We start from the raw sequence: 57671 nt of genomic DNA on the forward strand, positions 1-57671 counted from the left end.
GCGAAAGCGGGCTTTTTCCCACAGCCGGTCGTGGAAGGGCAGGACGATCACGTTGCAGATCGGCTCGACCACGGCCAGCAAGCCGCCGAAGGCCATGGAACCGGTGGCCCAGTACATGACGCCGAACGCCACGCCCATGTGCAGGCTTGTCTGGCTGAGCTTTTCCCCGGCCAGCGCGGCAAAGCCCAGGCGGCTGGCTGCGTAGCGGCGGCGAATCGCGTGCCAGGCTTTTTCATGCCACGGCAACAGGGCCACGTTGATGATCGGTTCGATGATTGCGGCCAGGCCTCCGAGTGCCAGGGACCCCGTCAGCAAGTAGGCGAGGCCGAAGGCGATCGACATATGCGTGCAGACCTGGCTGAATGTTTTGATGGCGGTGAACAAGGGAGGCTCCTTTCTGTTGAATTCGCTTATCCTTGATTTAGATAGTAACGATTCTCATTTACAAAAGGAAGTAAAATATTTCAACCGGACTCATAGATTGAAGCTATGGTTTGTGAAATATCAATTGCCCCTGCTGTGGGCACATCCCGCTACAGCGTTCAGCGTATCGCCGTCGCCTGCGACCACACGGCTTGCCAGCGGTCCTCGCGCCATTCGTAGCTATCCATATGCCAATAGCGCGAGCGGGGGACGGATTGGCCGCCGAAATTGATTTCAAGCTGGGCCTGGTAGCGCAGGACGGCCGCGTCGCCGTACAGGCGCACGGCGATCTCGCCCGGTTCCCAGCTCAGATAGCGCATCTGGCCCGCCGCGATGGCGCCCAGATATTCTTCCCGCGACAGCATGCTGCCGATAGGCGTAATCAACTGAAAATCATCCGCATGCAGGATGCGCGCCGCGTCGGTATCCGCCGCCACCAGGGCGCGCAAGCGGCTGCGTTCCGTGTGGCGCAGCAGTTCTATTTGCTGTTCGTTATCCATTGCTACATTGAAATCGGTCATGACAGTCCTGTTCGGGTAGGTGATTGACACTTTGACGGTTTTTGTCCAAAAGCCATGTTGACACTATATGGCCATAGTGTCAACATGGCTACATGAGCACCGATACCCATAAAACCCAGCGCATACTCGACGCGGCCCTCGGCGTGTTTTGCCGCTACGGCTACCGCAAGACGTCCATGCTCGACATCGCGCAGGCGGCCGCTATGTCACGCGCCGCGCTATACCTGCACTTCAAAAATAAGGAAGACGTGTTTCGCGCCGGTTCCGAACGGGCCCATGCCACCGTCATGGCGCACGTGACCGCGGCGCTGGCCGAACCCGGCCCCGTTTTGACGCGCATCGAAACGGCGCTGCTGGCATTCCAGCAAGGCTTGATGGCGGAAATTTCAGCCAGCGCCCATGGGCAGGAATTGTTCGATGCCAATATGAGCCTGGCTGCCGACATCACCCTGACGGCGCGGGCAACCTTGGTGGCATCCCTGGCCGGTGCGCTGGATCAGGCCGAAGCGGCGGGCGACATCGCGCTGCGCCGGGTCGACGCGACTGCCGTGCAGGTGGCCGGCTTGCTGGTGGCGACCATGGATGGCATCAAGCACACGCAAGGGGGAGGGGAGGCGTTGCGCCAGGGCATGGCGCTGCACATGCGCCTGCTGGGCGCGGCGCTGCTGCGCATGTGAGCGGCAAGGCTCGCATGCGCAGTCGAGCTAGGGTTGTTACGGCAGGGTTTTCAGCACGGTCTTCGTGGGCACGGAGAAATTATAGTTGTCGTGGCGGTCCCAGTTGATCGACCACGTCATCACGCCGCGGAAGTCCGGATACGCCTGCAGCGGCTTGATGGTGCCGCAGTTGAGCAGGCGCGTCAGGCAATTCAAGGCATTGCTGACGTCGGCATTCGTCGTGAAACCCGAACCGGCCGAGCTGCGGCCCGACGGCACGCCAAAGCCCACCTGGTCCGGACGCAGGCCTGCGAAGGTATTGCCGCCATAATTGAATCCTTCGATCAGCATGCGCGCCGTGGCCACCAGCTGGTCGGCCGAACCGGCCTTGATGGGACCGGTAGCGTATGGCGTGTAGATATCGCCATTGTTGTAATACTGCGGGTGCAGCACCGTCAGCTCGCTGCGCAGGGCGTTGATGATGGGAATGTAGGCGCCCCAGATGCTGCCATAACTCGTGTAGCCCCCTTCCACATACACCCATTCCGGCGCCATCGACAGGTAAAAGCTGCTGCCGACCTTGGTTTTCAGGTTTTTCACGGCGATCGGCAGGTAGGTCTGGATGGCTGCGCCTTGCGCCACGCCGTTTTCCAGGTCCAGGTCGATGCCATCGAAGCCATACTTGGTGATGATGGCGTACAGGCTGTTGGTGAAATTCGTCGCTTCGGCCGTGTTGCCGACGGAAACGGAGCCGTTTTGTCCGCCCAGCGACAGGATGACTTTCTTGCCTTTCGCACGCTTGGCGGCCACGTCGGCGATGAATTGCGCTTCCGTGCCTGCGCCCGGATCGATGGTCAGACTGACATTGCCGCCGCCCGCGTTGTCGCCGAAGGAGACGACGATCACGTCCCAGTCATCGCTGACCTGGCTGATCGGATACGTGGCGCCGCTGGGGTTGGTGAAGTTGTGCCAGTAACCGATCAGCGCGTGTTTCGCCAGGCCCGTGGGGGTGGGCGTCGGTGTTGGAGTCGGTGTCGGGGTGGGAGTCGGCGTAGGTGTTGGGGTAGGCGTAGGCGTAGGTGTCGGAGTTGGTGTAGGAGTTGGCGTAGGAGTGGGTGTCGGTGTCGGCGTGCCGCAGTCGCCCACCGCCGTCCAGGGCTGGCCGCTGCCGGCGCCGCCGCTGCTGGTCGACGGGTTATTTCCTTGCGTCCACCAGTTGGCCGTGTAATTGACGTTGTTGTAGCTGGCCTGGCCGCCGCCGTTGTAGGCCGTGCCGCTGTTCCACGGTGTGTAGCAGGCGACCGCTTGGGCCGAGGCGGCCAGCAACTGGCTAGCGCCGCCGCTGGATCCGTCGCCGCTGCCGCCACCGCAGGCGGCCAACGTTCCCCCGAAGAGGGTAAGGATGAGGGTATTCATGACTGTCCGGTTCATTGCGTCTCCTTGTGTATTTTTTTGGCCGGGCGGCTGGACACCGTCCGATTTTTCAGAGTGCAAGCATTGCAGGTGGTAGTCAACTGGTTTTGTCCCTTGCGCAAGATCACAATACCAGTTGCCGTCTTTCCCCATATGAAGGGCGATGCGGGCCATACCAGTGGCTGTTTTCCAGTGTGCTGGTATGGTGCCGGGAGCAGGGCGGGGAAGGGAGGTGGATACCAGGCAAGGTCTTGCGGCGGTTACGGCGCTGTTTCCTCGCGCAATTCCGCATGCGGCACGCGCGACAGGTCCAGCAGCATTTGCGTCAAGGCCACGGTCTGGCGCTGCATCAGCCGGTAATCCGCCCGGGTCACGGCGTCGACGCCATAGTTGAGCCAATAGGTCGGTTGCGTGACGTAATGCACCGTGGGAATGCGCCGCGAAGCGCGTACATATTGGCCCGCGCCAGGCCAGCCGGCATACTTCGAGCCGGGTTTGATTGGAGGCAACACGAACGCTGGCGCCGCATCGGCCTGCCGCACCATGGCACGGGACGCCTCCATCAGGGCCGGCGTGCGGGGCGAAAACACGGCGGCCGGCTCGAACCTGCCCGTGGGAGCCAAATAACCGTTGCTGTCGGGCAGCACTTCCAGCGCACCCAGGTTGCCGATGGCGAGCATCGCGGCGATGCGCTGCATCAAGCCATCGTTCTTGTGCCGTTCGAGAAACTGTTCGGTGCCCACGCCGCCCGCGAGGTCGCCGCTCGTCAGCAACAGCATGACGCTGCGCGGCAAGCTGTCGTGCGGCAGGCGCGTCAGGTACTGGGCCATGTCGACGATGGCGTTCGGCCCATTGTCTGCCAGCGCGTTCGTGCCATCCGTGTGGCTGCCCAGCACCATCAATTCCTCGGACTTGCCGGGGATGATGCCGATCAGATTGCGCGTCTGCACCTGCCGCACGGTGGCAGCCATGGTCAGCCGCAGCACGGGCGCCGTGCCTGCCAGCACGCTTTCGCGCAGGCGCTGGCCACCGTCGCGGTCGATAAACACGCCGGGCAACTGGCGCACTTTGCCATCGCCGGGCGCATACAGGCCGGCCGCCGTCAGGGGCGGCGTATCGAGAATGACTATCACGCCCGCCGCACCGGCCGCCTGCAGACTGTCCAGCAGGGCGATGAACGGCCCCAGCATCTGGAACTGGCGCGCATACGACGTGTCCGGCCCCATGGCGTGGTCCGGATCGTGGACGTGCACGGCGGTCTGGTGAAACGCCTGGCCTGTCCACGCCACGGCGGGCATGTCGACGAGCACCAGCTTGCCGGCCAGGCTGGCATCGGGCCTGGCCTCCGGCGCCAGATAGGCGATGCGGCCCGTAATACCAGACGGCGGCGTTACGCCCGAATACGGGATGTAGCCGACCGTGGACAATACGCTAACTCTGTCGTCGTAGAGCAGTTCCAGGCCCCAGTCGTCCATTTGCACCGACCATTGCCGGAAGCTGACGGGCTCGAAGCGCAGTTGTTTGACACCGGCGCGCGCCAGGCGTTCATGCAGGGCGTCGATATACGCTTCATGCCGGGGCGATCCGGTGGCGCGCAGGCGGCGCTCATCCAGGTCGACTTGCCAGTCCAGCAGCTGTTTTCTGGACAGGAACTGCGTGGCGTCGACCGTCACGGCAGCCGATGCAGGCAGGGCGCGCGCGGGCCAAGGACCAGGCTTGCTGGCGCAGGCGGACAAGGCGGCCGTAATGGCCAGCGCGCCGGCGTGGGACAGGGCGCGACGGCAAGATGCTAGCGCCGTGCGTGCAGGTAGCTTGAGACTTCTCATGCAAAATAGTCGGTAAATACCTGATTTCATTGATATTGTAGGTCTTGAAAATACTGGTCACGGACGGCAATTTACCACGAGACCAGGCGCCGGGCCGGCACGCCTGAGCGGGCGACGCTTTTTCAAGCGTCAGGTTCCTTTCTTCAAAGAAAACCTGTAACTTCCTGCATGGCAGCAGGCCATGGCGAAAGCGACAATCATGAAAAAGATATTGATACTGGGTGCAGGCGGACAGGTGGCGCAGTGGGTCATCCGCGCCTTGGCGGGTCGTGACAACATCGCCTTGACGCTGCTGCTGCGCAATCCCGGCAAGCTGCCCACGCCAGTCCCGTCCAACGGCACCGTGCTGGCCGGCGACGTGCTGGACCAGGCATTGCTGCGGCAAACGATGCCCGGTCACGACCTGGTCTACGCCAATCTGGTGGGCGACGACATGGAAGACCAGGCCAACAGCATCATTGCCGCCATGCAGGCCTCTGGTGTCGAGCGCCTGATTTTCGTCCTGTCGATGGGCATCTACGACGAAGTTCCCGGCAAATTCGGCGCATGGAACAACGCCAGGCTGGCGGAACACCTGAAACCATTCCGCCGCGCCGCCGACGCCATCGAAGCGTCGGGCCTGGCATACACCATCGTGCGCCCAGCCTGGATGACGGACGAGGATGAAGTCGACTACGAACTGACGACGCGCCACGCGCCATTCAAAGGCACCGTGGTATCGCGCAAGAGCGTGGCAGACCTGATCGCCCGCATCATCGACGTGCCAGACTTGCACCAGCACGCCAACCTGGGCGTGAACAAACCGAACACGGACGGGGACAAGCCGTATTTCATGTAGCGTGTTCAAGCGAAGGAATCCAGCGGCCGCGACAGCGGCTCGCGGATAGGGAAAATCGCATTTGCGATTGGGGAGTTGGCAAAATGGGGGGGGTTACGAAATTCATCCATAACTTCGCATTCTTGTTACCTTTGGAAGCTGTTGCGGCCTGAATTCAGTCCTTGATAGGGCGGGGAGTGAAAGTTTCCCCGTTAAGATTGTTGCTATGGGTGGAAATCGAAATTGTTGCTAGTCGGATGGGTGAGAACCGCAACAGTCACCTTGAGAAAACCTCATACAAGACGCTTTCGGGCTTCCAGGTGTTGTGTTGCTTTATTTATGTATGAATTTTGGTTGTTCCAACATACTCAAATGCGGTGGCTATTTTTGAGGGACAGCCGCAAGACAACGGCCACAGCTGCGAAGTCGGAGGGGGTGAACAAACCTGCCCCGAAAGCGAATATCGTCCACATGCTCCGTACAATATATCTTATTGATTTGTAAGCGTTTTCAGTAGAAACGCCTATCCGCTTACCAACTTCTATCGATTCAGAGGTGGCATGGCCTATGCGGATGTAGATACTTCACAGCGTCGTTGAGACCCGGCCTACGGCTATGGCCAGGTTCGTATCGTATCGCGTCAATAGCCGGTCGGAAATCGTACCCACCGCTCTACATTGCGTCGGATAGCCCAGATGACATTCAAAAAATCGAAACGAAACGGTTCGAGCGCCGCCGCTGAATTGCCGCGCGTACACAAATTTGAATTCATTTTTCTAGGAGCCACAGGAATGGCTCCACGTTGGTCGGCCGTACTTGAGAGGAGTGTTAGTGCTGTAACAAATCGACGATATCAATCTTCAATACTTCGGCCAATTTTTCAATATTGTCGAGAGACACGGTCTCGAGAGCGCCCTCGATACGAGAAAGGAACACACGGGAGAGACCCGAATGCTCTGCCAGAACCTCCTGGCTAAGCCCTCTTTTTGCACGCCAATCCTTTAGATTACGAGCGAGTCGTTCTCGGGCTGTTTTGACTGTGTAAGGGCTGCTCATGACAGCCGTAGCATGAGTTATATACTTTGCTCGGTCTATAAAGTATACGTTACAATATTTCATAATGCGGCAAAGCGCGCTCATTGCGTGTTTCCGCGTCATTTCTATCTTCAATTTTTACTGCCATCAATATGGCTAGGGCAGGTTTGCTCCTACTCGTTTACTAGCAGAACCCATCCACAGGATGCTTTGACCTTTGCGACTTTTAATTACGAAATGACTTCAGCTCAATTCCTTTCTTCCTACTGTATTTTTTCAGCTGCAGTGGCCGCATTCCGCGGAGGGCTTCTGCTCCCAGACCGAACCGATGCCGATAGCAAGGCGGTGGCGAAAGCGTTCAGAGAAGCCACCAAGGGGCTGGCACAGCCAGATTTGGCGCGCGTTACCGAGTATTTGCATTGGATATCCGCGCAGCCAGATTGCGTTGAAAGTAATCGAACCCAGGCATACGCCACAGAATTCCGTCTCGACCGGGCCATGGCGAGAAGTGGACGTGAGTTAATCGACGATGGAACCTTAATTACCGCAACTGAGCTGTGCCTTCGCACCGGTGCCGCTGAAGGTCACTTACTCCAGTTGGTACGTGAACGAAAAATCTTCACGATGCCGCACTGGGTTGAGGGTGTCTTTGGCGAGGACTATTACCCTGCCTTTTTCGCTGAATCGCACTACGATTGGGCTTCTCTTACCGCTGTCTCAGAAGCGTTGCTTGGCATTGATGGAATTCGTAAATTTCGCTTTTTTACGACCGAACACCCGGATTTGGACAACCAGACACCGTTAAAAATACTAGCGGCTACAGCGCGACACGATGGCGCCGTAACGCGCGAACAGGTGCTTGAACGTGTGCTATTGGCTGTAAAGGAATTTCGAAGGCGGGTGCCTAAAGTGAGGTTGAAGCTATGACACTGCGTGACGAAGCTCAATCTAATTACACGTTCGTTAAGCGAGCCTGGCGGCATCTGCTCCTGCTAGTTGCCACCCTTATGCCGCCGGTCAGTCATGCCTACACCGCCATTGCGCAGGTCGAGGGGACACCACACGGTACGCTTTACGCGGCGTGGGGTTACCAAACTCAAAAAGCAGCTGACTTGGCCGCTGTAAAAGGATGCAGAACCGCAGCAAAACAACTCGGCCTCACTAAAAAGGTCACAACGTGCGCCGTAATGCATAGGCAAAAAGGGTTCGGGGGCGGAGCGATAGTATGCGGCTCGGCGGGCTGTAATCTCAGCACAGGCCTCGATACGCAACAAGATGCCGTGGACCGGGCATTTCGCCAATGCGAGCAACAAAAAATGGGGAATTGCCAGACCACGGACATCATTAGTTGGTGGGACGAGGCTGGATATAGCCAGCGCAATGAGGCGAAACGGGAGCCGAAGCCGCAGTGCGGTCCGCCACCTGGGCGAACAGTTCGGTCTACCTACCAGTGCAGTAACGGCGACTGCGTACGTACGTTTGAAAATGGCTGCACGCAGCGGTTCCAAGCCCAGTATTGCCACGACCCCATCAGTGGTAAATGGGACTGGAAATCGGATGGATGCTAGCCAAAGGTACGCGGCAGCCACACTAATTGAAACAAGTCTTCACCGATGACCCCAGGTAAAAAAGTCTTATATCTGCCCGCGAGGACCTACGTTTGTCCATCCTTGAGAAAAATGAAAACTCTACAAAAAATTTCAGCAACAGCAGCTATGCTTATTATTGGCGGATGTGGCGGTGGAAGTTCCAATAGCAATGCGGGCCCGTCCACGCCACCGGCAACGGTCACGCCGCCAGTAACGGCGACGCCTACGACCATAACCAATATTTTGACCGGCACCGCAGCGCCGGGCGTCGCCACCCAGACTATTCGCGGGACGGCATACGTAGGCGCCTCCGTGACCGCCTATAGCGTGCAGGCGGATGGCAGCTCCGGTGCGGCCTTGGGTGCCGCTGCCACTGCCGATGTCAACGGTCTGTTCGTCATCACAGCAACCTCCGCACCATTGGGTCCGGTGCGCCTCGTGGCGGTTGGCGGAACAGTAGCCCGCGCTGCAGACAACACTATTCAGCCAGGTGGTTCGCTGGAGCTGATAACGCCGTTCGTGACAACTGAATACAACAACTTCAAAATTAGTCCGCTGACCGATATCGCGGCTAACGCGATGACATCGAGCGCTCGGAGCGGCGCGACATTGGCCAACGCATTCGTCGAGGGCATGCAGCGCCTGCTCGAACTAGACGTTGCAAACGTCGTTTTCCTGCAAGACAAGTCGGTCTACCTGAATGTGTTGAAAGGCGCCGTCAAGAGCGACACCACGTATTACGGCGCCCAATCTTTGCAAGGCCAAGAACTACTGAATGGGCTGGAATACCTCGGCGTTATGCTGGACCTGCCCGCCCAAGCGGTGGTGAAGGCTGTCGGTGCCGCAGCTCAGAGTAGCTACGCGTTGGCCAATGTAGATGGTACGGGCATGCCCATCAGTGTCGGGACATGGGCGAACGGCACGTTTAACCCCAGCGCGACAATGCCCCTGAAGGCACTACGGGACGCGAAAACGCCTGAGGCACAAAAAGTTGCTGGGACTGTTGCCGGCACTAAAGTCACCCCTCGTCTTAACGAGTACGTGAGTCGCTACTTAGTTATGGACTTCGTCATGGATACCGCGTGCCGTAGCAATGCATCGCTGTATTTCACTAGCCGCTATCCCTTCTACCAGGTTGATGCTCAGGGCAAAATGTTCGCGGCCGATTGCAGCGCCGCAGCGCAGCGCATTGCTGAACTCAAGGCACGGGTCGCAACTAACAATAGCACTGGAATGAAGTGACAGATTAAGGTGCGGTGCGGCTGCAATCTAAGCGCAAGGATATTTGGAAGCTGCTTTGTAGCCGACGCGCATTAAAGACCAAATCAAAGGAGAGCTGTGAAGCCGCTGGTATTTCTCGATTTTGACGATGTCATTGCTATCCACCCTGACTACACGTCAGGAGTGGTTCTGGCAGCGCTCCGGTCCGGCAAACCGCATCTGACCACAGAACTTTGGGCAAACGTATTTCATCAAGAACTGAGGGCTAACCTAGCGCGGCTGCACCACGAGTTCGAACCCATCTACGTAATCAGTTCATCATGGGCGACCTATATGTCACGCGACGAAATTCAGAACGTACTCATTCGAGGTGGGCTAGGTTTCGTTGCTGCGTCGTTACATTCACGCTGGCGGAGCGCAACCGAGGTGGGCTCATTTCGTGTTACAGATATCGTGGCTTGGTTGAGGGCAAACGGCTCCCCGAGACCGTTCGCGTACGTCATCCTTGACGATTTATCGAGCGGCCGCACTCTGGTCGACTCGGTCCTGGAGCCGCGCACCGTGTTCTGCGATGAATGGGTTGGGTTTGCAAGAATCCAATTCGAGCGCGCCAGAGCAATTCTCTTAGCACAACGGACGTCGTAACCGATAGAGGTTTAGGCTAGCTTTTGACTGCAAATCCTCCCTACATCTGCGTGCGCCCTGGACGCCAGAGCGTCCTTACTGTGTCATCAATGCCCACAGCTTTGGCGGTCATGAACCCTGTACTCTATCTCGATTTTGACGGTATTTTGCATCCAGCAGATGTCCGCGTTACGCCTGAAGAACCTCTGCACCCGAGGGTGTATGTGCGTGGCAGGCCAACCGATGAACCTCTTTTTCGGTACGTTTCGCTGCTCGAGCTCCTTTTGTACCCATACCCTGATTTACGGATTGTGTTGGCGACATCTTGGGTACGCGCGTTCGGGTATGAGAACGCGTTAATGCGGTTATCGCCCGCGCTTCAAGAGCGCGTGATTGGTGCCGCTACATTTCCAGCTCCAACTCGATTTGGTACCATATCCGTGGATGCGGAGGAGCGGGGGCTCACGAATTGGTTATCGCTCGACGACGACCACGTTGGGTGGCCGGAAGAGCGCTTGCATCAGTTGGTTGCCCCAACCAACCCACACCTGGCGCTCGTTGAGCCCGGCGTCGCCGCAAAGCTGGCGACAATGCTCGACGCTCTGTGCGCCGGATTTCCCCTTGATGCAGTAACAAACGTCGCGAGGTCTAAGTCGACGGTAGACCGTCTTTTTGCTCTGCCCAACGTCACAGAGGCGGAGGTCCTCCGCGCACTTGAGGAGGATGCCAGAGTCGAGGAGATACTCCGACAGGCGCGAGCGCAGCGTGACAACGTTACCTAGCCGTCCGGTTGCGCGGCCTTGTTCCCCTGGCACAGCAGTTCGAGCTGTTCGCCGGGCGGCAACAGCCGCAGCTCCAAGTGAATTCCGAAAAATGCAAGACGCGTTTATGAATTGAAAGCGAGAAATCAAATGACAACTTTGGAACAGAAGAGCAAGCTGTTGTCGCGCTGGCTTCGGCACCGGCCAGACGCTATCGGCTTGGAAATCGATAAAAGGGGATGGGTTGACGTTGCTGAGTTGCTCTTGAAATCAGCGGGTGCGGGCGTTGCACTCACTCAAGACGAACTAATGCAAATAGTGGCTGACAACGATAAGCAGCGGTTTTCGTTGAGTGAAGACCGGGCGCGTATCCGCGCGGCACAGGGGCACTCTGTCGATGTCGACCTGAAGCTTCCGGTCAAAAAACCGCCTCCGGTACTTTTCCACGGTACAGTGCAAAAGTCTATCGCATCTATTCGCCGGCAGGGTCTGCTGCCAGGAACGCGACGAGACGTACACCTGTCTGCGACGAAACAAACTGCAGAAGAGGTAGGTGCCCGACGGGGTACCGCTGTTGTACTCATTGTCGAGACATATGCATTGCTTCTCGATGGCCACGAGTTCAGATGTTCAGACAACGGCGTTTGGCTAATTCAGCGCATCCCGGCAAACTATATCCGGTTCCCGGATAAATGAATGCACAGGCGACGCTCAACGCCTCCGTCGCGCCATGGCGCTCTTGCACACCGACGACCTTCAGTTTCACGCCACTAAACCCATGACTTTTCCTCGTCTCATGTAGAGGGATACATCAAGGGGAGTGGCGACGGTTGCTAAAAAATATGAGGGGCATGCTGGTGGTACGCCCCTCATCAAATTATGAAATATCTTTCAACATGATTTCATCGGTGTCTAAATGAGTTCGCGGCGCATCGATAGTCGCGGATTCTCGTGCTTCTTGGAGCGCGTAAAAACTCTTCTTTACAGCTGTATGGGCGTCTTTATACGCGGCGTCAGCGTGCCGGTACGACGCATGGGCCTTCCGCTGCATATCCATGAGCATACGGTGGACAGGGGAATATGCCCCTTCACCTTCATGAAACCGATTCTTCTCCAGTGCTTCCTGCAAATTGATTGCGTGCTCACAGACCTCTAATGTTGCGCGATGCTGGAAGTCCGCTGAGTTTGCCGCTTCTCTCGCAGCGCTGCGGCTTTCGACGGCCGCATTGTATTCAGTCTCGAGCTTAACAAGGTTCGAAACGTCGGAGGTTGTCAGCATAAATTTGTCCTTTGGGAAATTATTTTCTGGGCGCAGGAAGCGCCTACCTTTGGTATAGGCACACGGGAGCGAATCTTGTTATATTCGTTGAAAATATTTTTCCCGCCTGGTGAAATGGAAAATCAAGGCGGCTATATGCTGCAGCAGGCCCTGGCACGCGCAGATGTGACGGAGAATCGCAATTAAAAGGCAGACGACCACGAGGGCTCATTGAAGTGATAGTGCACTACGGAAACGAACCAAGGCAGGCAAGATGGGTATGCGGCCTTAGCCCTCGGTGAGATACTCCGCAGTGTATGCGGCGAGAGTGACCTGTAAAAGCCGGTACTCCCTCGACATTGCTCGGTCGGTTGTTTCCTTTATCTGTACATCGGACCAACCGGCAGCACGAGCGGCGCGACCGAAACCGGCGAGAAGGGAAAGTGCATTGTCGTTTGTGACCTTAAAATCAACTGGAGCGCGCGAGGCGGTAGGGTTCATGTTTATGATTTCCATGGTGAAGTAATGAGTGCTCGAATTGGGACTTGAATTTTCTAGTTGCTATCTGCCGCTTGTCGCGTTTACGCGAGACTCGACGTGGCTTGCGAGCCAGGCATCAACGTCGACCCGGCGCCATCGCAGGAGCCGCGTTCCGGGGATATGCAGGCGAGGAGGAACGGCCAGACGGTTGCGTCGGATGTCTTTTTTAATTGTTTCCGGGCTACGGCCGAGCAAGTCGGCCAAGTCGGCCAAATCCAAAATGGAATTTTCCATATGTTCTCCAAAAAATTATGTGAAGCACCCGAGGCGCCAGAGTGAGCTGGGCGCCGACAGATGCCGGTATGCGTCATTGAGTGACGGCACGTGTAGCGGATGGTTTTATATGCGGGCAAGGACTCATTTATCTTTTCATACTAGCTCGATATTCTGTTTCAGCTATCCAGCACACCATTTCCGTACGTCGCCATCGCAGAAGTTCTTCAAACCCATGCGCCCTTGGCGGTAACTCCCACGCTAGGGACCGGAGCTGTCTCCGTACGGTCGCGACGCTTAGGCCGAGCAATTCGGCCAATTCGACGACATCAAGGTAATTTGTTGGCATTTTGTCTCCACGAGGCGCGTTCAGTTGGAATATGTTCCTCGTGTAGAGAACCTATTTATTAGCGAGCACGAACTAGGCGGTGCCGGACGCGTGTTATTCGTGCTTGTCAATGTTCGCCGAATACTTGAGACACACAATGTGGTTGTAATCGCACCGTTCTACGCTGAGTTCATAGAAGCGCTGTAGTGGCACGTAGATGCATGCGTAATCGAATGACATACTGTGGTAGCGGACGGTTTTATATGCGATGCGATAGGCTGGACTTGGCAAAGATAGCGGTTATGGGCTGTCGTGTTGCATAAGTATGTATTAATAATTAAATCATTTATTGTCGGAATGAATGCGTTCATGCATAGTCGTATCTCGGTTAAAAAATGAAAGCAATGCATGGTTTTTCGGGTTACGGCCGCGGCCGCTGATTTTCTCGAACGTTTGGCGCAAGAGCTAGATGTGCCGGCTAGTCGCTACGAGGAGGCTGAAAGGCGTTATCACTCGGTGGGAGATTGGCTTGACCGGGAAGAGTCGAGTTTGAAGGAGCACTCCCCCAACGTCTATGTGCAAGGCTCTTTCCGTTTAGGTACTCCCATCCGTCCTGTAAATGATGCGGAGCACTATGACATTGACCTTGTGTGCGAGCTCTCGTTGGGAAAGCACGAGGTTTCACAGGAGGACTTGAAGGCAATGCTAGGTGTCGAGATGCAGCTGTACGCTAAACGCTACGGGATGGCGGCACCGTCGGAGGGCCGCCGTTGTTGGACGCTCGACTATGCCGAAGGCGCGCAGTTCCATTTGGATGCCTTGCCAGCAATTCCAGACGGGGACGGTAGAAGAGTCATCTTGGAGTCTCTCCACCTCTCGGCAGAATGGGCGAAAAGTGCAATTGCCATCACAGACACCGAATGTGAAACCTTCAGAGCACAGACGTCACAATGGCCCCATAGTAATCCTAGGGGCTTTACGGAGTGGTTTCGCTCCAGGATGAAAATCGCCTTCAACGAGCAGCGGCAGCGTATAGCGTTTCAGGTACAAGCAAACGTTGAGGATGTTCCTGCCTACCGCGTGAAAACGCCTCTTCAGCAAGTTGTTCAAATCCTGAAGCGTCATCGCGACGTCCGCTTTTCTGATAACGCCGAAGTAAAGCCTATTTCGGTCATCATTACGACACTGGCTGCAAGGGCTTACGGAAACCAGGCCGACCTTCCCGAGGCGCTGGCGACAATCCTGGAGAACATGCATTTGCATATTCAGCAGCGCAATGGCGTGTATTGGGTTGAGAATCCGACCGACCCAGCTGAGAATTTTGCGGACCGTTGGGCGACCCACCCCGAGCGAAAAGACGCGTTCTTCCAATGGCTAAGGTTCGCGCACGAGGATTTCAAAAATATTGCGGGCAACGACGACCCTCAGCTAATAATGGAGTCTGCCAGTGCCGCCGTGGGGGACTCGCTGGCAAGGAAGGTCCGGGCCGGCGCTGGCACGTCCAAGCCTAGAGGACCTACGCAAAGCATCTTTCAACGTGCGGTCAGCGTATTCACCGCTCCGCATCGCCAGGCTCCGCCCTGGGGCACTCGTGCCAAGGGCAAAGTTAGCATTGCAAAAACCCGAGTCTTTCAAAATGGGTTCCGCCCAATTGTTTTGCTGCACGATTCAGCACCTCTGACGAAAGGGGTTTCGCTTGAGTTTGCCGCTACAACTGATGTGCCAAAGCCTTACAGTGTTTTTTGGCAGATTGTGAATACGGGTGATGAAGCGAAATTTCGAAACGACCTGCGGGGCGATTTCAATCCCGACTTGATGGTCCAGGGCGGCATCGTGCGAAAAGAGGACGCGGTGTACTCGGGGACGCACTCCGTAGAGTGCTTCATCGTCAAGGATGGAAATCTGGCCGCACGAAGTGGTGCCTTTATCGTCAACGTGAAATGAGATTGAATAGTGAAAAATTTGTTCTATGAGTTTTGCAGCCGGGCTATCGACTGGATTTTTAGAGTACGTACCACCGGTGCCCTGTTATTGAAGGGCGGGCTGCTGCTTCTCATTGGAATTGCGGCAGTTGATTTCGCCTTTCAGGTCAACTATCGCGACAAGGAAAGCAGTCTGAACCTTCAGTTTGGAACCGGCGGGGCGCTGCCAGATTCAATCGTATATATCGTCGTTGGGATAGCGGCACTGCTACTGATTTCAGGGATATACGTGATGTGGCGCGATGACCGAAGAGAGCGGCGCCAGCTGTTGATAGTCGTAGAGGTGCGGGGTCTCCATGGAACCGTAGACACGCCTTCGGTGAAAGTAGTCAAAACTAAGTTTCGAGGGAACAGGCACCCCGTCGTGGTTGACTTTAGACCCAACCGCAACGGGGAGCTTGTAAATCCTGAGCTGATGCTGTCAAAAATCGAAGGCATGAAGTTAACCGTCGACTCTTTGTCGCAGGGGCGGGACAAGAGCGACGTTTTCGTTGCCGTGGGCGGTATCGCAGCTGTGCCGGCGATGTTCCTAGTCGGTAAAATTTTCGAGGACGAGTCCCACATTCATTTGTATGATTGGGATAGAGACTTAAAATGCTGGAAGATGATAGACCGGCCAGACGATGGCAAGCGGGCGCTGCCGCTGGTAGTACCTACATTGTCGCCAGCAGATACCGAGATTGTTCTCGCAGTTTCGGCCTCATATCCAGTAGATGACGTATCAGTCGGCGCAGCATTTCGTGGCCTGAGTGTGGCGCGATTGTCGGTTGATACACCGCGGGTGAATAGCTACTGGTCAGAAGTGGCGCAGCAGGCTTTTGCTGCGGCATTTCGCGACTCTATACAGCAGTTGATGGGGCTAGGCATACGGCGAATCCATCTGGTGCTCGCGGGGCCGGTAAGCTTAGTTGTTCGAATGGGTTCAATGTATGATGACCGTCTTCATCCTGAGCTCATCGTCTACCAATATGAGAAGTCGTCAACTCCGCCGTATCCTTGGGGAGTAGCAATGCCCACCCACGGGTCTCCGAGTCCTACTATCCATAAGCTAAAGGTCCCAGCCGCGGGTGCAGCCGATGTCGGTACCTAAGCTGCTAGGTACTGCGCTCGTTAGCCTCGTTCTCTTAGCGCTAGCCGAAAGTCGCTCCAAACCGAACCGTGACCTTCAAGTTCTGTTCGAGCGCTTCCACGCGGCGATAAAGCTCGATGAACATGATGAGCGGCTCAAGCTGCGGACGAAGCGGGAAATTCTTCTCAAGGCGCTCAAGAAGAGGCTGGCGGTGCATAGGCTGGAATTCGAATCGTTCGACCAAGGAAGCTACGCAATGCGAACGGGGGTAGTTCCCAAAGACGGAAATTACGACATCGACGTGGGACTCATTTTCGATTGTTCGCTCGAGCGATTTCCAAATCCCGTTTCTCTTAAGACCCTGGTCCACGACGGACTCGCGGGAAGTAACAGAACTGTTGCCATACGACGAGCTTGTGTCACGGTCACATACTTTCGGGATGGAGTGCCGGATTATCACGTTGACCTGGCCGTCTATTTAAGGAAGCCAGACGGTCATCTCGTCCTTGGAAAAGGCCGGAAATATTCGGAGGCGGAGAAGTGCGAATGGGTGCTCTCGGCACCGAAGGAGCTTACCCAGTTTATCTTGTCGAAGTTCGATGGTGAGGAACAAGCTCAGTATCGGCGCTGTATTCGCTACCTCAAGCGTTGGAGAGACGAAAACTTCAATGCTGGTGCGCCGCTCAGCATCGCTCTCACTGTTGCAGCGGCATTGTGGTTTGAACCCAAGCGCGCAGCAGACGAGACCTTTGCGGACTTGGATGCCATCCTTGCGCTCGTCAAAACGATGCAGCGCAAGTTCGGAAACAACTTCGACTTAGGGAGGCTGTCCGTTCCTTTACCTGGCGCTCGGAAGATAGACTTGATGTCAGGCCTGACATCCGGTCAGATGAGCGTTTTTAAAGAGCGGCTGGATTGCCTGAAGGATGCGCTGTCGAAGTGTTATGCCGTCGATTCCACTGCCGACGCCGTCCGAATTCTTCGTTCGCAGTTTGGGCCTGAGTTTCCACTTAGCGAGGTGGTGTAGCGCTGCCTGCAGCAAGACGCGGACAAGGCCGATGCCGCGAACAAGCGAGTGCTAACGCTCAGATGCCGTCGTTAATTTGATTTCGCGTCGGCCCGACGTCTGTATATTTGCGCTGAACTGCGGCATTGTCCTCTTCGTGTTCTTCGCTGGTCGTCGCTCTTTGAATCGCAATGACGGCAGCACTGTCACCCTCGACGATTGACTCAATCAGGGTACGCAGGTCATCTGTCGTCCCCACATGTGTGCCGATATATCCTGATTGAATCAGACTGAACAGAGCGTCCTGCCGCATGTAGTGGCCGTTAAGCGACTTGTAGCTAATTTTGAGATTCCCGTTTTTGTTCTCAAATTGGGGCTGTCGCAACAATTCCTCCATATGGTCCAGTGGAATGAGGAGATTCTTGTCAGAGGGAGATAGGATGTTTCGTACGAACTTGAAATAGAACCCGCCCGCGTTCAAACGGTATCCCTTCTTATCCGAGTGTTGGGAAAAACTCCGCATCTTGGCTATCTGGCCCGGGAAATGCCGCTCTTTCGTATACTGCCAGTCCGAGTTTTCTTCATCGGAGCCGCCTGTCTTCTTAAGCATCTTGTACTGAATGAGAATCGCATTGTTGTGGTGGCTATTAAGGTAGATTAGGTCAACGCCCAGTACATACTCCAATGCCTTTCTGTTGGCAGTGAACACGTCGAGCGTCTCATTACCGTTGCGAAATGATGCCTTTCCTGTCGTATCTAAATGTATAAACTCGTAGCCAGGTAAAGTGACCGCGTCGTGCGCAATGACGTCGTCTTCCCGCACGCGGACTTCCTTCAAGGTGGTCTCGTCCCGCGAAATTTCGAGCCTGGTAGCTATCGCGTCTGCTTTTAGGCCAAAGGCCTTCAACGCCGTGTGTATCGCGTCTAGCTGCGTGCTTTGATTCTGTCCGCGCTTTTTGCCAGGTAAACCGTTCGCGACTGCCTCGATGCTGCGATGATTGGAGGTGAATGCGGCCAGACCTTTAAGGAGAGCTTGACTCACCTTCGGCGATAGCTTGACTAAGTCGGCTTGACCAGCCAGAGCCCGCTTCAAGTCGCCGTGTTGGCGCTTTTCGCTAACCAGTGCGAGCAGCGTTGCCTCGGTAGCGGGTTGTATGAGAGACGCGCGGCGTACTCGAACTCGGGTTTCCAAACTAGCTACCGCATCGCGAAGGCCGAGAATACATAGGAAAGCGGCCGGCGTAGTCGGGCCGGCGCCAAACCGAGGTGTTAATTCCCCGAGGATTATGCACACGCTGTTCTGGACGATGTCGTGAAAATGGTCATGCGGGCGAATCAGCGTGAAGTCAGTGATACCGCTTTTCGTGTCTTGAAGCTGGTCTAATGTGGAACCGAGCCGGAAGACGACAATCGGATGCTTTGCAACCACAGCAAGCAGCTCCGTCAGCCACAACGGCTCAGCTATCGGCATGTTTGAACGGGTCATAGGTAGTAGTCAAAGGATAATCCATGGAAGAAGGCGCCATATAGCTGGCGCTCACGTTGGGCATAGGCCGCCAAACAATATAGCGCTTTGATGTCAATGATTCAAGACTGAATTGTTTACCTCCTGTCCGCCGCGTTGGCGATTTCGACGTCAGTACGTCGCAGTACCTTAGACAGCACTATTGCATGCGTAAATACAAGTTTGAGTTTTTCTGGTCATAAGTGCCCCAGTAATCCTTGCATAGGCGCACGAGATACTGGTCGAGAATGTCGGCCTCCGGCATATTCCTGCGCTTTCCAGTTTTAGTTTCAATGCAGGAGGTCACGAATTGCTCGACCAATGACACGCAATACCTCCACCGTTCATGTAGTTCAGGAGGCGTGCAGCCTGGTTGGTAGTAGCGGCCATCAAATTCGACCGCCTGGTATATCTTCTGAGGGCCTGGAACTGCACCCAGCTATGTTGGGAGCGGAAAATTATTGGGAATTTCTAAATCGTCCATTTTTTTGCTCTCGGAATCATATGGCCCATTAATACGATAGTGTGAATTTGAATCTGAATTCTCCGCGCGAATGAACTCGTCTGGCAGAGCCTCCTTGTCCTGGACAGTTTTCTGTTCAGTTAGTTCAAAGTCCTTAAGTCATCATGCGACGCCGGTAGGAGTCCAAACGCTCGCGGCAGCCATTAACCCATAAACAGAAAGAGCCAGTCTTTAAAACCGGCTCATGGTTGATTTCGGGCACTTATTCGTCGGCTGCAGTGACCAGCAATTTCCAAGTGTGTGGCTTCTTATCGCAATTGGAGCAGGGTGGCAGGCGACCGCATTCCCTGTTTATGACGTCCTCGTATCCGCACGATTGGCATTTGTAAATCCCGGGGCTTGATGGCTTCTCCCCAGGTTTTCGGGCTAAGCTGTATTTAGGATTTGTTTTCGACTGTTTAACTTTTTCTGCGTCATTGTAAAAGGCCATTTTTTTCTTTCGGTGCAATAAAAGTTGATACAAGGAACAATTTCCTGGCGGACTCCACCTTGGGCCAGATATCAAATTTTCAAGCGTTGGAGGACAATCTCCGACGTGTATATGAGTACAGGCACCACGCAAGATTCACCGAAAGCCATTCACTACGTTTGCATTGGGAATCCTGTGATAAGGACACCAAGTGACTGATTTGAGAACGCGAGGTTATCTGTGGGGTGTATAAAAACCCAGCTTATTTTGGCGGCATGGTTGTATTCGTTTAAAACCGGAGTATGATACTGATGAGTTGGCACTCGATAGGTGAGAGTGCCAATCCATTCTAAAAATGCAACCTTGCGCCAGGCTGTGCAAATCGCAGCGGCGAGTTTCGGCTCTTAATTAAGGATTTCAAAATGCCAGCAGTTCAGAAATACTTCGACGATTTTCATTCCAAAATCAAACTTGATGACGACGACGAAAAAGCAAATTTGCGAGACAAGCGCGACACTATTCTGAGAGCTCTCGACGCGAATTTGCCCGAAGACGTTCCGAAATACGATAACTTCCATCAAGGCAGCTATTCTATGCACACCGGCGTAGTCCCCTTGGACGGGAATTATGATATTGACGTTGGAATCGTTTTTAATTGCAAAAGAGACAAATACCCTGACCCGGTTACTCTCAAAAAAATAATTCGCGACGCCCTGGATACTCATGGCCGCAACGTAAACATCCGCCGTCCATGCGTCACAGTGAACTACATGCGGGGCGACGTGATTTCGTATCACGTTGACCTTGCGGTCTATACGAAGCGTGACGACGAGTTCCTCGACCTTGCCAAGGGGAAAGAAAATTCCGAGGCAAGCAAACGTGTCTGGGAAACGTCAGACCCCAAACAACTCACCAAGATAATCTGCAACGCATTTTCGGAAACTAACGAACTCGCCCAATACCGTCGCTGCATCCGGTACCTCAAGCGGTGGCGCCAAGTGCAGTTTGCGTCTGGCGCGCCGCTGAGCATTGCGCTCACCGTCGCAGCGCAAAAATGGTTCAAACCCCACTTTGAGACGTCGGGGAAGGCGGGTGACCTTCAAGCGATGCTCAACTGGGTGAATGCGATTCTCGCCCAGTTTCAGTGGACTAGCACCGACGGCAGTTTTTATCAGCGGCTTGCCGTCACGCTCCCGGTCACTCCTTACTATGACTTGATGGAATGGATGACTGAGGGGCAGATGAGTACGGTGAAATCTAAGTTCGAGGTACTTAGTGACGCTCTCCAGGATGCCTACGACGAGGAGTTGCCGGAGGACGCATGCAAAGTGCTGAAGAAACAGTTTGGTGACGACTTTATGGTGCCCGAGAAGGCCGCGACGGCTCGTGCCGTGGTGCCGCCAGTAATTAGCACTGGCAACTCCGCCTGATGAGCAAGTCTGTCGGCGCCGAAGAATCTATTGATGCGTGTGTCGCTGCAGTCCGTCTGGCCTGCGGCGACCGTGGCATCGCGTTTGACGCGCTCGATATTAATGACCACAAACGACTGCGGGTCACCTTGAAGGGTACGTTTCAAGACTGGGACCTTTCAATCGAATGTGACAGTACAGCGGTCGCTGGGTTACCTCATGTAAGGTTGCATCCGACTGGCCGACTGCACCCGCATGTGGGCTACCGCGGCACTGTATGCGTGAGCGACCATCAGGGAATTTCGTTGGACCCTGACCGTCCTGCAGACATCGTCGCCTACACTTTGCTGGCAGCGTTCGACTTGCTCGAAAAATGGGATGTCGATAAAGACGCCGGCACTTCCGAATTCTTCAACGAGCTCGAAGGATACTGGTCCGGCCTGCCGGGCGCCACGGGCAGTTCCGGTGCAATTGAAGTCGACCGGAAGGACAGGTTCATTACCTTCTACGTCACCGCGAAGGACAATAAACGCAAATGGTACTTTACCGAGCGAGATGTCGCGGCACCCCGAAATTTTGACGTGAAGGGGGCCGCTTCGCAAGCTGCACTGTATATCCATCTTGATGCCCTGGTTGCTCCTCCTGTCGGCCCTGAAAAGCTCACTGCGAAATATGTTGCGACCATCCGGGACAAAATGTCGGCGGCGCAGCATGAGCTCTGGGGCAAACTGGTCCGGCCTTCATCAAACAAGAACCACCCGAGGCGCACGGTGTTGCTTGTCTCGGCTCCCCGCGAAGCTGGGGGTGTATCGCTGATTGGTATCGAATTTGGAACTCGTAATGGGGACATCGACCTCGAAGCAGCAGTGACGCCGCTAACCATGCGGCGACTTACAGCCTCCTACATGCGCGAACGTGGTGGCGCGTCTGAGACTATGTATTCAAGGCATGTCGTCGTTGTTGGATGCGGCGCAGTCGGTTCAGTTATCGCCGATACACTGGCAGCAACTGGTGTGGGACAGCTCACTCTGGTGGACCACGATGACTACTCTGAAGACAACGTCTTTCGCCACATTCTTGCCCCTTTCTGGGTTGATACTTCCAAGGTGTACGCGCTTAAATATCAGCTAGAAACGCACTACCCTGGAATCAAGGTCAACGCCTATTCGAACACTGGCCAAAAGTGGCTTCGCGGAGCAGACCTCAATGACGTAGACGCAGTAATCATCGCTCTCGGCTTACCTACTCTAGAGCAGTCTTTCTGCCGCACGCTACGGAAGACAAAACGGCAAATTCCAATGCTTTTCACATGGTTGGAACCGCTCGACTTGGGCGGGCATTCGGTTCTCGTTTGGACGCAGGGGGAGGGTTGTTTAGCTTGCCTTTATCGAGACGAGGAAGGAGCACTTAGCCTACAGTCGCGTATTGCCTTCCTGGCGCCCAACCAGGCCGTCTCCAAGAACCTTACGGGTTGCGGGAGTGTGTTCGTTCCTTATGGAGCGATACAGGCGCGGCGGACAGGATTGATGGCCGCCGAACACATGCTGTCTGCACTTGGTGGTGAAACTGGCCCGTCTTACCGGTTCTGGACAGGCGAAGGAAAAGCTGCCGCAGAACGACAACTGCGAACAACACCTTGGTGGACCGAAGCCCGTACTGCGTTCTCCGGTGAGACGCACTCCCGGCGCGCTTTCGGCCGCCCTTGCAAGAGCTGTAGGTCGCCGAAATGAAATTGGTATTCCGCGTCACATCCAGTCAACGCCTCATCTTCGTGGAACAGGCGATTGAACAGATGCTCGCTTTTCGACAGCGCTCCTGGTGGCAGGCAGAAGCCGGCGGAGTTCTATTAGGCCGGCATCTGCTCGATACCAACGATGTTGTCGTTGACGAGGTCACAACTCCACAAAAGAGTGACCGTCGCAGCCGCTTCGGGTTTTTCCGTTCGAAGAAGCACAGCACAATCGCGCAGAGTCGATGGTCCGAAGAGGCAAGCACGGTTGCGTACTTGGGCCTCTGGCACACGCATCCCGAACCGGACCCAACACCGAGTGGCGTCGACCGTCAGGACTGGAAGCAAGCGCTGTCAAAAGACATATTTCACGGGGACATGCTGTTCTTCCCGATAGTTGGCATAGAGAGAATTCGCGTGTGGGCAATGACCACCAATGGAGCGTTTTTCGAATTGAAAGAAGAGGAAAAAGATGGCTAGGACCCAAGCACGAGCTGCAATCCCACCTGCGACAAGGCATGCGCTTTGGATTGCCGCTGCAGGAAGATGTCAATTCCGGGGCTGTAATAAACCTGTCTCCCGTGACTTCCTGACGAAGCGAGCCGCAAAAATCGGTGAACTGGCCCACATCGTTGCCTACAGCCCGGCTGGAGCTCGCGGCGTGGTGGAACTTTCAGAAAAGCTTGCTGACGATGCGAACAATCTAATGCTCGCTTGCTATGACTGTCACGCACGCGTGGACCGAAATGGGAAAAACAGCGAATACACCGCGGCCCAGTTGCTCGCCATGAAGCGTGAGCACGAGGCGCGCATCGAGTTGATATACAGTGCAACTGGGGTGATGGACAGCCTGCCGATACTGATGTCGTTCCCCGTCGGGACCCATTCGCCGGTATTCGATGTACGCCAAGTAAACTACGCGATGCTCGAGAATAGCCGATTCACGCGTGCTCCCAGAAGCCCGCACATCCACATCGACCGTGCAGACTTTGACATCCTCGACAGCGCCGATGATTTTTGGCCGCGCGCTGAAGCAGCGCTGCAGACGATTTTTGAGCAGCGTATTCGCCCGACGCTGACTGAGAAGAACGGCCCAACGCACCTGACGATTGCTGCATTCGCACCGATTCCGATGCTCATGAAGTTGGGCGCGCTTCTGGGAGACAAGATAGAAGCGACGGTACTCGATTTGCCGGTCGAACGATGGCTATGGGATGTTCGGCCGGAATGTCCAGCTCCGAAATACAAATTTGACGTTCCCGATAAGCTCCCTCGAGAGGTTGCGGTTGTCGTCAATATTTCAGGTGTCGCCACGCGCCCGGACCTCCAGATGCCGGTCTTGGAATTCCGTGCTGAAGCGCCCAATAGGGGAATCATTCGAACAGAGGCGCACGTGCTCGAGTTCCGCCGGCAATTCAACGCGTTCTTGAATGCTCTCAATACCGCCGGGGTTCGCTTGCTGCACATTCTGCCTGCAACCCCGCTGAGCGCAAGTGTCGAGATTGGACGGATGCTGCTACCTAAGATTTTCGAAGAGGTGCATGCGTGGGAGTGGCAGGCCCCAAATTGGAAGCAGGCGGTGCGTTTGAAGTGAACGAATAATCAACTTCATCGATAAATTCGAGTTTGCTGGAACTGGAACACGAAGCCGCTGTCTATTACTACGCAAATCACGCCCGCCATGAAGCGAAGGCATCCAGTCTTTTAACCCCTAAATTTTAGCGGACCTCTAGCAAAGAGACCTGCGCGCCTACCACCGAAAATTTTCGTTCGTCGTCACCGACACTGGCCCGCCTGCAGATGACCGGGCTCGCGCTCCCAATTTTTCGGAACCGTCACCAGTGTGCGGGCCAAGCTGGCAGGCGTGACGGCGGAAAAATTCCCGGAATCTTCGCAGTAAGCGTCGAGGTCAAAGGGGGGGGGCGAATCACCATGCCCTTTATGCTGCTGGTAACAGTGGTGTGGTTGCAACCTCGTACGCGTATTCAAATGCCGCCGGCCCAAATTTCCCGGCCAGTGTTCAGCGGGCCGCTGATTTGGCGAAAGGGGTCGATTTGAAATCCTACTCTTCGACGCCGATGACGACACCATCGATGCCCAGCACCACGCTGGCCTGGTTCGTGGTGGACACGAACGGTCGGGTAGCGCTGGTTATGTTCACATGCGATATGATGTAATCGAGTAGTCGGCAGCGCGTATATGCAGCCGGCCGAATCTACACCGCTACTGCAGACGAGGATGCATATGGAAAACGAGGTATTTAGGTTGTTGTCTGACGCGCTGTCTATGCATCTTGGCACACCAAGCCCCCATGAGAGCCAAACCGGAGTCCGTTTCAAGGCACCGCATAAAGGTAAGGCGACCGTCTATCACGAGAAAATTGCGATTGGGAATCATGCCGAGGTTGCATTCGAACCGGTATCGATGGCTCGTCGCCTGCAGATGACAGAGGGGGAGTTGCGGGCTTTCCTGTCAGAACTCCGGATATCGACCGGAAGGCCTGTATTGCCAAATCCTCAGTTTGATTGGCCGCGTGTGGGAGTCGAGTCAGCGGCTCACGTCGCGTTAGTTGCTGATTTTTTGCGACAACGGTTGCAGACCATCCCATAATTGGCCTGATGATGGCAGCGAGCATATGCCTGAAAGTTGAGATATAAATGCCTACCTGCCAAGCCGGATTTGAAATGCGGTTTCACCGCTGCGCGCCTTCGTCAAGACACTACGTCCGGGAAAAGCCGTAAGTAACACTCAGGTGGAGCCGAGCCGAGTAGCTGGAAAATTTTCCCGCTACCAGTGCGTTTGCCTCCGCGATTTGCGAATCACATAAAGTTACTCGCAAGGGGAGGGGCGTGAAACGCTCCCCCCTTTTGTTGCCACGACTCCGCGCTGGCCGCCGGCGGTGCCAAGTGCCGGTGATACCGTGCGCCCGTGTTTGAACTCCGACGTTTCGGGAAGAGCAAGCGGTGGCCGGTGGCGCCCAGTCAGGTGCAATTGCTCACGAACTTGGGGAGCCTAGCCGGTGAGCTCAACGCCGCAGCGCCAGGCGCCCGGACTTGGTCGCATTTCAGATGTGACCAAGGCGCAGCGGCAAGGGGGGGCTATTCCGGCCCCCCTTTTTTATTAGCTGCCCCGTTCTGGGGAGCGGCATCAACCTGTACTACTAGCTCGGAACAAGCTCTTCACGTGAGCAGATTAAGGCCGCAGCCGCGCGCCCGGCGCCATCTGCTGGGCAAAAACCTATGCCGAGTAGGCTTTACCTTGGCGCCGCGCTGCTGGCCGGCCAAAACCGGCGATGTGCCGGTATTGCTTCCTTGGATGGCTGCAGCACCAAGCCTTGCCGCGATTTCAAATCTGAGCAAGCACCCGCTGGTTTGCAGGGAACTTAAAGTTCCCCGCAGATTTGCAACCCTCTTAAAGAAGGTCGCAAAGGATATCGTTTATCGCTTTCCCTCTGGCCTAACGCACCACCCCAGCCAAAGCCGATACCCGCTGGAGCTACTCGGCAATGGGCTGAAAATTTAGCCGATTGCACTGAAGCTGTACCGGGCGCGCGCGGTCCGGCGGTATCGGACAATTTACCGGCAGCCTTGCATAACAGCACTGACTAAGTGCGCCAGCAACAGGCCAGTCCTGTGTATGAGCAATATTCCGCGCTGGCTGCTTTGCCCTGGTGACAATGCGCGCATTTTTGGCTTGAGCACAATGCTATCATCTGAGTAAATATGGCCAGATTCGGTCAACAATAAACATTCTTTCTAGTAATTTAATTTTTCAATAATAGTGCTGCACTGGCTGAATTGGAATTTACTAACCTCCCCCCCCAATTTATGTACAATCATATTATCTTGCTGTCAGACCTTAGCTACACAATCGGAATTATTGGCTTGGTAGAGTATAACGAAAGACTTGAAATTTCTAACTGGTTAAATTGCAGTGACAACTCGTTAAGCGACCCGCGAGATTGTGATGATGAACATCGAGTATTTGACTACGAGCGACCACATGAATCGCCAAATAAAAATTCTCCATCGGGTAGTCCGATTGGTTCGGGTTCGATAGAAGACGAAGACGAGGAGTCGGACCGATGGCGTAGATTTTTGGCATTCAATAAATGGGTTTTTACTATCGGAGATGCCGATTGCTATCCATCGGTACCTCATGGACATTTGCACAATAAAAATAATCCCTATCCAAAACTTAATCCTTACACCGGCAAGGCTTTTTTGAAGTCGCGTGCGGAGGACGTGAGCTTGAGATTGTCAAGAGCGGAGATGAAAACCCTTTGGAGCGATTCAAAATTTGTGCAGCATTGCCGAGAACAAGTAATTTACTATGAGCAATTCGCTCCTGCATATGGATTTCCAGACGCACGCCGCGGCAGACATCACTTTCCTCGTTGGCGCTAGGGCAGCAGATTTTCTGATGAGGTTGAATTTTTTTTTAACCCAGTGTCGCGCCAGCGCTGCTACCCGCTGTGACGACGAAGTTCGTCGGCGCAAACTGCCGGGCAAGCAACGTCCGAAAATTGGCCATTGCCCCACTAGGTGCAAGCGTCCGGTGGTCTGGGCCGGGGCATCACCTACTATCTGTGTTCCGAACACAGATAAAGGCCCGGCAGGTTAACTGCCTATCCCCCGCATTGTGGAGATACAGCGGGGCCTCGCTAGGTGACGGGGCTTAATACGACTTATGCTGAAGGGATATTTTGAAGGTGCTTATACTGACTCCAAATTAGTGCACGTAAACCTTTTGATGCTCTAATTGAATATCTTTTTCGAGTTGTTGCTACTTCGACATGAAGTGATTTTATAGTGAGCCAAACAAGAAATTTTGAACCGCTGAATAAGAAGTTTGGCTCTTCTTGAAATATTTTTATTTTACAAAGATAGCTCGCGGTAGTCCCTTCTTCGAGCGTAGTTGGAACTTTCACAGATAAATTAACAATCTCGTCTGTCGCCATCCAGGTTAATAATTTTTTTCCGGCTTTGAATGGCGGTTTCGCGACCCAATGATATCCCGTAACGATAATTTTTCTATGTCCGGTGTTTACAACATCTATCATTAAAGCCTGCCTTGGTGGCTGTGTTCCAAGAATACATGTTGATATTGATACTTTCAATTGTTCAATATCTTTTTTTCTCGCATATCGATAGGCTAAAATAGAGATGCAGAGAGCGCCTCCAGAAAAAATAATAGTAATAAGGGCGGATGCCCATGATGCAAAACTATTGATGCACATCCAGGTCGTGCAAGCTTCTAATTCTAATGAAAACAATTATTACTCCATTTTAAATTTACAGATTTAGGATATATAAAAAATATTTTAAGGAATTTCTTCACGTAACATCTATGACGTCCGTTATTATCGACAACGATGAGCAATTTTGACTTGCCAAAACCTTCTGGTAATAGCATGTTTATCTAGCTATCTTTCTTCAAGTGTCATAGCCACCAGCTCGTCCGCTTTCACGTCTGCTGCCCCCGCAGCGCAATGTCCATTGCGGCATACATCTATAATTAACAACAAATATTCTTTCGGCAATGATGAAATCGCGGCCGACGAAAAGGCTTGAAGTCTGCCTGTCGCCGGTCTATTCTAAAAACGTCCCCGATAAAAGAGGGGAACGGGTTTAGCAGCCCGAACTGACAAGGCGGACATCCGCCATTCGGCGGCTTTTTTTCGTCCGTACCACTGTACCCTTTCAATGAGTGGCGGTGGTGGGATGCTTCGGCCTGCCGGTTTCCTTTGTCACCGGTCTGCTAACCCGCCATTTGCCGCTCACCTCGTTTAGCAACGTGGTGTTCGGTTTTGTAACCGACTTTGGAGGCAACATCCTGCCAGGTAGCACGGCACCCCAACATATCCCAGCAGCAGCCATGGCCCTGTCCGTCGGCCAACTCTTTTCCGCCGCGTTTAGCGGTAGCCGCGACCCAAGCTCAGGCGAATATATGGACGGCGCCCGGGCAGCGCTGGCCTAATCGCACCGTTCTACGCTGAATTCGTAGGAGCGCTGTAGACGCACGTACCTGTCGCACACACTGAATGAGAAGGCTATCCCCGTAATACGGCATCATTATTTTTTGTCGACGACAGATAGGTCAACTGACCGCATGCGGTTGTACGCGGTTGCTAACTCGCTGCTCGCACAGATATCCAGGCGGTACAGACGCTGTCCCGCTTGAATCGCGCAGCGCCAGGCAAGGATACCCTGGGCGGAGTTATGCCATGACCACCGTCGTCGGCGTGCCGACTTAGGTGAATCGGTTGAGGACGGCGGCGCGCACTTGCAAATCGGCGACTTGGTGGTCAAAATTGCGCGCCATTATCCTTACCTATTTTGCAGCGGCTATGGTCGGGACTATCATCGCCATATGCTCCAGTCATGAAGCAAGTCAGGGGGAGGCGGATGGCGGCACCTGCCATCCAACCAGTTTGGCGGTTCGGCGCATTACCCACCTGGCCTCTGGCTCGGATACCCAGCCCGTTGCAATCAGCCGCGGCAAATATTGGTCGAGAATCTCAGTCTCTGACATGTGCGAGCGTTTCCCGGCTTTGGAGTCAAGAGACGTTACGGCGAGTTGTTGCGCAAGGTCTTCGCAGTTGTTCCAGCGTTCGAGTAGCTCCGGCGGCGAGCAGCCAGGGCTGTAGAAACGGCCTTGGTACCGATTCATGGAAAATTTAGGCTGGGCGCCTGAAACGGCGCCTAAGTTGCTTGGAATTGGGAAATCTAATGGCAGCGCGGCAAAGAGCGCCGCTTCCGATTCGTCTTGCGGCTCATCGCCGAGTTCAATATTCATAGTGTCTTTTGCATAGATTTTAACCTCTCGTCATAATACTCCAGCGTCGAGTTCTCGGCCTAGAAGGCGGCAATGAATATCCATGTAAGCAATATTGGTACTTCGTGCAAGAATACTTCCATTTTCGCGACAATCTCCCTTAGAATGTTTCGATATATCCGTAACCACCTAGGAAGTTCAAGACATGGCATACCAGGCTCCCATTCAGCGTAGCACCCCAACGGCATTTCTATTTCTAGTTGACCAGTCGGGGTCCATGGGAGACCGCATGGCGGGCTCTGAAAAGACAAAAGCACAGTTCGTGTCCGATGTGCTGAATCGGACCTTTGTGGACTTGGTCACTCGCTGCACGAAGGCAGATGGCGTGCGTGACTACTTCGAAATTGGTGTTATCGGCTATGGCGGCGATGGGGTCAGTAATGGTTTGGCAGGTGTGCTCAGCGGCCAGGTACTGAATCCTATTTCTGCACTTGAAGCGAACCCACTGCGCATCGAAGACCGCAAGCGTCGTGTCGACGACGGTGCCGGCGGGCTGGTGGAGCAGTCCATCAAATTCCCAGTCTGGTTCGAGCCGAAGGCGAGTGGCGGAACGCCAATGCGCGAAGCGATTCGTCGCGCTGGGGAAGAGTTGGCCGCATGGTGTGACACGCATCCGGACAGTTATCCGCCGACAGTACTTCACGTGACCGATGGTGAGTCCAACGATGGCGACCCAGAGGAACTGGCCGAGACATTGCGACAGTTCTCGACTGGCGACGGAGGTGTGCTGCTATTGAACCTGCATGTCAGCGCCCAGGCCGGTCAGCCCGTTTCGTTCCCAGCGGGTGAGCACAGTCTTCCTGACCAATACGCCAAACTTCTCTTCCGCATGTCCAGCCAACTTCCCGAGCACCTAGTAAAGGCTGTTCAAGAAAAGGGACTGAAGGTGTCCCATGAGTCGCGCGGCTATATCTTTAATGCAGAGGCGGCAGAAATCGTCGACTTCTTCGACATTGGTACTCGAGCTTCCCAGCTTCGATAACCTATGCGCTTTCGCGTTGACCTGGCGGCCTCAGTCCCTAAGGACTGCGCTTACCCTTACCTTAATGAGGATGCGTGGGCTCATAACGAAGAGTTCACTTGCGTCGCCCTTTCGGATGGCGCTTCGGAGTCGTTCGATTCCAAAACTTGGGCACAGCTGCTCGTGAAACGTTACGCCAGCAACCATGCGATGACACCAGATTGGATTGGAGAAGCGCTTAGTGAATATTCGAGCGCGTTCAACTTCGAAGACCTCACATGGTCGGGGCAACGTGCATTCGACCGGGGTAGTTTCGCCACATTACTAGGCTTGGTCATTGGGCACAATGAGACTGACCTGGAGGTCCTTTGCGTAGGCGACAGCCTTGCACTGCTTGTACGGGATGGGCGTGTAATTTCGTCATTTCCATTTGACGTGCCCGAGCAGTTCGACGCGCGCCCAACATTGCTTTCAACAAAGGGACATTCCAATTCTCTATGGGTGAATTCGGAATTCTTCCAAGGCGCTAGTCGGACCTGGAAGGTGGAGGCGGGTGATGTTATCTACGCCGTAACCGATGCTGTGGGCCATTGGATTTTGTCTCAATTAACCGAAAACAAGAGCATCTCAGACCGGCTCTTGAAAGTAAGGTCCGAAGCCGAATTTACGGATTTGGTCCAGTCAATGCGACCAGGTCGAGAGATTAGGCTCGACGATTCCACAGTGCTTCGGCTCATTGTCGAGGATGAGTGATTGCATCATGGCTTACCCCAGTATTGACCAATATCAACGCGCCCTACAAAATCCACAGTACGTTTTTGCAGACGCCCAACTAAAGAGTGGCACCATTCGGTCATCAGGGCTGGGATTGCCATTAGTGGCATCCGGGGGCTTTGCACTGACTTATGCTTTGGAATCAGGCGGACGGAAATTCGCAGTGCGTTGCTTCCACCGGGAAGCGCCGGGAATTGAACGACGGTACGCCGCGATTTCCACCAAGGTGAAGGGGTTGTCCTCAAAGTACTTTGTCGACTTCGATTTCCAACAGCGTGGTGCCCAGATTGAGAAGGGCTACTACCCGCTCGTGAAGATGGCATGGGCGGAAGGTGAAACGCTAGGGGAGTTCGTTGAGTCCAACTACAAAGACAGGGCCAAGCTTTCTAACCTGATTGCATCGTTAACCGAGCTTTCCAAGTATTTGGAGTCGGTGGGAATTGCCCACGGTGACATCCAGGAGGGCAACCTGATGGTGGCCGATGCTGGTCGCAAAGTCCAGCTTATCGACTACGATGGGATGTATGTACCGGAAGTCGCAGCACTAGGAGGTTCCGAACTCGGGCACCGGGACTACCAGCATCCCAAGCGGAGCTTTGCGAACTTCGGACCAAGACTCGACCGATTTTCGTTCATTTCACTGAACCTCGCTCTGCGTGCACTTTGCCAGCGCCCAGCCTTATGGAATGCATCGCAAAGCGGAGCGGGCGTAATCATCTTTCGTGCAAATGATTTTGCGGCACCAGGGCAATCAGTTGTCATCCAGGACATTGCAAAAATCCCTGGGTTGGAACGTGATGCGAAAAGCTTCATGTCGATTTGTGCCGCTGAATTTTCGGCAATACCCTCGCTTTCGGACTTCTTCAATGGTGCAAACATCCCGGCCGTGTTGGTGCAGCAAATTGTTGTCGGAACTGTGCAGCGTGCTGGCTATATCAGCCAATACCCGGTGTTGAATCCTGCGAATTATGACGTTTTCCACGCAAACATCGGAGCGATGGTGGAGTTGGTCGGCAAAGTGATTGAGGTGAAGGTAGACCGAACTCGACACGGTAAGCCGTACATTTTCATTAATTTTGCGCCCTGGAAAGGGAAAGCTGTGAAAATCGCTCTGTGGAGTACGGCCTTGACCGGGGAGCGTGAGCTACCTTCAGCAGCATGGGTGGGGCAGTGGGTGACCATTCGCGGCCTCGTTGAGCCAGTGTACTCAAGTAAGAAGCTGGGATATGACCACATCACAATAACTGCAGCTCTTGCCAGCCATGTCTCGAAGATTACTGAGCAGGAAGCCCGGTATCGCTTAACGCCAGGCTCATCCGTGCAAGCAGCCAGTCGACCATTGTCCACGAATGCGGCAGCACTCATTGCTCTTAAGAATACGGGCTCTGCATCAGAAGTGCTGGTGGGCGCTGCGCCGCGGAAGCAGGCGCCCACGCCCACTGCAACGGCCCAGCCGCAGGCGCTTACTTCGAACCAATTGGCCCTTCAAAAACTTCGTCAGCAGGCAGCGCCAACCGGCGGCCAAGCCAGTAGTACGAATTCCACTGGGACCAATTCGGTAGCCGGTGCGGGAACTCGCAAACCGACTAATTTGTCTGGCGGTGCCGGGCCCACCAATTATTCGCAAAACCACGCAGCTGCGCCAAGGAAGAAAACAGGATTCTTTAATTGGTTCATGGACCTCTTTTCGTGACCCCGAAATAATGATGATGCGACCGCCGACGCTGTCTTTAGTTTCATGAAGAGGCTGGGATTTCAAGAATGTGAACATCACTTTGGGATGTCATTCCGGAATGAAATAGTACAAAAATCACCTCTGATTAATGACGTGCAGGCATCGCCTTGTCGATTGCGCAAATGCGCCTAAAGTTCACGATGGATAGGTGCCGGTCTAACATCTCCGGTTGCCGGCGCAGTCGTGAACGATAATGGAGCCGACATAGCCCTGGTAGAGCTCATTACGCCAATCCTCCTCGAACTCCATTGGTGTACGGAAGTATTCAAATCCCAGGTGTCGTTAAACAGTCATGTAGTTGACGCACGTGTCGTTCTCCAAGTTCAATGAATAGGTTCGATTTTATATGGCATTTTTTCCGAAGTGGCGGTTGCCGTTTAGACTTACGTGCTTCCATTTCTACTGATTAAGTTTGAGCGTGCCCTTCTTGATGTAACATACGATTGGCCGTAATCAGCCGAGGCTGTGCAAAAATGCAAAATCATGAAATGGACGCTGCGCGAGCTTTGAGGATAGAAAGGAATACTATGTCTGTTGATGTACCCGAACCTTCAAAAGGTGACTTTGCCCATGCTCTGGCGAAGGCTGGGCTTTCTATTATTCCAGTTGTGGGAGGGCCAGCCGTCGAACTCTTCCAATTATTAGTCCAGCCCCCTTTAGAGCGGCGCCGAGCTACTTGGATGGAGCAAGTGGGCAAGAAACTTCTTGTGCTGGAAGAGAAGGGGTTAGACCTTTCGAAATTGCAAGAAAATGACCAATTTATAACCGCCGTTATGCAAGCTTCATCTGCGGCCATTCGTACTCATCAGCAAGCAAAATTAGACGCTCTGAAAAATGCAATTATTCATATTGCGATAGGAAAAGCACCGGAGGAAACGTTCCAACATCTTTTGCTAAGTTTCATTGATGAATTCTCGGAAATGCACTTTCGAATTCTTGCGTTTGCTAATGCTCCGGTTGCACCTGCCGGTCTTTCTATGGGAAGTCTTGCTCATATCTTGGAGGACAATATTCCATCATTACGTGGTCAAAATACTTTATATAACCAATTATGGAAAGACTTGTACGTTCGCGGCTTGGTAAGTACCGAAGGGCTAAATACCACAATGAGTGGCAGTGGATTGTCGCAGAGCAGGGCCTCTCCGATTGGCGTAACACTTTTGAATTTTATTGCTGAATCTTAAGGCTAAGCTAGGCTCCATTTTCGGCCAAGAGCGGACGAAAAAAATTGCGTTCTTTAAGCTGTCAATGCAATAGTAGCCATCATTGGTTCTCTTGATTTTGGTGTGACAATCCGCGCATTTTTACCTGATAGTGAATGATATGCTTTTCATTAGCCCTGCATAAAAAGGGGCTCATAGCTATATCACTTCTAATCTAGGAGAATCACATGTCAGGTCATTACATCATTAGGAAGTCTAGTGCCGTCCAGCCATACCATTTCGTGCTGCGTGCTGGCAACAACGAGGTAATTCTGACGAGTGAGAATTATGCTTCCAAGCAGGGCGCTCAGAATGGCATCACTTCATGCCAGCTGAACAGTCCGATTGACGACCGCTATGTGCGTAAGGAGTCTACCGCAAGTCAGCCGTACTCCTTCGTGCTCAAGGCTGCGAATGGCGAAGTAATTGGACGTAGCGAAAACTACGCGAGTACAACCGGCCGAGATAACGGCATCGTCTCGGTGAAAGCAAATGGTCCAACCAAAGACATTCGTGATGACACCTAGAGTTTAGCATTTGCGGTGCTGCAACCTATACGTTTTACCGTAGAACTTGACACTCTACGGTTTTTAGTTCTGTTTTAATACGTCTGGCTAAAGATTTCTGCGGGGAGAAACTTCATTGCGACGAGTCGTGGAGGCAAGAGTGCTAGCGGATGACGGCCTAATTTTCGGCCAAAATGACTATAGTCGGCGACGTTATTTCGGCTTCGTCCGGTGCTTCCGTCTCGACCTGCTCTTCAATGGCCGTGGCGGACCGACGGGGTGAGATTTGGAATCACGAGTGCCGAAACAATAATTACCAAAGACTTCCGTACGGATTTCTTTCCGATACGCCATCGACCTCGGGCCATGGAGCTTTCACAAGAGGGTCAAGCCAATCGGCCATCAATGCCATCAATTCCAGGCTACCAACGAGTTCCGCCGGCGCGGCTGGGCTTGCTACTATCTCTTCCATCAATCGACGAAGCGACCGAGAACGGTCCAGGTCTTTTGCCATTTTCTCGAACCCGGCGAGCGCCGCTAGCAGTGCGTCCTTATTCGCCTTCTCGGTCTCCCATGCTTGCGCCTTCAAGCGTCGAGCTAGTTCGCGTTCCGCGCGCACCTCGTTCTCCACTTTGCGACGCAGGGCCGCATCAGCGACCCAATGGACGGCCTTTCTTACCTTGACCTCAATCGTCCCACGGACGGTGTCCTCGACTTTGTAGCGCTCGTAGTATGTGGCGGCGTCAACGATAGATGCATATAACTTTCCAGTCGGAATATAGCAATATTCTGGCGGACGATATTCCGCTACAGGTTGGCGTGCCGTCGCGCGCAGTCCCTTCAGATGTTTGGTCGGCGGAGGCGGCACCAGCTCTTGCGTGATGCGTTCCCGGATTCGAATGAAGAAGCGCTGCCCCTGCAATGTAAAACAGTTCCGTTTGATGCCAGCTTCGCGGCGAGCCCCGCGATGGAGTGGGGGCAAGGGTGGGTGCGCATTTTCAAAGTTTGCACCGAGTACGTCAAGCTCATATGCAAATCTATCCGCGAGCAGAAGCGCTCGCTCTTTCAATTCCTCAGAGACCGAGATATCAGCCCAGGTCACGCCGAGTGAGCTAAGTGCACCTTCCTCGAGCTTCGTGCTCTTCATGGCACGCACGACCAGCTTCGTCTGCGGCGAAAATTCTGCTGGGTCTGTAGGCGGGGCATAATTCGGTTTATTAGATTTTGCGACGGCAGTTGTGGAATCTTGAGCTTTTGCAACACGCTCTTCCAGTACGCTATCAACCTCGACTATATGCCGCATACGGACATAAGTCGTTGGGACATTAGTCTTATGCAGCGCTGGTTTCCGAATCGCCTTGCCGACTGCGAATTTCGCCCAGTGGCCTTTTGGTGGTAGCGGCACGTCCAGCACTATGCAGATTTTCCGAAGACCGGCATCGGACACCCCGTAGTCGTTGGCCAGCTTCGTTATGGGTGTAGCCCACACTTCATCGAACAGTTTTTCTCGTTCGAAGGACATCTCTTGCCAAGTCATGATTATCCTCGTTTGTTTCGGGTTCGTCGACTTACCAATGCTGCATGAGATTAGACGTCAATTTGATTAGGAAAATAGGCGTTGTAGGAGGCGGAACATGCACTGTGAAGTTTCGTCGTCATCAGGTGAAAACTGGCTAATAGTGCCGACCAGGTTGTCTTCCAATACTCTTCGTCTACTATGGATTTTACCAACGTTGGTCCTGGCATTAGCAAATGAACTTGGTCGGTGCGCGCCCCAATTCGATTGTCGATTTTTTGCGTGAGGTAGTGACGTCTTGCCAGATGTACGGCTTGACTTCGCTTGACGCTAAAATGGGATTAATTTCGAAAGTAAATCGAGACCAGATGCCGAGTCGATATGGCTGCAAGACGTGACCACAGACACTGAAAAAATCCGGGCAGTTCGAACTCCGAAGCGCCGTTTGCTTGCGCTCGAGGATAACGGTGAACTGGTGTGAGTGATGTAGCTTTTTGAATGGTATAAATAGTATTACGTACATAGCTCATATACCGTTCGATTCGTTCAATTGCGCTGCACCGATGTTTTTCCAGCCTTTTGGCAAACGGATTCCTGGTGAGGTCATTCCCGAAAGGGTGGTATTTTGTCCGGTCTTCTGTGGCCCGATGGCGGCATTGAAGTGCGGCATGCGAAGATACAGCTTGGCTGCGATGGCCCAGTCGCAACATACGATATCTTGTAGATACTAATAGGAACTTCCCATGGCGATAGTCTTTTTTTCCTACAGTCACGCCGACGAGGTGCTTCGAGACCAACTCGAGATGCACCTTTCATTGCTAAAGCGGCAAGGGCATGTGGAGGCGTGGCATGACAGGCGTATCCTCGCCGGCGATGAGCTCGACCCCGCCATTAAAGACAATCTTGAAAGCGCTGACGTTATTCTGTTACTCGTGAGCGCAAATTTCATCAGTTCTGATTATTGTTATTCTAAAGAAATGCACCGGGCTATTGAACGCCCTAACGCTGGCGAAGCACGTGTCGTCCCTGTGATTTTGCGCCCGTGCGACTGGCACTCCGCTCCATTTGGAAAGTTGATGGCAACGCCCAGAGATGGAAAGGCCATCACAACGTGGGCTAACACGGACGAAGCATTCACCGATGTTGTCCGTCAAGTTCGAATTGCCGTCGAAGCCATGAATGTGCGTGCCTGTAACGTCGAAAGAGGTTTGGGTGCCGGTTCAGCTCCCGCCGCAGTGGCACCGACGCACAGTAACGTTATTCCCGCAACGGCGAGACCTGCCGTCGAGGTACCGCGCTCAAGTAATCTACGCCTCAGCAAGGAGTTCAGTGACCTGGATAAAGACGAGTTTATTCATTCGTCCTTCGATTTCATAGGACGGTTTTTCGATTCATCTCTAGCAGAGCTCGCGTCGCGACATTTTGGCATCGATGGCCGATACAGGCGAATTGACACAAGACGGTTTACTGCAATCATTTACCGCGATGGAAAAGCTGTCGCGCAATGCGTCGTCCGTATCGACAGTATGGGCAGTCGAAGCCAGTGCATCTCATTTTCATATGACGCTAGCGCTCCGGACGGGAGCTCAAACGAGATGCTGAATGTGGAGTGCGACAGCCAGGCCATGTACTTCAATTCGCTGGGCATGCAGTCATTCGGCGGGCGCCAGGACCAGCGGCTCTCCGAGCAAGGTGCAGCCGAGTTGCTCTGGGGTTTACTCATTGCACCGTTGCAGCGGTAGAAAATTGTGGTGGCCTCGTTAGCTCGTGACGAGCATCGAAGCTTTTAAAAAAAGATGCGAGCGTACCGATGATGAGTAAGCAGTCCTTGAAAGCCCGCCGTCGCGCTAGCGTCGGGCGCTGCGGACGTTGATGGTAGCGGCAAAGATGGACATTGTAGATTCCACGCAAACCGGTTTTGGACTCAAGGACGGGCGGATGTGCGCGCCTGCGGACGTCCAATCCGGGCTAGCTTGCGAATGCACCTGTATTGGGTGTGGCGCCATACTCGTTGCTAAGAAGGGTGCAAAAACGCGCTGGCATTTTGCCCACCACAACGTTGAAATCGGCGAGTCCTGCGCAGAGTCAGCTATTCATGCGGCTGCGAAGCAAGTTCTGCTTGAACACAACTCGCTCCGCCTGCCAAGCATGCGCGTTGTCGTTTATGGCCAAGCGACGTCCGGTCAAGCGTTGGAGGAGTCGAGCGTGTTGTTGGAGGAGCGTGTTGTACGGTTCGAACGCACCTGCGCGGAAGTCTGGGAAGACGGTATTCGCCCTGATGTTGTGGGTTATCGAGGGGAGCGCAGGCTTCTCGTCGAAATGTACTTTCGTCACCGTGTCGACGAGAACAAGCGCCGGAAAATTAGCAAGCTCAAGTTGCCGACAATAGAGGTGGACCTCTCTGACTTAGACATCTCGACGGGCTTTGACGCAATAGCGCAACGAGTACTTCACGAGACAGGATATAAGACTTGGCTGTTCTTCCCAAATGAAGAGCAGGAGCGGCAGAGACTGTTGGCAGGTCTGGCTGCCCGAATTGAGCGAGCAAATAGAGAGCACCAAGTCGAGCAGAAAGCCGACGAGAAGAGACAAGCAACTCGACATCGAAAACTCGAGAACGACCGTAAGCGTCGCGAGGCGGCTAACCAACGCTACCGCCAAATGTCGCACGAAGACAAAGTTCGGGAGCTGCGCGAGCGTCTGGGAATCGCTGGGCGATGGCCTTACTACCTTTGCAAAAAAGGTGATGGCGCTAGTGCAATCGCAGAGCAAGCAATGATTTGGCAGGCAGCACTGTTCAGCCGTTTTATATTCCAGAGAGCGAACAGCAGCTTCGAACTCAAGCAGACTTCGGTCATACAGTGGATTTTGGAAAGGTTCGAATCTGGACGCAGCTCGCCCGAGTCTGTGCGCGCTGAGGTCCGCCTTTATCTCGACTACCTCGCTGCATGCGGCTTTCTGAAGAAGCTTTCGTACAACCCATATGAGAGTCAGGGCTATATCGTCGTCCACGGAGCACTTGACCCGCCTGCACGCCTTGAGCGGCCGCGAACTCCGCCCGACAATCAGCTTGCTCCTCCTGTGCAGGCGGTGCCTGCGCATCTGCCAGCCCTGAAGGGACGCTGGATATGGCGGTCGGGCAGGCTGACCGAAGTGGTGTGATATTTCTGATGAGTTAACTGCGCTTTTGGCCAAGCCCCTGCGCTGAAACTACCGTTATGTGTCAAGTTAGTCGTCGCGTAAAACAGTCGTATCGTTTATGTTTGGGTAGTGCGGCCAGCTGCTGGTGCAGCTTAGACGGCGGGTTGAGCCAGGCTTTGCCGAAGTGCCGTTACGCACATCTAACGTTTGGGAAGGTCGCCTTTAAATTCATGCTTAACAATGACAAGAAACGGTATGACCGATTCTGGGATGAGGTCAAAGTCGTGACAATAGGACAATGTAGCTCGGTGGTTGCGATGAGATGGTTAGCCTATTTGCGAAACTACAAGTCAAACGCTGACCGACAGTTGCCATGCGCGTCGACCGAAGCCATTCTTCTTATTGTGACAATTTGCGTGCATTTCCATAAGGCAATAATGTAGACTACCTGCAATTTGCAGGATGCCTCCCAGTTATTAGTTTCTGAGCTCGAAAAGTCGCTTTTAGCTTATCGAAGAACAACCATGAACACGAGCATAAAGAAATTTTCTCTTAGGGTTGTCCGGAGGATTAAACCGCTCTTCACTCGTAGGGTCGGTTGGATTGCCACTGATTCCCGGATGCTCAGACTGATAGGCAGAAATTAGACCACTCTTATAAGACAATGACACAAAAAACACTCTTTGAAGAAATTTTAAATGAAGCAGCTGCGTTCAAAAGCCGCCTTACTACAGAGTCGAATCTTGACTTGTTGGAAAGTGCGCTCCACGCGTCGATAGCGCCGTTTGATGTAGGCTGCCCAGAATCATTAGATAGCCGTTGCGTGGGTATCGGTCTCTACTATCTAGAAGCGAAATTTCCGTTTAGCCGATATACTGAGTTAGAAGATTTTGGGGACAGGTGGGGGCGAATCAGGGCGAAAGATGTACCTCCAGCCATGCCTCGATATTACCCTCAGCGCGCAAAAATGCATAAGGAAAAGCTCACAAATGGGGAATATTTACCTTTTTATCTTGGAAAACGACTGGATATAAAAGACAGATTGAAGGGGCATATAATTGGGGGGGGAGAGTCGAAAACCTATTCATTGAAACTGCAGTCGCGTCCAGAGATTATTAAAGGAATTGATTTCCGCTTTGGATTTTTGCCAATACCCGTTCACGAGCACGGGTATTTTTGCGTGGCGTTACTTGAGCATGCAATTCGGGACCGAATTAATCCGATTATTGGAAAGCAATAAGAAAACCGACCGATATGCAATATTTTTGAGTAAACGGTAAACGCCCAAGAGCGCTCGTTAGTGTTGCTAATGTGTCTTTTCGCGGATGGCATATGCGCCTCTTGCGCACTATGTGGCGACAGCCCATCCTAAGACTGAGAAACATGCCGTGAGAAGTCATCATCGGCCAAAAGCGCCGCCATATATTTTCCCCCTTCTACGGTTCAATTAAAAGGTTTAATAAATGCCTTACGAAATTACGTCGTTGTTATTGAAGTGTGAATCAGATGATTTTTCATTTTTGGTGAAGCAAATAGGTAGTCACATAAATTTCACCTCGGATAGTGAACTGAAATCATTGCTTAGTGATTATGTTACTTATCCATCAGTTGGAATTAAGACTAGACTTTGTTGCTGTATAGAAAGAGAAATTCGATACTTGGGAAGTTCAGACATGGCCTACGCCATACGAAAACTTAGATACCATGAGGAACCGGCAGGCGTCAGCATTCACGAAGTAATTGAAGATGTTAGTTCACGGTTGAAGGTGAAACAAAAGCCCCTAGGTTCGCCTGAGTCTAAGGTTGAACGTTTAGTTAAGTGGGCGGCGGAAAAAACATTTTTCGCAATGACACCGGAACAGCAAAGGGATATGTTTGATAAGGCAAAAATTAATAAAGAGCAGCAAAATAAGTTTTTTGATAAAATAAAAGAGAATAAAACCCGGTTCTTACCATTTTTGCTGTCGGTACTAGGCCCTGAAATTACTGGAACGATTGTTGTCGGTTTGGGGACAGCGGCTCTTGCAACTTTTTTGGGAAAAAAAGCGGCTGAAGAACTCATTAAACATATAATTACTAAATTCCCGCTGTGGGCAGAGTGGCTTGGTCCAGTTGTTTGGGGGCTAAGTATTGGATGGCTCGCATACGATTTACAAGGTGCAGCTATGCGTAAAACAGTACCTTTGCTACTATACTTGGGTATAGTGGGACTGCGTGATGGTCCAGAGGATGGCGAAGCTTTTTGGGCTGAGCCAAGCAACGAGTAAATTTTAAGTTATATATATGGACTCTGCAGCGGAAAACTTAATTGTGGTCCATGCCGACTTGTAATATTTCTATATGAATTTTCGGGCGAGAGAACATGCCTGGAGCTTAGATAAGTAACAATAAAAATGAAATTCATTAGCAGATTCGCCGAATTATTCCGAGGTTGGAGTCGTACTGACATTTTGGCGATTCTGGCAATTAGTATATCGATACTAAGTATGTGGATTGCTTACAGGGCAGATAAACGGGCCCATCAAGCCAACATGCGTGGTGCAGAAGCAGTTGCAGCCGTACTCGTGCCAAAAATTAGAGAACTGGTCAAGGAGACGGATACTTCCGCAATGTTTATCGAGACATTCATAAATCATGCTCGTCAGAATCCTAAAGACGCGACTGAGGCGGGGGAGCTAGCATTTGAGTTTCTACATGCTTCGAGCTTACCTGAAATAGAGTTGCCGGCCGAACATTTAGCCTTGCTGACGCACAGTGATGGTGATGCGGCAACGAAATTAGCGATATGTATCTCAAAGCGTAGCTTAGTCCAATCTGATATCAAGAACTTGTCCACAGTTACGAGTAAAAAAATCTCTACTGAACAGTATTACACACTGAGCATACTCCCTTATCGGTTGAGAAAACTAAATGAATCATGTGCTGATGCAGTGAAGTCGCTAGTGATAATTGTTCCAGCGATGCTTATCGACGAACCGCTAAGGGGGACCCTAGGTGAAATTGCGGATGCGCAGTGGGATGAAATTAAAAGAAAAGAATCTGGGCCCGTTGGGACGCTAAAGCTATCTACAGGCAAGTCGAAAGATAATAATAAATGACGCTATTTTTTGAGAAGCGATTAAACAGCGAATTAAATAAAGAGTAATTATGACTAATAAAATTCCAAAAGAGCTGACTCACTACACCACCCTCGGTGGATTAGTGGGAATCTTAGAGAGTAACACTCTATGGGCTTCTAATGCACTATTCCTAAATGATAAATCTGAGCTGCTTCACGGTTTTGAGGCAGCTAAGTTGGCGGTAAAGGTGGACACGGCCAGTGCTGAAAGGAAGTGGATTAAGGCGGTCATCGATGAGTTAAGCATTATCGAAGATGACGGGCTAGCAGATGCTTTCATCACTTGCTTCTGTGAACGCCCCGATGTGTTGAGTCTTTGGCGCGGGTATGGTGCTACCGAACAAGGTGTGGCAATCACTTTTGATGGTCCAACGATAGCTCGCCTGCTTGGAAATGCTGGGTCGCATCCCTCAAAGGTGATATACGCTGAGGTAACGACAGTGCAAAAATTTAGGACTGAGTTAAAAAAAGAAATTGCTGAATTACAGGAATGGAAAGACGATGTTGGGGAGTTGGAACTAGATGAGATAAAAGAAGACGCACGTAAAATTATTACCAAGCTCCTACCGAGATTTAAACATAATGGTTTCCGGGATGAGCGCGAGTTTAGATTTGTCGCGCACGGCGCTGATGATGCAAGCGTAAAGTTTAGAACGAAAGGCAGTGTCATTGTGCCCTACATAACACTTCCCGTGGGGCCTAGACTACCTATCAAATTTATTACTGTCGGCCCAGGAAGCGACGTGGAATTAACGCGAAAGAGTGTGGAAAGATATCTCCGCGCTAAGGATTATAAAAATGCAGAGGTTCGAAGCTCAAAGGTACCTTACAGGGCTTAATAATTCATCCGCGTAGTTTAATAAGTATGGTTGGTCGTGAGTTTAACCTTGCCGATGTGGGGGCATTCCGATTTTTTGGCGCGTGTCTCCCGATGGGAAGGTGGCACTGATTCGTGGTTTTTAGGAAGATGGTCTTGAATTTGAGGCCCCTGGTTTCATGCCTGGGGAAGCTTTTGAGCTTACCTTGCCGCCTTGGCGTGTAGCAGAGTTTTTTACTGCGTGTCAGATATTTTGGGGAAGCAAATAGCTAAAGGCTCGTTTCGCATACAGATAATTGCGGAGTGGGAGGGCCTAACGGGCCTATCGCTGAGGAGGCATCGTGGTAGCCGATACATTTTCGACGACCATGTCGCATATGATGACACCTACGTTATCGAGGGCGAGGTCGGACCGAATGAAGTAGAAGCGGCACTTCCCGCGACCTTTGCGAAGATTGCAACACCGTTGTTGCGCCGATTTTCGTTCTTAAACCTCCCTACCAATTTTATGAGAAGGAGTTGGCCAAGATGTTGGGCTGAAATTTCGCATAATATCTACGAGAATGAACACGCTAGTAGCGGTATGTACAGTTAGCGTGTTGTGCGCCTGGCATTAGTTCGATGGCGTGCTTGGCAATAATCAGAAGACTGCCACGGTTCAGGGCGCGTAGGTCCGCGCGAACAGCAGTGAGGTCAGTCAGATGTTCGGTCATGTTCGCGTGTTCGTGCATGAAAAAGTCGGTCAACTTGTCCTATGATAGCCGAATTACGATTGCTCCCTTGAGCTCTTGCCTAGCTTGGAGTGATGAGCCAGCGCTAAATGACGAAAGGGCAGAATATAACGCACCATCATTACAATAGCGGCTGAACTCAGGCTTCATTAAGTCAGGATTGTTATTCGGGTTCGGCTTAATAGCGCGCTAGAACTAGCCTGTTGAGCGTTTCGAGGGATGTTGTTGAAAATTTTACTCTTCGTAACATGGTGGGAGTGTAGGTTCGTCTATTTTTTCTTGGGCAATCTACAAAAATACTTATTTCGTTTTCTTGTCGTAAATCTACTCGCACCGTAGAATACGGACTCTAGTTAGGTTTTTTATTGAATAAAAGATACCATTCGCGGCATCATCAATGGTGCAAATAGGAATTAAATGATTAGGCTCGGCTGGATAGACTTTTCTTCGGATGACCGTACGCGTGTGCAAGAGGTTCTAGCGCTGCTCAAGGAGCCAGGAACTTTGGATGAGCTAGGGATAGGGCAGGTTCGAGATGCCTTTTCAGACCTCCTATTTCCGGGTTTCTCCACTATTCAGACTAGGGCTCGATATTTCCTAGCCGTCCCTCACATTTTCCTTGATTGGGCGAGTTTGCCGCTAGGGAAACGCCGCAATCGGCCTTTCGAGGTCTATCTTCGCGAAGCTGAAAACGAGCTGGCTCGAACCCTTAAGGAAAATCATGAAATAGCCGGTCTTCCGCTCGACGGTATTATCGGACACACGATGGTTGATAGCGGCGGAGTGGCTCGCCGCCCTTCATCAACTTATTGGAACGGGCTGAGGCTTTTCAATATCATCAATTCACAAAATTCGCTTGCCGAGTTTTGTCGTAATTGGAAACAAGATGTCGGGAAATACAGCGCCGTGGATGCCGAGGAAGGTAGTGATGATGCTGAGCATCGTTTTGAGTCTAATGTTCGACGGCCGCCTGGCGCACGGGATACTTGGCGTGATGACGTCACACTGAAACTTAGTAGGGCCGAGGCAGAGTTCTTGTCCTTACGTTTTAGTACTTTGAAAGGGTTGGAGCACTCGGTCGCCGCACAGTTGCTCTCTGCAAAATTGGCTGAAAAAGCTTTGGCAGAAAAGTACAAAAGATTTGCCGCATTTAGTGTTTGGGTTTCCCGACAGCCAAGCCTGAGTTCAGTTTTCAAGGAGCGAATCGCCCGAGCTCAACGGTTTAGCGACGCAGTCGAGGGAGCACATATCATTTTCAATGGACTTCTGGCTCACGAACTGGAGGATGACGATTTGGCTGAGCAGTGTGTGGAGTGTTTTGCGAGCTGGCGCGCGCGCGTTGCTCAATCCAATGTATTCCATAGCGGTGCTCCGGTTGAATGGCTAGATGCAACGCGCGCCTTAGGTGTCACCGTCAATCATCTCACTGTCACTTTCCTCGACGATTGGAACGAGGCGATGTGCAGCGCCGCACCAAAAAAGAAGCTTGATGGACTCGTTCGTGCGCAGGCATTGAACAATAAACCAGGTCGCTCTTTGCTTGTGCGACTACCACGCACCAAATCAACTTGGTACGGAATGAAGGAGCTTGAATATCGGTGGTCGACGGCTCGCGGAATGTTGCGTGACGTGATGGAGGGGCAAAATGCTTAGCGTGACTTCAGACCGCCTGGACTACGGCGAATTGCTACAGGCTCCCGCTGGCTATAGGCTAAATCTTGGCATCGCGACAACGTTCTCATTGGACCTTGAGACACTTGTGGCCGCGTCTCTGGCGTTGAATTTCAGTGAAACGCTTGAAGACGACATTTCTGGTGAACGTCTGGCCTTACTAGAATCGCTAGACCAACTACAAGAGCGGCTGTTGGTGTTTTACCAAGAAGGAAATGTAAAGGTTCCTAAGAATTTCAATCGCTTGTTCACTTTACTGGAACCATTACTTGTTCCATCAATTGCGTTGGAGGGGCCGAAGGGCGCATTCGCTTCGTTTCATCCGAAAATTTGGTTGCTGCGATTCACACCTCAGGATAGCAAGAAGCCAGTCCATCTCCGACTAGTTGTTCTTTCTCGGAATCTGACGTTTGACCGGAGCTGGGATATTGCGGTGGCTATCGATGGCCAAGTGGTGAAGCGCGGCGCTAACTCAGACCCTAAATTGGTGGACTTCTTACACTCATTGGTAGTCGGAGAAAAACATGCCGAGAGCCTAGAAAGTATGTGTGAGACGCTTGACGCCGTTAAATGGGATGAGCCAACGGCATTCAACGAATTTTCAATTCTTCCTGGTCTCGCGCCAACGCCCAAAAATGCCGCGATGACTCCCATCGATTTGAAGGGGAAAATCGATGAGCTGCTCGTGGTCTCACCCTTCGTAGACGCTGATGAGACGAGTCTGCTACGTGAGCTCGGGTTTAGAACCAAAGGAAGGAAGACCCTTATTAGCCGGGCCGACACGCTGGATGCCATTGGTGAGGCGACCTTAGTTGGCTGGGATGTAAAGTCCGTTTCGGAATTAGTTGTGGACGGCGAAGAACGATTGCATCAAGACCAGCCGTCGCAGCAGGATTTGCATGCCAAGCTAATAGTGGCAAAAACAGCTGAGGGAGCAGTGTGGCACGTCGGCTCTGCAAACATGACCAATGCGGCTTTTGGCCAGCCTTCGAAAGGCGTCCCACCTCGCAATCGAGAGCTTATGCTGCGTCTGGTTGGTTCGAACTCTAAAGTCGGCCCGCAAAAGCTATTGGACGAATGGGTGAAAACAGGGGTCTTTGAAAAGCACACCTTCAGTGACAGCAAGAGTGTCTCGGCCGATGCCAATCCGGACTTCCGCCGAGCGGTCTACTCGCTGACATCTGCAAGCTGGAGCATCCATGCCGAGCAGGGTGTTGAGGGTAATTATTCGGTTGAGCTCACCGTCTCGCCTTTACCGAAACTTCCAGCTGGTTACCAGGTGAATGTGGGACTTCTCTGTCGACAAGCGTGGAAGGAACTTGCATCTAAGCTTCGGTGGGAAAAGCTAAAATTGACCGATGTGAGCGCCTTCGTGCCCATCGAAATAACTTCTCATGTAGATAAGTTCTGTAAGACGTTCGCAATTCAGGCGTCATTCAGTGCCGACCTCATGGACGCCCGCAAGCGTGCGGTTTTCCGAGAAACGGTTGACTCGGGTGAAAAGCTGCTCAATTACCTAACATTGTTGTTGGATGCTGGAGCATCCAAGTCGCAATGGTTCCGTGCTGACGGCGGCGGTTCTGACGTTGATATTTTTGGTCTCGGCGGTACAGGAGGGTTATACGAACAGCTCTTACGTGCGGCTGCTCGTGCGCCCGACCGTTTAGGCAGGGCGCTAAGGGTATTCCAACGACTTGACGAGGAAGGCGTACCGATACCGCCTGGACTCGAGGAACTTTTTAAAGGTTTTGCCATGTATGCAGAGGTTCAGAAGTGACCCTGGACGCTATTGACCATATTAACAATTCGTTAGCGCAACTAACGGATTTTCAGAATGCGACTGTAGAAGAGGCCTGTCAACGTCTTGTTGGTCCTGCTGGGCCGCAAGGTCGTCTTCTCGTGGGAGACGAAGTCGGACTAGGAAAGACTCTCGTGGCGCGAGGTGTAATCGCAAAGCTTCTGCTGAATTATTTGAATCGGGGCAAGTTGAGGCGTCCGTTCCGGGTTGTTTACATTTGCTCGAATCTCGCGCTAGCCCAGGAGAACGCAAACAAGCTTGCAGTGTTTCACGGAGAAGGGGCTGACAAATGGGTTAGCGCCCCGAGCTTTGGCCGTCTTGCTGAACTCGGGCTGAAGCAGCCGGCATCAAAAGAGGGATTGCTTCTAGAGCTTTGCTCTCTAACGCCTGCGACTTCGTTTTCTTTGACACAAGGCGGCGGAAATGCGCGCGAGCGATACATCATTTGGCGCGCGGTAGCGAAGTCGGCATACGTTAAAGATACCGTCGAGCTCCAAGAATTTTTTCGCAACGATGTCAATCACTCCTGGCAAGTAGCGAAAGAGTACTACGAAAAATCAGAGGGGCTTGAAACCGAGACCTTAGCAGAATTTAGTGACCGACTGGGCGAGTCACCTCAACTCGATGCCAACGCGTTTGCGGCAGCGAAGGCACTTGGACTCAGCTTGCATTCTTGGCGTAGCTTGCTTCGGGGTGTTTCAGAAATTGATGGAGATGGGAAGAAAAATCAATCACATCTCGAGTGGCAGGTGCGTGGGCGAATTCGCGAGATGTTCGTCGAAGCATGCGCCCAGAATCTCAAGGCTGACCTCTTTATCCTGGATGAATTTCAGCGGTTTCGAACCCTTGTTAACATTTCCGTTGACCTCAAAAGCTCATACGGAAAGACTTCTGAGCAGCAAGTCATTGCCCGGCGCGTGCTGCATGAAGGCACGAATTACGCGACCCTTTTACTCTCTGCAACGCCATTCAAGGCGTTGACACATATCGGTGAGGAGGACGAGGGGACGGCGCACGCACAGGAGCTTTCTGAACTCTTAGAATATTTGTGTAGGACGGACCCGACTATTGTGAAGCGCTACCAGATGAATCGGGAGGCTTTGCTTAAAGACATCCTGTCGCTTCCTGAGAGTCCATTGGCCGAAAATACTTTGCAGAGCAAAGCGAAGTCGGCGGTGGAGACAGTTCTGCGAAGCTACATATGCCGAACGGAGAGGGCAGGCATTGAGCCTGATATCGAGCGCATCTTTAGCAGCGGTGTGCCTCAGCCGAGCGTACCAAGTCCAACAGAAATCAATGAGTACATCGCGCTTGACCGCCTTTCGGAAGCTCTAAAGGCGGCCTCCGTCGGCAGTGCAGGTATTGACGTGATGAAGTTACATAAAGCAGCGCCATGGTGTCTGTCTTTTCTCGGTGGCTACCAGTTGCGCGAGAGTCTTCGTGTGCACAAAGGGATTCTTGGGGTTGCGACGGCATTAAAGTCCTCTAGCGATGCATGGATTCCCGTTGAGAAGTTTCGTGGATATCAAATTAATCTGACACGTGACGCGCCAAGCGCTCGCTTCAAGGAGGTATTGGTTGCCGCTGCACCGGAAGGCGCTGAGCGGCTGCTTTGGGTTCCGCCGGCAATGCCGAACTACCAGGCGGATGGGCCGTTTGCAGGGCAGGCAGACTTCAGCAAGACCCTACTGTTTTCATCGCTTGTGCTTGCGCCGAGGGCACTGAGTAGTTATGTCTCATATGAGTGCGAGCGCAGGCTTCTCCCTGCTCGCGGAAAGCGACCACCATACTTTGAAAGCCGTGATGAGTTTTCACGGACGTTTCGATTTGATGCGAAGTCGCTAACTACAGCATGGGGTCTTGTGTATCCATCAGCGAGGTTGAGCGCTGTTCAACTCGCTGGCGAGTATGGGCTACACGAGCTAAGAGGGAGGATTGAAAAGGAGCTTTCGGTCGACTACAAGCGAATGTGTGCGACGTTTGGCAACGGCAAAGCTTCGAAAAAGAAATCATGGTACGTCTTGGCACCTATCTTGCTGGATTGGCTCTCCGCAGACGGGAAGTCGCATGTGCGACAATGGACAAGTGCAATGAAAAAAATGTCAGAAAGTTCTGATATGAGGAAATCTCAGGTTCAATCCATGCTTCTCTTACTCGAAAGAGAGGTGCTTGAACTTGGAGAACCGCCTTCTGACCTCAAGAGCTATCTTGTGGACCTTTCCATAGCTGGAGCGGGTGTCTGCATGAATCGAGGTATGCAGGCAGCATGGACAGATAGCGGGAGCGCAGACGCTGAGAATCTCTTATCCGGTGCCACTGATGCGGCGCTGTCATTCCTCGACAAAATGAACCGCATCGAGTCTCAGCGTGTGCTACGCGCCGTTTGTGGCGCCGATAAGCCTTGGATTGCAGTCGCGCGGTATAGTGCTATGGGTAATCTTCAAGCCGTATTCGACGAGTATTTGCATCTCTTGAAGTCAATTCACAGAACGCTTGCTGACTCGGTGAAAGCGTTTAAAGTCGCTGTCGACACGGGAGCGGTATCCGTGACGGCCCAAACGCAACTGCCTCCTCCAAAGAGGGACACGAGTTATGATGTTCGATTCCACTGTCACTACGCAGTTCCTCTTGGCAATCAGAAGAGCACGGATGAGGCTGGTGTCAGCCGAATCACGAATGCGCGAGCTGCGTTCAATTCGCCGTTCTGGCCGTTTATGCTCAACTCCACATCTATCGGGCAGGAGGGACTCGATTTCCACTGGTACTGCCGCCGTATCGTGCACTGGAGCTTACCGCCTAATCCCATAGACCTAGAGCAACGTGAAGGTCGAATCAATCGCTTCAAATCTTTGGTCGTTCGCCAGCGCATTGCGGAAGAATATGGGCATCGTATGGGAAAAAATCGACCGGCAGATGTTTGGGAGACATTGTTTGATATTGCAAAATCGGAAGTCCGGGGGACAGACCTTGTGCCGTTCTGGCACGCTCCGGGTGGCTCCGCCAAAATCGAACGCATTGTGCCCTCGATGCCATTCAGCTCCGAGTTGACGCGCCTGAATGAGGTTCTACGTATCCTCTCGCTTTATAGGCTGTCGTTTGGCCAACCGCGACAGCAGGAGCTCGTTGAAAATTTGCTTAAACGAAAATATAGTGAGGCAGACCTTGTTGAAATTCGTCGAGCCCTGCTCATCGACTTGGCTCCGATTAACTATCGAAAACGCGTATGGTAGCGATGTCAAGGGACAATCTATCTTGTGATGTGCCTAATCCTTGTCCGTTCGAGCTTAGTCTTGCATTGCATCGGTTAATCAGGCACCTCGCCGCCAGCACACCGACGCGCCAGCCGAACTGCTCGGCCGAATCCAAAGTAGGTTGCGGTCAACAAGACCCCAGGACTTGCAAGTCATAGCGTGCGGTAGATATGGAGGCTGAATCAAGGCAATGCGTTGCGTGGTGGCCAACTTGGCTAGAGCGGGTTTGAGTAACTGCATCTCGCCGATACCCGCCTGTTGAAGCTGCACCTCCACCAAAGCGGACCTAGGCCATCCACCGTTTGGCAACTCCGCATCCAAAACCGCATAGCCGGTCGTGCACGTCGTCGACCTCGACAGAGCGAGTTCGCTCGCACGCCATACGTCCTGTAGAGGCAGTTGCAGAAGAGCGCGAGCTGAAGCGCTTTGGATGAGGGGAGGGCACAACATTGATTTGGATTACTTGGTTAGATTGGAGAAAGATGGTTCTTGGCAACTGACCACTGTGTTTTTATACAGTATGATTCAACGTCGGAAAAAATACATATCTAAATTAATTTCCTAAGGGATGCGTTGTACATTTCAAATCTATTGGCGCAGGTGCTTGTTGCAGACTTGCTGGAACATGCGCCCTACGAAAAGCGTGATGGGAGCTCCAACGCTCGGTGGCTGAGCAGAGATTGCGCAGTAACCTAGTCCTCAACTTTTTCTGGCTTCGCACGACCTCCGCCTACAGTTGCATCAAGTTCTTGATTGTCTAAATTGCATCATTAAGTTTATCTTCGCGGGCCGCCTCGGCCAAGGATTGCAATTTTGCGATATGTTCAACATACTCTGCATACGACGCTATAGCGTCTCCAAAAGCGGTAGGTGATTAAATCTGTTCGAATAGATGCAAGTGATGACTCTACGCAGAGCTGCTCTGTGGGCAGGCTACGTTCATTCACAGCCGAATTAAAATGTCGTAAGCTGCGATAGAAATTACAAGTTGAGCATGTGCTCCATCCCGTGTGTAAGGCGCTCAAGTTTTGGGCGAATAATCGGGATGCGACGGGTTCCCCGGCGCAGAATTAACTGAAGAGAGGGTTCCTGCTTGCATATCATTCCATTCGAGATTTCACCACCAAAAAATGAGGCGGACTTCGAACGCATGTGCGCACAGGTATACGGGGTGGTCTTCAACGACCCGATGCCGAAGATGAACGGCCGCCGAGGCCAAGCTCAGGGCGGTGTTGATGTGTTCGTGAAGGTGCCTGGCGTTGGGCGCGTAGGCATACAGTGCAAAAAGTACACAATGAAGCCGGTCAAGTGGGAAGACGTCGAGGATGAAGTTGGAAAGGCCGACAAGCACAATACGCCCATCAAGAAGCTCATCCTTGCTACAACCGCACCAAATGACGCACCTCTACTGAGGAAGGCCCAAGAACTCTCCGATTACCGTGAGGCTAAGGGGCAGTTTCCCATCGAGGTGGAATTTTGGGAGGACATCTGCAATCACATCGACCGGTTCCCGGTTCTTCAGGACAGCTATGCGCCACACACCCCAGGCGCAGCCTTTCATCGGCAAGAGGCCTCGCTCAGCGCGATTAGCGATATCGTGCTGAATACGAGCGCTGTTGTGCAACGCATTGCGGGTCTGCCGCCCGCGCGACCTGAGTCTGTCAACCGACTCATCTCTGACCAGCTGGACCGTACCAATGAATTGCTGAAAGCTTGCCGGTACCGCGATGCATTGGACCACTTGGCGGTTGTTGGCAAGGACCTGGAACCTTTCGATGCGCACCAAAAGGCTCGCTGGTACCTCCAGAAGGGGCTCAGCCGCTGGTTCATGTGCGTGGACGACCAAGAGTCCGCCGGCTTGTTTCTTAAGGCTTTCGAGTTTTATCCAGACGACGAGCGCATGGCCGCAGCCAAAGTTCGAGGCCTCATGCTTCAGAGAAAGCTCGACGAGGCGCGTGTAGCAGGGGAATCAGCCCTTGAACGATTCCCGGACTCTCAGCAGGTCTGGTTCGCGCTGGCCAACGTTCGCCTCCTGCAAGGAGCGCGCGTGCAGATGAGGGATGTGCCCGAGGCACTAAAGCAAGAGCCCGACACCCTTCAGTTCGTTGCACAGGCAGAACTCAGTGCGGGGAACCTCGACGAGGCAATCAAGCTTAGCCAAGAAGCCGCCAACCATCCGGCGGCGGGATTCTTCATCCGAGTTAACGCACTTCGGATTGCCGTCGAGTGCGGGTCCCGGTTTCCTGTCGGAGTAATGGCGGGTGCGCTTCCGGCGCGCGAAACGAAGGCACTCGAGTTTGCCATCGGCTTGTTCAACCCGCAGCACGAACGCCTTTGGGAGGTTCAGTCTGAATCGGTGGGTGAGACTGTCGCCCACTTGGGCTACGCCCTGCTGATGCTGCATCGGTTTCCGGAGGCACTCGTCCTCGCGCGGGACTCCGAGGCTCACGGGTACTGCTCGCCTGAAATTCTGCGCATCCAGGTGACTGCTCTCTTTGGGTTAGACCGGGGAGGGGAGCTCCTGGGTCTCGCCACTGAAAGGCTGGCCGAGATGAACTCCGCCAGCCTAATCATTATAGGGCAGGTAGCTGCTGACGATGGCAATCTTGCACTGCTCAAGCAGACTGCAGATGCAGCACTTGCCTATGACCCAGCCGACGACGAGACGACTGAACTGCTCGCTGCTCTTCGCTGGGAGGCATTGATGCAAGCCGAACGGCCGGGAATTGCTATCAGTGAATTGCTTGCGGCAAAGGTCGAGGTCGCCGGCGGACTCATTTCGGCCTGCGTCGCGGCGCGAGTCCTAAACCGGGTCGGACGAGTCTTGGAAGCTGATGCAGTTGTGCAACGGGCAAAGGCCGTGGTGACGCCCCAGAGCACGGACACCCAGAAGCTTATGCTCGCAGAGCTGCTGTTCAACGTCGGACAGTTCGCCGAGGCAGGGGCGCTGTTCGAGCGGTTGGCGACTCCTGGCAATCTCTCTGACCTGCATAACAGGTTGCTTGCGTGCTATGTGCGGTCTAACAACCGGCGCAAAGCGAAGGAGTTGATTGCTAGGCTACCTGCCGATTGGATTGAAAACGATAAGACCCGGAGCCTTGCCATTGAGCTTGGCCAGCAAGCCGCAGACTGGGCTTTCCTACGTCCGTTGGTGGCCGCGCAATTGCTAAGGCATCCGGATACTGCTGGAAGCTGGCTCTTCAAGTTGAGCGTGAGCTTGCACTCGTCGACGCCGTCCGAGTTCCAAAACGACCTTCGAAGCGTTCCGGAGCTACTCGACGGACCGATACGGGTAACAACCCAGTTGGCGTACCTAGAGCTTCGATACGGTGAAGCCGAGCGTGGGATGCGTCGGCTGTATCGAATGCTCCGTCGCAACTTGGACGAGCCGGAAGCGCTGTCGGCGTATTTCCTCTCTATCGTAGGGATGCCTGGCGAGCTTCCCTTCATGGAGGAAGAAGTACCGTCAGTCACAGCCGGCAGTTGCATCACTCTGGTCGATGAATTCGGCCAGTCCACGCGGTTGGTCATCGACCCAGCGGAAGTTGGAGAGCTTCCTAAGCGTGAGGATTACTCAGACGCAGCTGCGCCTCCCGCCGCGGCGTTGCTTGGCGCAGTTGTAGGGCAACAGATAGACCTTCCCGCACTTGCTTTTGGCGACACGAAGAAATACACGGTGACATCCATTCAATCGGCCTATCGGCGCATGTTGCAGGTTGTGCAGGAGCGCGCAAATGCGTTGGGAGGGCTGCCTCATATGAAGATGGTTCACGTCGGAATGAGCGGCGATAGCGAACACGACCTAGCACAAATGAAGGCTGAGGTCATGCGTTGCTCCGCCATTTCGCGCCAACAGTTCGACGCCTATGCCGCTGGGTACATGACGCTTTCCGGGTTTAGCAAGCGTATGGGACGTAGCACTGTAGAGGCTGTCTTAGGTTGGCCGACGGATGGGCCGCCACTCTTCGTTGGAACTGGAGTCGAAGCGGAACGTATTGCGGCACTTGAACTCTTCGCCCGTCCCGATGCTGCCTACGTTATCGACGCACTGACCCTAGCTGAGCTGGTCCACATCGAGGTTCCGGAATTACTGGCCCACCTTCCAAAGGTGCTCGTTTCAACAGTAACGAAGGCGATGTTGGAGGGCCTCCTCCGTGAGGCAAAGGAAGACAGGAGCGTTGCGACCAGCACCGAGGTGAACGGAGAGCTTGCCTTTATCGAGCACGATGCTCGCTACCATATACGGCGAATCGAGTTCTTCGCAGCTATCCTAGCAGCCGTCGAGAAGTACTGTGAGGTACAACCTGCGTATGGTGAACTGGGAAATGACGCCGAGATGTCCCGCTTGGCCGAAGTGCTTCAGGACGAAGAAATGGAAGTGCTGCTGCTGGCCAAGGCTGCTAACGCAACAGTCTTGACGCTAGATGGGCGCCTCCGCTTCGTCTTGGGAGTTGTTGCGAAGGTCCCAGGGGTCTGGCCACAAGCTTTGCTTATGCACTGCGCAAGCAAGAATCTCGTCGACCCCATGATGGTTGCGGCTACCACGATTCGACAGTTCCTCCAGAATCGAAGCTTCGTATCGATGGGCTCAGCTGACCTCACTTGGATGGTCCTGCAAGGGGGCGTGTACCTTCAGCATGGCATGCGTCGCTTCAAGTTCTATCTATCGTCGGACGAGACCGACTTCGCTTCCGTCACTCATGTTGCGTTCGAGTTCTTAGCGCAAATCGCTTCTCTTCAAATCCATCTAGGGGCGTTCGGAGAACTGCTCGAGCACGTGGTGGAGGCCGCGATGCGGCACAAGCAGTGTCCACCTGATTTTGAGACTCAGGTTGCCAACTTTATCGTTAACGTGACTAGCGATGCAAACAAAATTATCCATCTCTATGAACCCGCAAACGAACTTTCTGCTAAACGAATGCGGCTTCAACGCCGGAGCTTGGGGGAGCGGGTCATACGCGCACGGAGTCGTCTCAAAGCGCCTGCGGACAATCGACCTGTTGCCGTGCGAGCTATCTTCTGCAGTCGCATCCCTTGTTTGGTGGAAGACAAGTCAAGTCCGGTTGCCGAGCTGGCAACTGAAGTACAGTTGCCAGTTCAAACGGCCGAGCCAGCCCAGGCTCAGGCCACTGCGACAAACGAGGCATCGGCAAAGTCTACGCAAGTTGGACAGGTACTTTTGGGCACCGCGCTGGAGGCGCGTTTAATCAGCCCCTGAACATAAATGCCACCCGAAACGGCGGAGTATCGTCGATGCTGCTCTCCGCCATCCCTTACCCGCCATCAAGCTCTGTGTTTAAACAGTTCTCGAAAGTCATTTCCTCGAATCTAGGTTTCATCGCAATTTCTAGGACATCAAAGTCAGTGCGGACAAATGGATAAAGGCAAATCCGTACATGTGCGGAGGACATCTTTCGCCAACATCACTGCTCGCCTGGCTCATCATCTTCAAGCAAGCCATCTTTGACTTGCTTGTCTATGTAACACATCGTGTCCTCTACCAGCTGGGCTAACGTTCTGACTTCCGCCATAGTCACCATGACCGCCTTGTTTCTAACATCTTTCCCATTGCGATGCACGATGTCATGCCGGGTCTCCACGGCCATTATGAGTTCACGAATATCATCAGGGAAAGATGTCGCCAGCACTTCCTTGTAGAGCTTCTTTGCTGTCACGATATTATGAAAACTAAGGCCGTCTATTGCCTCATTGACCAGCTCATTGATTCTGTCATAGGTAGCAAACACTTCGCTGACCGGCTCCTTCTTGGAGCTTTTGAATGCGTCATGGTTTTTGACAAATCTTCGAAGAACAGCATTGCGCTTGAGAACCTGTTTCCTGAGCGTGTCGCTCAAATACGTCTCCATGACGGTAATTACATTCGCGTACAGCATTCGCGCCAAAGAACCGTTGTCCGGTGCCAGCGCGGTTAACTCTAATGTCTCTGCTAACGACGACGTGAATACCTCGTAAAACGTCGTGTTATCTTGATGATATTCGATAATGTCGTCAAACTCATCGCTCCAACCCGATGCAATCATCGCGGTGGCATTTAGCACAAAATGCCGGTCATCAGGCACGACTTGAAGAAGTGCGACCGCGTACATTTCCGGCGAAGTGCATGGGAAATTAAAATCGCCCCCGCCGGGCCTGTTAGAAAAGTAATAGGATTCCGGATTGCCAAGCATGAAGTTCAAAAGGGTATCGTCGTAGTCCTGGGGCGCCTCCGAGAAATATGAGGAACTCAGGCCATCCGCTCGAATTCTCTTGATGCGATTGAGCCAGTCATCAAGGGTACTGCTTTCCAAAGCCGGAATTAGCTGAACACATTTTCCCTCGGGTGCTATCTCCAGCATATCCTTACAGTCCTGAACCATTTGCGCCAGTTGTTTCTTGAAGTCGCGTTTCAAGAACTCCAAATCGTAGCCATCAAGAGCAAGTCGCCGTGCAATGGTCTTCGCAGGCGAACTGTAAATGTACTGCGGCCTCCCGTCCTGGTTGTCATCCGGCGGAGGCAATTTTGAACGCTCTGATTTTCTGAAGTACCACCGAGGGAGATAGTTTTGTGTTTCAAGGATACTCATGCCATCCAGTTCAATTCCGGCCCAAGTTGACATTCTTCTTTCCCATTCATTAATTTTTGCGCACGTTACTCAACCATTCGAGCCTTATAGCGTTCAAGCAACTGTTCCGCCATCGCTTCATCTCCCGCAAGCGTCAGCACTCCAAGCACTGACATCGACGCGAGGATTTCGGA

Annotated in this window: 46 protein-coding genes (1 of these 46 running past the window's edge); 31 read left to right on the top strand and 15 right to left on the bottom strand. The window is 53.1% G+C overall.

Going from position 1 to position 57671, the window contains the following annotated elements; all coding sequences use genetic code 11:
* Both HWE17_RS19880 and HWE17_RS19885 read right to left on the bottom strand, forming a co-directional pair.
* On the bottom strand, positions 1–384 hold a 384-nt coding region (locus tag HWE17_RS19880; protein WP_176389931.1), incomplete at its 3' end, for a DUF2061 domain-containing protein.
* Positions 385–542: 158 nt separating this feature from the next.
* Positions 543–944 (bottom strand): nuclear transport factor 2 family protein, encoded by a 402-nt coding sequence (locus HWE17_RS19885; protein ID WP_176389932.1) that lies wholly within the window; start codon positions 942–944, stop codon positions 543–545.
* A gap of 92 nt (positions 945–1036) precedes the next feature.
* Between HWE17_RS19885 and HWE17_RS19890 the strand changes: the two genes are divergently transcribed.
* Complete coding sequence (locus HWE17_RS19890) at positions 1037–1621, top strand: TetR/AcrR family transcriptional regulator (protein ID WP_099401973.1); 585 nt, start codon at positions 1037–1039, stop codon at positions 1619–1621.
* A gap of 36 nt (positions 1622–1657) precedes the next feature.
* Here the strand turns inward: HWE17_RS19890 and HWE17_RS19895 are convergent, their stop codons facing one another.
* On the bottom strand, positions 1658–3016 hold the full coding sequence (locus HWE17_RS19895; protein ID WP_255206324.1) for a chitinase: 1359 nt from the start codon (positions 3014–3016) through the stop codon (positions 1658–1660).
* A gap of 257 nt (positions 3017–3273) precedes the next feature.
* Positions 3274–4839 carry a M28 family peptidase gene (locus HWE17_RS19900; protein WP_176389933.1) on the bottom strand — a complete coding sequence of 522 codons (1566 nt, stop codon included), beginning with the start codon at positions 4837–4839 and terminating at the stop codon, positions 3274–3276.
* Positions 4840–5038: 199 nt separating this feature from the next.
* Between HWE17_RS19900 and HWE17_RS19905 the strand changes: the two genes are divergently transcribed.
* On the top strand, positions 5039–5677 hold the full coding sequence (locus HWE17_RS19905; protein WP_176389934.1) for an SDR family oxidoreductase: 639 nt from the start codon (positions 5039–5041) through the stop codon (positions 5675–5677).
* Positions 5678–6484: 807 nt separating this feature from the next.
* Here HWE17_RS19905 and HWE17_RS19910 read toward each other — a convergent pair.
* Positions 6485–6712: a helix-turn-helix domain-containing protein gene (locus HWE17_RS19910; protein WP_176389935.1), complete on the bottom strand. Its 228-nt coding sequence runs from the start codon at positions 6710–6712 to the stop codon at positions 6485–6487.
* A gap of 12 nt (positions 6713–6724) precedes the next feature.
* Between HWE17_RS19910 and HWE17_RS19915 the strand changes: the two genes are divergently transcribed.
* From HWE17_RS19915 to HWE17_RS19935, 5 genes are all read left to right on the top strand, one after another.
* Positions 6725–7618 (top strand): hypothetical protein, encoded by an 894-nt coding sequence (locus HWE17_RS19915; protein ID WP_176389936.1) that lies wholly within the window; start codon positions 6725–6727, stop codon positions 7616–7618.
* A 752-nt stretch (positions 7619–8370) separates the two neighbouring features.
* A complete protein-coding gene (locus tag HWE17_RS19920; RefSeq protein ID WP_176389937.1) occupies positions 8371–9522 on the top strand; it encodes a hypothetical protein in 1152 nt (383 codons plus the stop codon).
* A gap of 96 nt (positions 9523–9618) precedes the next feature.
* Entirely contained in the window at positions 9619–10146 is a 528-nt protein-coding gene (locus tag HWE17_RS19925) for an HAD domain-containing protein (RefSeq protein WP_176389938.1), read from the top strand.
* Positions 10147–10256: 110 nt separating this feature from the next.
* On the top strand, positions 10257–10907 hold the full coding sequence (locus HWE17_RS19930) for an HAD domain-containing protein (RefSeq protein ID WP_176389939.1): 651 nt from the start codon (positions 10257–10259) through the stop codon (positions 10905–10907).
* 129 nt (positions 10908–11036) lie between these two features.
* Positions 11037–11582 carry an RNA 2'-phosphotransferase gene (locus HWE17_RS19935; RefSeq protein ID WP_176389940.1) on the top strand — a complete coding sequence of 182 codons (546 nt, stop codon included), beginning with the start codon at positions 11037–11039 and terminating at the stop codon, positions 11580–11582.
* A gap of 181 nt (positions 11583–11763) precedes the next feature.
* Here the strand turns inward: HWE17_RS19935 and HWE17_RS19940 are convergent, their stop codons facing one another.
* From HWE17_RS19940 to HWE17_RS28975, 4 genes are all read right to left on the bottom strand, one after another.
* Positions 11764–12165, bottom strand: coding sequence for a hypothetical protein (locus HWE17_RS19940; RefSeq protein ID WP_176389941.1), 402 nt, complete (start codon positions 12163–12165; stop codon positions 11764–11766).
* A gap of 267 nt (positions 12166–12432) precedes the next feature.
* Positions 12433–12645, bottom strand: a complete 213-nt coding sequence (locus HWE17_RS19945) for a hypothetical protein (protein ID WP_176389942.1) — start codon at positions 12643–12645, stop codon at positions 12433–12435.
* A gap of 60 nt (positions 12646–12705) precedes the next feature.
* Positions 12706–12918 (bottom strand): AlpA family transcriptional regulator, encoded by a 213-nt coding sequence (locus HWE17_RS19950; protein WP_176389943.1) that lies wholly within the window; start codon positions 12916–12918, stop codon positions 12706–12708.
* 127 nt (positions 12919–13045) lie between these two features.
* Positions 13046–13246: a DeoR family transcriptional regulator gene (locus HWE17_RS28975; RefSeq protein WP_176389944.1), complete on the bottom strand. Its 201-nt coding sequence runs from the start codon at positions 13244–13246 to the stop codon at positions 13046–13048.
* A gap of 387 nt (positions 13247–13633) precedes the next feature.
* On the opposite strand from HWE17_RS28975, the gene HWE17_RS19960 reads away from it, so the two are divergent.
* From HWE17_RS19960 to HWE17_RS19970, 3 genes are read left to right on the top strand one after another with little or no spacing between them, the layout of a single operon-like run.
* Positions 13634–15169, top strand: a complete 1536-nt coding sequence (locus tag HWE17_RS19960; RefSeq protein ID WP_176389945.1) for a nucleotidyltransferase — start codon at positions 13634–13636, stop codon at positions 15167–15169.
* A 9-nt stretch (positions 15170–15178) separates the two neighbouring features.
* Complete coding sequence (locus HWE17_RS19965; protein WP_176389946.1) at positions 15179–16297, top strand: SAVED domain-containing protein; 1119 nt, start codon at positions 15179–15181, stop codon at positions 16295–16297.
* Positions 16284–17303, top strand: a complete 1020-nt coding sequence (locus HWE17_RS19970) for a cyclic GMP-AMP synthase DncV-like nucleotidyltransferase (protein WP_176389947.1) — start codon at positions 16284–16286, stop codon at positions 17301–17303. The genes HWE17_RS19965 and HWE17_RS19970 overlap by 14 nt, the downstream gene beginning before the upstream one ends.
* Positions 17304–17361: 58 nt before the next feature.
* Here the strand turns inward: HWE17_RS19970 and HWE17_RS19975 are convergent, their stop codons facing one another.
* On the bottom strand, positions 17362–18768 hold the full coding sequence (locus HWE17_RS19975) for a hypothetical protein (RefSeq protein WP_176389948.1): 1407 nt from the start codon (positions 18766–18768) through the stop codon (positions 17362–17364).
* Between the two features lie 1372 nt (positions 18769–20140).
* Between HWE17_RS19975 and HWE17_RS19980 the strand changes: the two genes are divergently transcribed.
* From HWE17_RS19980 to HWE17_RS20005, 6 genes are all read left to right on the top strand, one after another.
* A complete protein-coding gene (locus HWE17_RS19980; RefSeq protein WP_176389949.1) occupies positions 20141–21148 on the top strand; it encodes a nucleotidyltransferase in 1008 nt (335 codons plus the stop codon).
* The gene (locus HWE17_RS19985) at positions 21148–22857 is read left to right on the top strand and encodes a ThiF family adenylyltransferase (protein ID WP_176389950.1); all 1710 of its coding nucleotides are present in this window, start codon (positions 21148–21150) and stop codon (positions 22855–22857) included. The genes HWE17_RS19980 and HWE17_RS19985 overlap by 1 nt, the downstream gene beginning before the upstream one ends.
* Positions 22854–23336, top strand: coding sequence for a Mov34/MPN/PAD-1 family protein (locus HWE17_RS19990; RefSeq protein WP_176389951.1), 483 nt, complete (start codon positions 22854–22856; stop codon positions 23334–23336). Before HWE17_RS19985 ends, HWE17_RS19990 begins: the two co-directional genes overlap by 4 nt.
* Positions 23329–24450: an HNH endonuclease gene (locus HWE17_RS19995; RefSeq protein ID WP_176389952.1), complete on the top strand. Its 1122-nt coding sequence runs from the start codon at positions 23329–23331 to the stop codon at positions 24448–24450. Before HWE17_RS19990 ends, HWE17_RS19995 begins: the two co-directional genes overlap by 8 nt.
* Positions 24451–25100: 650 nt before the next feature.
* The gene (locus HWE17_RS20000; protein ID WP_176389953.1) at positions 25101–25466 is read left to right on the top strand and encodes a hypothetical protein; all 366 of its coding nucleotides are present in this window, start codon (positions 25101–25103) and stop codon (positions 25464–25466) included.
* Between the two features lie 1235 nt (positions 25467–26701).
* Positions 26702–27262, top strand: a complete 561-nt coding sequence (locus HWE17_RS20005; protein ID WP_176389954.1) for a hypothetical protein — start codon at positions 26702–26704, stop codon at positions 27260–27262.
* 281 nt (positions 27263–27543) lie between these two features.
* On the opposite strand, the gene HWE17_RS20010 is transcribed toward HWE17_RS20005, so the two are convergent.
* Complete coding sequence (locus tag HWE17_RS20010) at positions 27544–28131, bottom strand: hypothetical protein (protein WP_176389955.1); 588 nt, start codon at positions 28129–28131, stop codon at positions 27544–27546.
* Positions 28132–29249: 1118 nt separating this feature from the next.
* A complete protein-coding gene (locus tag HWE17_RS20015) occupies positions 29250–29654 on the bottom strand; it encodes a hypothetical protein (protein WP_176389956.1) in 405 nt (134 codons plus the stop codon).
* A 268-nt stretch (positions 29655–29922) separates the two neighbouring features.
* Between HWE17_RS20015 and HWE17_RS20020 the strand changes: the two genes are divergently transcribed.
* The 5 genes from HWE17_RS20020 to HWE17_RS20040 all read left to right on the top strand — a co-directional run bounded on the left by HWE17_RS20020 (position 29923) and on the right by HWE17_RS20040 (position 34892).
* A complete protein-coding gene (locus HWE17_RS20020) occupies positions 29923–30675 on the top strand; it encodes a vWA domain-containing protein (RefSeq protein WP_255206325.1) in 753 nt (250 codons plus the stop codon).
* Positions 30676–30678: 3 nt separating this feature from the next.
* The gene (locus tag HWE17_RS20025) at positions 30679–31407 is read left to right on the top strand and encodes a PP2C family serine/threonine-protein phosphatase (RefSeq protein WP_176389958.1); all 729 of its coding nucleotides are present in this window, start codon (positions 30679–30681) and stop codon (positions 31405–31407) included.
* Between the two features lie 7 nt (positions 31408–31414).
* Entirely contained in the window at positions 31415–33121 is a 1707-nt protein-coding gene (locus HWE17_RS20030; protein WP_176389959.1) for a serine/threonine-protein kinase, read from the top strand.
* A gap of 569 nt (positions 33122–33690) precedes the next feature.
* Entirely contained in the window at positions 33691–34347 is a 657-nt protein-coding gene (locus tag HWE17_RS20035) for a hypothetical protein (protein WP_176389960.1), read from the top strand.
* Between the two features lie 206 nt (positions 34348–34553).
* A complete protein-coding gene (locus HWE17_RS20040; protein ID WP_176389961.1) occupies positions 34554–34892 on the top strand; it encodes a YegP family protein in 339 nt (112 codons plus the stop codon).
* Positions 34893–35184: 292 nt separating this feature from the next.
* On the opposite strand, the gene HWE17_RS20045 is transcribed toward HWE17_RS20040, so the two are convergent.
* Positions 35185–36408 carry a hypothetical protein gene (locus HWE17_RS20045; RefSeq protein WP_176389962.1) on the bottom strand — a complete coding sequence of 408 codons (1224 nt, stop codon included), beginning with the start codon at positions 36406–36408 and terminating at the stop codon, positions 35185–35187.
* A gap of 722 nt (positions 36409–37130) precedes the next feature.
* On the opposite strand from HWE17_RS20045, the gene HWE17_RS20050 reads away from it, so the two are divergent.
* From HWE17_RS20050 to HWE17_RS20095, 10 genes are all read left to right on the top strand, one after another.
* A complete protein-coding gene (locus HWE17_RS20050; protein WP_176389963.1) occupies positions 37131–38129 on the top strand; it encodes a toll/interleukin-1 receptor domain-containing protein in 999 nt (332 codons plus the stop codon).
* A 145-nt stretch (positions 38130–38274) separates the two neighbouring features.
* Positions 38275–39549 (top strand): hypothetical protein, encoded by a 1275-nt coding sequence (locus tag HWE17_RS20055; RefSeq protein ID WP_176389964.1) that lies wholly within the window; start codon positions 38275–38277, stop codon positions 39547–39549.
* A 643-nt stretch (positions 39550–40192) separates the two neighbouring features.
* The gene (locus tag HWE17_RS20060) at positions 40193–40768 is read left to right on the top strand and encodes a hypothetical protein (RefSeq protein ID WP_176389965.1); all 576 of its coding nucleotides are present in this window, start codon (positions 40193–40195) and stop codon (positions 40766–40768) included.
* 223 nt (positions 40769–40991) lie between these two features.
* Entirely contained in the window at positions 40992–41795 is an 804-nt protein-coding gene (locus HWE17_RS20065) for a hypothetical protein (RefSeq protein ID WP_176389966.1), read from the top strand.
* A gap of 126 nt (positions 41796–41921) precedes the next feature.
* Positions 41922–42626: a hypothetical protein gene (locus HWE17_RS20070; protein WP_176389967.1), complete on the top strand. Its 705-nt coding sequence runs from the start codon at positions 41922–41924 to the stop codon at positions 42624–42626.
* A gap of 49 nt (positions 42627–42675) precedes the next feature.
* Positions 42676–43485, top strand: a complete 810-nt coding sequence (locus HWE17_RS20075) for a DUF2971 domain-containing protein (protein WP_176389968.1) — start codon at positions 42676–42678, stop codon at positions 43483–43485.
* A gap of 1126 nt (positions 43486–44611) precedes the next feature.
* Positions 44612–45847: a DUF6361 family protein gene (locus tag HWE17_RS20080; protein WP_176389969.1), complete on the top strand. Its 1236-nt coding sequence runs from the start codon at positions 44612–44614 to the stop codon at positions 45845–45847.
* Positions 45840–47642: a hypothetical protein gene (locus HWE17_RS20085; protein ID WP_176389970.1), complete on the top strand. Its 1803-nt coding sequence runs from the start codon at positions 45840–45842 to the stop codon at positions 47640–47642. The genes HWE17_RS20080 and HWE17_RS20085 overlap by 8 nt, the downstream gene beginning before the upstream one ends.
* The gene (locus tag HWE17_RS20090; protein WP_176389971.1) at positions 47639–50893 is read left to right on the top strand and encodes a helicase C-terminal domain-containing protein; all 3255 of its coding nucleotides are present in this window, start codon (positions 47639–47641) and stop codon (positions 50891–50893) included. The genes HWE17_RS20085 and HWE17_RS20090 overlap by 4 nt, the downstream gene beginning before the upstream one ends.
* Positions 50894–52007: 1114 nt before the next feature.
* Positions 52008–56132: a hypothetical protein gene (locus HWE17_RS20095; RefSeq protein ID WP_176389972.1), complete on the top strand. Its 4125-nt coding sequence runs from the start codon at positions 52008–52010 to the stop codon at positions 56130–56132.
* A 205-nt stretch (positions 56133–56337) separates the two neighbouring features.
* On the opposite strand, the gene HWE17_RS20100 is transcribed toward HWE17_RS20095, so the two are convergent.
* Complete coding sequence (locus tag HWE17_RS20100; RefSeq protein WP_176389973.1) at positions 56338–57531, bottom strand: HEPN/Toprim-associated domain-containing protein; 1194 nt, start codon at positions 57529–57531, stop codon at positions 56338–56340.
* A gap of 32 nt (positions 57532–57563) precedes the next feature.
* Positions 57564–57671: the end of a DUF5677 domain-containing protein gene (locus HWE17_RS20105; RefSeq protein ID WP_176389974.1), read on the bottom strand. Its footprint extends 492 nt past the window's final position; the window shows 108 of its 600 coding nt (coding positions 493–600); its start codon lies off the right edge, out of view; its stop codon occupies positions 57564–57566.

It is taken from the genome of Janthinobacterium sp. BJB401, assembly GCF_013372745.1.
In the GTDB taxonomy this organism is placed as follows: domain Bacteria; phylum Pseudomonadota; class Gammaproteobacteria; order Burkholderiales; family Burkholderiaceae_D; genus Janthinobacterium; species Janthinobacterium rivuli.

Excerpts from the sequence above, each read along its gene's own strand:
- HWE17_RS19885 (WP_176389932.1), bottom strand. The coding sequence starts at position 944 with ATGACCGATTTCAATGTAGCAATGGATAACGAACAGCAAATAGAACTG.
- HWE17_RS19890 (WP_099401973.1), top strand. The coding sequence starts at position 1,037 with ATGAGCACCGATACCCATAAAACCCAGCGCATACTCGACGCGGCCCTC.
- HWE17_RS19895 (WP_255206324.1), bottom strand. The coding sequence starts at position 3,016 with ATGAATACCCTCATCCTTACCCTCTTCGGGGGAACGTTGGCCGCCTGC.
- HWE17_RS19900 (WP_176389933.1), bottom strand. The coding sequence starts at position 4,839 with ATGAGAAGTCTCAAGCTACCTGCACGCACGGCGCTAGCATCTTGCCGT.
- HWE17_RS19905 (WP_176389934.1), top strand. The coding sequence starts at position 5,039 with ATGAAAAAGATATTGATACTGGGTGCAGGCGGACAGGTGGCGCAGTGG.
- HWE17_RS19910 (WP_176389935.1), bottom strand. The coding sequence starts at position 6,712 with ATGAGCAGCCCTTACACAGTCAAAACAGCCCGAGAACGACTCGCTCGT.
- HWE17_RS19915 (WP_176389936.1), top strand. The coding sequence starts at position 6,725 with ATGAGTTATATACTTTGCTCGGTCTATAAAGTATACGTTACAATATTT.
- HWE17_RS19920 (WP_176389937.1), top strand. The coding sequence starts at position 8,371 with ATGAAAACTCTACAAAAAATTTCAGCAACAGCAGCTATGCTTATTATT.
- HWE17_RS19930 (WP_176389939.1), top strand. The coding sequence starts at position 10,257 with ATGAACCCTGTACTCTATCTCGATTTTGACGGTATTTTGCATCCAGCA.
- HWE17_RS19935 (WP_176389940.1), top strand. The coding sequence starts at position 11,037 with ATGACAACTTTGGAACAGAAGAGCAAGCTGTTGTCGCGCTGGCTTCGG.
- HWE17_RS19940 (WP_176389941.1), bottom strand. The coding sequence starts at position 12,165 with ATGCTGACAACCTCCGACGTTTCGAACCTTGTTAAGCTCGAGACTGAA.
- HWE17_RS19945 (WP_176389942.1), bottom strand. The coding sequence starts at position 12,645 with ATGAACCCTACCGCCTCGCGCGCTCCAGTTGATTTTAAGGTCACAAAC.
- HWE17_RS19950 (WP_176389943.1), bottom strand. The coding sequence starts at position 12,918 with ATGGAAAATTCCATTTTGGATTTGGCCGACTTGGCCGACTTGCTCGGC.
- HWE17_RS28975 (WP_176389944.1), bottom strand. The coding sequence starts at position 13,246 with ATGCCAACAAATTACCTTGATGTCGTCGAATTGGCCGAATTGCTCGGC.
- HWE17_RS19960 (WP_176389945.1), top strand. The coding sequence starts at position 13,634 with ATGGTTTTTCGGGTTACGGCCGCGGCCGCTGATTTTCTCGAACGTTTG.
- HWE17_RS19970 (WP_176389947.1), top strand. The coding sequence starts at position 16,284 with ATGTCGGTACCTAAGCTGCTAGGTACTGCGCTCGTTAGCCTCGTTCTC.
- HWE17_RS19975 (WP_176389948.1), bottom strand. The coding sequence starts at position 18,768 with ATGACCCGTTCAAACATGCCGATAGCTGAGCCGTTGTGGCTGACGGAG.
- HWE17_RS19980 (WP_176389949.1), top strand. The coding sequence starts at position 20,141 with ATGCCAGCAGTTCAGAAATACTTCGACGATTTTCATTCCAAAATCAAA.
- HWE17_RS19985 (WP_176389950.1), top strand. The coding sequence starts at position 21,148 with ATGAGCAAGTCTGTCGGCGCCGAAGAATCTATTGATGCGTGTGTCGCT.
- HWE17_RS19990 (WP_176389951.1), top strand. The coding sequence starts at position 22,854 with ATGAAATTGGTATTCCGCGTCACATCCAGTCAACGCCTCATCTTCGTG.
- HWE17_RS19995 (WP_176389952.1), top strand. The coding sequence starts at position 23,329 with ATGGCTAGGACCCAAGCACGAGCTGCAATCCCACCTGCGACAAGGCAT.
- HWE17_RS20000 (WP_176389953.1), top strand. The coding sequence starts at position 25,101 with ATGGAAAACGAGGTATTTAGGTTGTTGTCTGACGCGCTGTCTATGCAT.
- HWE17_RS20015 (WP_176389956.1), bottom strand. The coding sequence starts at position 29,654 with ATGAATATTGAACTCGGCGATGAGCCGCAAGACGAATCGGAAGCGGCG.
- HWE17_RS20020 (WP_255206325.1), top strand. The coding sequence starts at position 29,923 with ATGGCGGGCTCTGAAAAGACAAAAGCACAGTTCGTGTCCGATGTGCTG.
- HWE17_RS20025 (WP_176389958.1), top strand. The coding sequence starts at position 30,679 with ATGCGCTTTCGCGTTGACCTGGCGGCCTCAGTCCCTAAGGACTGCGCT.
- HWE17_RS20030 (WP_176389959.1), top strand. The coding sequence starts at position 31,415 with ATGGCTTACCCCAGTATTGACCAATATCAACGCGCCCTACAAAATCCA.
- HWE17_RS20035 (WP_176389960.1), top strand. The coding sequence starts at position 33,691 with ATGTCTGTTGATGTACCCGAACCTTCAAAAGGTGACTTTGCCCATGCT.
- HWE17_RS20040 (WP_176389961.1), top strand. The coding sequence starts at position 34,554 with ATGTCAGGTCATTACATCATTAGGAAGTCTAGTGCCGTCCAGCCATAC.
- HWE17_RS20045 (WP_176389962.1), bottom strand. The coding sequence starts at position 36,408 with ATGACTTGGCAAGAGATGTCCTTCGAACGAGAAAAACTGTTCGATGAA.
- HWE17_RS20050 (WP_176389963.1), top strand. The coding sequence starts at position 37,131 with ATGGCGATAGTCTTTTTTTCCTACAGTCACGCCGACGAGGTGCTTCGA.
- HWE17_RS20055 (WP_176389964.1), top strand. The coding sequence starts at position 38,275 with ATGGACATTGTAGATTCCACGCAAACCGGTTTTGGACTCAAGGACGGG.
- HWE17_RS20060 (WP_176389965.1), top strand. The coding sequence starts at position 40,193 with ATGACACAAAAAACACTCTTTGAAGAAATTTTAAATGAAGCAGCTGCG.
- HWE17_RS20065 (WP_176389966.1), top strand. The coding sequence starts at position 40,992 with ATGCCTTACGAAATTACGTCGTTGTTATTGAAGTGTGAATCAGATGAT.
- HWE17_RS20070 (WP_176389967.1), top strand. The coding sequence starts at position 41,922 with ATGAAATTCATTAGCAGATTCGCCGAATTATTCCGAGGTTGGAGTCGT.
- HWE17_RS20075 (WP_176389968.1), top strand. The coding sequence starts at position 42,676 with ATGACTAATAAAATTCCAAAAGAGCTGACTCACTACACCACCCTCGGT.
- HWE17_RS20080 (WP_176389969.1), top strand. The coding sequence starts at position 44,612 with ATGATTAGGCTCGGCTGGATAGACTTTTCTTCGGATGACCGTACGCGT.
- HWE17_RS20085 (WP_176389970.1), top strand. The coding sequence starts at position 45,840 with ATGCTTAGCGTGACTTCAGACCGCCTGGACTACGGCGAATTGCTACAG.
- HWE17_RS20100 (WP_176389973.1), bottom strand. The coding sequence starts at position 57,531 with ATGTCAACTTGGGCCGGAATTGAACTGGATGGCATGAGTATCCTTGAA.